The sequence below is a fragment of the Pseudomonas sp. PSPC2-3 genome (genome assembly GCF_049898265.1).
GTDB lineage: Bacteria > Pseudomonadota > Gammaproteobacteria > Pseudomonadales > Pseudomonadaceae > Aquipseudomonas > Aquipseudomonas veronii.
The window spans coordinates 1-56,489 of record NZ_JAFCXJ010000001.1 but is presented as its reverse complement, the minus strand read 5'-3'; the positions used below and the strand labels follow the sequence as shown (position 1 = coordinate 56,489).

Below are 56,489 nucleotides of genomic sequence, written 5' to 3'. Positions count from 1 at the left end.
ACTATCGTCTTTTCATCGCCAGCAGCAAGGCTAAACTCAAGCCTCTCCACGATCCGCAGAGGTTTGACCTGATGACACTGGCACCTTTTCACTTGGCCATTCCGGTATTCGACCTGGCCGCTGCCCGGCATTTCTACGCTGACGTGTTCGGCCTGCAAGAGGGGCGCTCCAGCGACCACTGGGTCGACTTCAACTTCTTCGGCCATCAACTGGTGATTCATGAACACCCCAAAACAGCCTCCCAGGCTGCGGCGCACACCAATGCTGTCGACGGCCACGACGTCCCCGTGCCGCATTTCGGCGTGGTATTGAGCTGGGACGACTGGCATGCCCTGGCGGCGCGCTTGCAGGCGCGGCAGACCGCGTTCGTGCTGGAACCGCACATTCGCTTCAAAGGCCAGGTGGGGGAGCAGGCGACACTGTTTTTGTTTGACCCCTGCGGTAACGCGTTGGAGTTCAAGGCGTTCCGGGATATCGGGCAGTTGTTTGCGACGTGAGCCTGAGGGCGAGGGCGCTGGCTAAAACGGCAGCGACAGACACACAAAAGCCGCGCAATGCGCGGCTTTGGAGTTGGTGGGCCCACACGGACTTGAACCGTGGACCAAAGGATTATGAGTCCTCTGCTCTGACCAACTGAGCTATAGGCCCTTAACAGGTCGCGGATTATAGCGATGGTTTCTCCGCTGTGCTATCCGAAAAATCCTGAACCCTCATACGAAGAAACGTCGCGGCAAAAAGCTCCGGGGGCAGGGGCAGGCTGACGATGTAGCCTTGCATCTGTTCGCAGCCCTCGGCGGCGAGGAAGGTTTGTTGTGCGGGGGTTTCTACGCCTTCGGCGATGATGGTGAATTGCATGCTGTGGCCCAGGGCAATGATGGCGCGCACGATCGCCACGTCGTGGGGGTCGTCGGGCAGGCCGCGGATGAAGGATTGGTCGATTTTCAGGAAGTCCAGGGGCAGGCGCTTGAGGTAGCTGAGGGATGAATAGCCGGTGCCGAAATCATCGATCGCCAGTTGTACGCCCAGGCGTTTGAGTTGGTGCAGCACGTCCAGCGCTTCTTCGGCCTGGCTCATGATGAAGTTTTCGGTGATCTCCAGTTGCAGGCAGCCGGGTTCGAGGCGGTAATCGCGCAGTAGCTGTTCGATGCGTGACAGCAGGTTGGGCTGGCGCAGTTGTGCGCCGGCGAGGTTGACTGACAGCGGGCCGAAGTGATCGAAGACGGTTTGCCAGGCGTGCATTTGTTGGCAGGCCTGCTCCAGGACCCAATCGCCGATCTGCAGGATCATGCCGTTCTCTTCGGCCAGGGCGATGAAGTGTTCGGGCGGTACGTCGCCGAAGGTCGGGTGGTGCCAGCGGATCAGCGCTTCGGCGCCGATCAGTTCCTGGGTCTCCAGGCTCCGTTTGGGTTGGTAATACAGGCTCAGCTCATCGCGTTCGATGGCCCGGCGCAGTTCATGTTCCAGCGCCACGCGTTCTTTGGCCTGGGCGGTCAGGTCGCGGGTGTAGCCTTCGACGCGGTTGCGGCCCTTGGCCTTGGAGCGGTACATCGCGGCGTCGGCGTTTTTGACCAGGGTGGCGACGTCCATGCCGTCCTGGGGGTACAGGCTGGTGCCGATGCTGGCGCTGATAAAAAACTCGTGCTCACCCGCCTGGAACGGCGGGGTGAAGCAGGCCAGCAGTTTATTGGCCAGGTGCTGGGCGTCGCTGGCTTGCTGCAGGCCGGGCAGGAGGATGATGAACTCGTCGCCGCCCAGGCGGGCGACGGTGTCGATGTCGCGCAGTTGCTCCTTGAGGCGCACGGCGATGTTCTGGAGCAGCAGGTCGCCGATCGGGTGGCCGAGGCTGTCGTTGATATGTTTGAAGCGATCCAGGTCGAGGAACAGCACGGCGCCCTGGTGGCCGCTCTCCTGTTGATTGTTGAGCGCGGCCTGTAGCCGGTTTTCAAACAGGGTGCGGTTGGGCAGGCCGGTCAGCGGGTCGTGATGGGCCTGGTAGTCGAGGCGGGCCTGGGCGTGTTTGAGGCTGGAGATGTCGGCAAACACCGCGACGAAGTGCGTGATCGCCTGGTCGCGGTTGCGCACGGCGCTGATGGTCAGCCAACTGGGGTAGACCTCGCCATTCTTGCGACGGTTGGAGATCTCGCCCTGCCAATGCCCGTGAGTGGTCAACTGGTGCCACATCGCGGCATAGAATGCGCTGTCATGCAGGCCGGAGGCGAGCAGGCGCGGGGTGTGGCCGAGGGCTTCGGCTTCGCTGTAGCCGGTGATCTCGCTGAAGGCGCGGTTCACGGCGCTGATGTTTTGCCGGGTGTCGGTGATCAACACGCCTTCGGCGGTGCTTTCGAAGACGGTAGCGGCCTGTTGCAGTTTTTCCTGCATCTGTTGGCGCTCGGTAATGTCCCGGGCGATGGTCAGCATGCAGTCGTCATCGCCGATGGGCAGCGGACGGCTGGACAACTCGCAGAGCCGGATCTGCCCGTCGCTGCGGCGGATATGGCAGATGAAATCGCGGACAAACCCGTCGCGTTGCAGCAGCTCCAGCATGTGTTTGCGTTCGTTGAGGTCGACCCAGATGCCCAGGTCCAGGGTCGACTGGTCGAGGGAACTCACGCTGGCGATGCCGGTAATGCGGCTGAACCCTTCGTTGACCTCGATCAGTTGGCCATCGCTCTGACGGCTCAAAAGCAAACCGTCGGGCGAGGCATGGAAGGCCTTGGCGAATTTCTCTTCGGAGGTTTGCAGCTGTTGCTGGGTTTCCTTGAGCTGGGTGATGTCTCGCACCACAACTACCAGGGCTTCGGTCGTGTCGAGTTGGAACGGTTCGGCGGAAATCAGCCCGGTAAAGGCTTGGCCGTTGCTGCGCAGAAAGCGCATTTCCAGGTTGCGGATGCTGGTGGTCTGCAGCCGTTGCAGCAGGTCCGGGCCGATGCCCGGGATACCCCAGATATTCAGCGACGTAGCGGTTTTACCGATCACGTCTTCGGCCTTCAGGCCCACCTGGTCCTCAAACGCTTTGTTGACCTCCAACAGGCAGCCGTCGGACATTCGTGCGATCACCAGAATGTCTGGGCACTGTTGGAACACCGAGGCAAATTTTTGCTCGGACAATTGCAGCGCCTCTTCCGTGCGCTTGGCGTCACTGATGTCGATCATCAAGCCACGGAGTACCGGTTCATGGCCGTGTTCGATCAGGCTGACAATGTCGCGTACCCACAGGCAACGGCCGTCGGCGGTGATCACCCGGTAATCGACGCTGTGATCACGGCTGGCGCGGGTTTCGCGGTAGCAATAGGCTTCGGTGCGCGTCAGGTCGGCGGGGTGAATGATGCTGCGCCAGAAGCCTGGAATCAGCCAATGGGCGCGGGGGTAACCGAGCAGTTCTTCGGCATGCGGAGACACGTAACTGTAGGTGAAATCACTAATGCTGGCTTCCCAGGCAATGGCGGACAAGCTCTCCACCAGGCCGCGATAGTGATATTCGCTGCTGCGCAGTTCCTGCTCGAGGGCGACGCGGCGGGAAATTTCCGAACTGAGCCGACGATTGATCCGAATCACGACGACCAATACGCTGCTCAGCAGCAGTATCGTGGGCAGGCCATACGTCAGCAGATCCGTCCAGAACGTGTGGTGATCGGTGAGGCTGCCGACCCAGTGTCGCTGGATCGCTTGCGTTTCGTCCGGGCTGAGGTCAGCGAGGACCTTGTCCAGAATCCCTACCAGCATTTTGTTTTCACGAGGCACGCCCATCGCCAGTTGGTAGCGGTAGGGCGTTTCACCGCTGACGTACAAGCCATCGAGCTTGAGTTGGCGCAGGCTCCATACGCTCGAAGCCAGGTCGCCGACTACTGCGTCCACTTCATCGGTGGCCAGCGCCTGCAGGGTCGAGCTGACATTCGGCAAGGCCACCAGGTTGAGGTCGGGGTGGTGGGTGCGCAGCAATTCATGGGGCGCGTAGTTCTCCACCACGGCAATCTTCAACCCATAGAGGTCCTTCAGGTTGTGCGGTTGCGCACCGCCTTCATGGGCGAGGATGACGATGGGGAAGTCCAGGTAAGGCCGCGTGAACGCCATGTAGGCCTGGCGCTCGGGGGTGGACATGATGCCCGGCAGCAGGTCGAGCTGGTTGTTGCGGGCCTGTTCGAGGACGGCGCTCCAGTTCACCGGCTCGATCAGCTTGATCCGGACGCCCAGGCGGTCTTGGATCAGGCGCACGTAATCCGCCGCCAAGCCTTGGTAGCGTCCGTTCTCGTCGCGGTATTCGAAGGGCGGCCAGGAGGCATCCACCCCCAGGCGCAGCTCCTGATGGTCCGCCAACCAGCCACGCTCATCCTCCGTGAGAGTCAAGGCGCCAGCCGTTGCGGTCCAGGTCAGCAGCGACAGCAAAAGCACGGTCGGCAATCTGGGCATAACGGTCTCGTTATGGCACGGGGAATGTTTCGAGTGTAGACGGGCATTGCGGGGGAGGGAGGGCGCGGCGGTGAATCTATAAAAAGTAATCGGTAGAAAGCAAAACCCCCGGCCTGGGCCGGGGGTTCTGGGATCACTCGTCGAGGAAGGAGCGCAGATGCTCGCTTCGCGTCGGGTGACGCAACTTGCGCAGCGCCTTGGCTTCGATCTGACGAATCCGCTCGCGGGTCACGTCAAACTGTTTACCGACTTCCTCAAGGGTGTGGTCGGTATTCATGTCGATGCCGAAACGCATGCGCAGTACCTTGGCTTCACGGGCAGTGAGGCCGGACAGTACGTCGCGGGTCGCTTCTTTAAGGCTCTCAACGGTGGCTACATCGATTGGCGACTGCATGGTCGAGTCTTCGATGAAGTCGCCCAGATGGGAGTCTTCGTCATCACCGATCGGGGTTTCCATGGAGATCGGCTCTTTAGCGATCTTCAATACCTTGCGGATTTTATCCTCAGGCATTTCCATGCGTTCGCCCAGCTCTTCCGGGGTCGGTTCGCGACCCATTTCCTGCAACATCTGCCGGGAAATACGGTTGAGCTTGTTGATCGTCTCGATCATGTGCACCGGAATACGGATGGTGCGGGCCTGGTCGGCGATCGAGCGAGTGATCGCCTGACGGATCCACCAGGTGGCATAAGTCGAGAACTTGTAGCCGCGACGGTATTCGAACTTGTCCACCGCCTTCATCAAGCCGATGTTGCCTTCCTGGATCAGATCGAGGAATTGCAGGCCACGGTTGGTGTACTTCTTGGCAATGGAGATCACCAGACGCAAGTTCGCTTCAACCATCTCTTTCTTCGCGCGGCGGGCCTTGGCCTCACCGATCGACATGCGACGGTTGATGTCCTTGATCTCGGCAATCGTCAGACCGGTTTCGGTCTGAAGTGCGGTCAGCTTCTGCTGGCAACGAATGATATCGGGCTGCAGGCGACCAATGGCTTCGGCGTATTTCGCCTTGCCCTTGGCCAGAGCGTCGGTCCAGCTTTCGTCAACTTCGTTGCCCGGGAACTGGCGCAGGAAGTCGGTACGCGGCATGCGCGCATCACGCACACAGAGCTGCATGATCGCCCGCTCTTGTGCGCGCAGACGCTCAAGGGCGCTACGAACACGCTCGACCAGGCCTTCGAATTGCTTCGGCACCAGCTTGATCGGCATGAACAGCTCAGCCAGCGCCACCAGCTCGGCAATTGCCAGCTTGTTGGAGCGACCGTGCTTTTTCAGGGCCTTGCGGGTGATTTCCATTTGATCGGAAACCGCACCGAAACGCTGGGCAGCGATGATCGGGTCTGGACCGCTTTCGACTTCATCTTCGTCGTCGGTGCTGGCTTCGGCATCGTCGTCTTCGGCATCGTCGTCCGCTTTCACGGCTTTCGGGTCGACAGGCGGCGGCACTTCGGCAGCAGGTGGCGCAATGCCGTCGTCCGGGTCGATATAACCGCTCAGGACGTCGGACAGGCGGCCACCTTCGGTGGTGACGCGAGTGTACTCGGAGAGAATGTGGTCAACCGTGCCAGGGAAGTGCGCAATTGCGCCCATCACTTCACGGATACCCTCTTCAATACGCTTGGCGATTTCGATTTCGCCTTCGCGTGTCAGCAACTCGACGGTACCCATTTCACGCATATACATGCGTACAGGGTCAGTCGTGCGACCGATGTCGGTCTCCACCGCGGCCAACGCGGCAGCGGCTTCTTCAGCGGCTGCCTCGTCGGTATCGGCGTCGGCCAACATAAGGGCGTCCGCATCCGGAGCACTCTCGTGTACGGGGATCCCCATGTCGTTGATCATGCGGATGATGTCTTCCACCTGCTCTGGATCTGAAATATCCTCAGGCAGGTGATCGTTGACCTCTGCGTAAGTCAGATACTTCTGCTCACGACCCAGGGTGATCAACTCTTTGATACGAGACTGCTGTTGCGCTTTTCCGGACATAACACCCTATCCACTGAAGGTCTTGGCGGGCAAAAAACAAGCCGAGGATTATACCCGAGCTATGACCTCACGCGCCAGCTGAGGTCGGGTTTGATGCGGAAACATTCTGTTTTAAGAGGTCACGCATCTGTTTTGCTATCTGAATTTGCTCTTCAGCCGATAATCCCGGCTGCCTCGCTCTCTTGATGAGTTCATCGAGGGTCTGCGTGTGCTGACCCGCGGATAACCTAGTAATGGTGTCTAAAAACTGTTGTTCAAGGTTATCGCCGTCAATTAGCCACTCCTTTTCTGCGAGTGCTTTCAACAACCGCCCTTGTTCGGTGCCATGCCAGCGAGCCATCAGCTGAATGGAGTTTAGCTTAGGATTTTTCTGCACCGCCTCGATCAGCGCGATCAGTACCTGGGCATAGGTATTGCTCTCGTTGGCAAAGTGCTCGGCACTCTCGACCTTGCCCGCCAATTGCGGATGGTGGATGAGCGTGCGCAGGGCAATCAGCGTCGGCGCCTCTACGGCCACCGGGGTGCGCGGGGCGTAGGCCTCGTCGCGGTCACCACGCTTGCCGTTTTTGTTCCAGGGCTTCTTGTCCCATTTCTTGCCGCCGGCGCCGGGCTTTTTCGGTGTCCACTCCTGCTGGGGCGTGTAGGCCTCCTGCGGTTGGTGGAAGTCGGAATAGTCCGGCATGGCGTCGTAATCCATGCCTGGGTCGTAGGCCGGCGGCGCATCTTGCGGTGCGCTGTGGACCAGCTGGCTGACCGCTTCGCCGCTCAGTCCGGTGATTTCCAGCAGGCGGTGACGCATCAGGGTGCGCAGGTTCGCGCCCGGCACTTTGTCGATCAGCGGCGCCGCGAGGGTGGCCATGTGCGCCTTGCCTTCGAGGGAGCGCGGGTCGGCTTCTTCGGTCAGTTGCTGGAAGAAATAGTCCGCCAGCGGCTGCGCATGCTGGTTGATGCGCGCGCGGAAGGCGTCGGTGCCTTCGGAGCGGACCAGGGTGTCCGGGTCTTCGCCTTCGGGCAGGAACAAGAAGCGTGCGCGGCGCCCGTCCTGCAGGCACGGCAGCGTGGCTTCGAGGGCGCGCCAGGCAGCGTTGCGGCCGGCCTGGTCGCCGTCGAAGCAGAACAGCACGCTGGGCACTACGCGGAACAGGCGCTTCAAGTGTTCTTCGCTGGTGGCGGTGCCCAGGGTCGCCACGGCATTGCGCAGGCCTTGCTGGGCGAGGGCGATCACGTCCATATAGCCTTCAACCACGATGATTTCGTCGAGGTTGCGGTTGTTCTTGCGCGCTTCGAACAGGCCATAGAGTTCCTGGCCCTTGTGAAACACTGCGGTTTCCGGCGAGTTGAGGTACTTGGGCTTGTCGTCCCCGAGCACCCGGCCGCCGAAGGCGATGATCCGGCCACGGCTGTCGCGGATCGGGAACATCACGCGGTCGCGGAAGCGGTCGTAGCGCTTGCCGGTCTCGGCGTTTTCCACCAGCAGGCCGGCGTCGATCATGGCTTTTTGCTGGAGGGTGTCGCTGCTCAGGTGTTTGTACAGGTTGTCCCAGCCCGGCGGGGCGAAGCCCAGGCCGAAGTCGCGGGCGATTTCGCCGGTGAGGCCGCGCCCCTTGAGGTAGTCGACGGCGGCCTTGCGCTGCGGATGGCTCTTGAGCGCCTGGCGATAAAAGTCGGCGGCGGCGGTCAGCAGCGGGTACAGCGGCGAATCGGTGGGTTGCCGCGGTTTGTGCGGGCGGCCGCTTTCTTCGCGGGGGATTTCCATGCCGGCGGCTTTGGCCAGTTCCTCGACGGCCTGGGGGAAGTCCAGGTTGTCGTGGTCCATGATAAAGCCGAGGGCGTTGCCGCCCGCGCCGCAGCCGAAGCAGTAGTAGAACTGCTTGTCGGGGCTGACGCTGAACGACGGGGTCTTTTCCTTGTGGAACGGGCAGCAGGCGGTGTAGTTCTTGCCCGCCTTCTTCATTTGCAGGCGCGAGCTGACCACATCGACGATGTCGGTGCGGTTCAGAAGGTCGTCAATAAAGCTCTGGGGAATCAGCCCGGCCATGGCGTTCTCGTCATCACTGCGTGGAAATGAGGGCCCGTGAAGTGCTCAAGCGCACGTATCGTATGGCTCGACCATCAATCGTCTGCTTGGGCTGTCAGGAAGTGTATCTGCCGAACATCCACTGACGTTAATTTCTACTCAGTCTGTTCGGCGAAGAAATGTTGCCCCGGCGTCCGGTCTTGGCCAATGGCGGGCCTCGGAAGCGCATCGATGGGCACAGCCGACACAGTCGATCGTCTGCTTGAAGAAATAAGTGTGCTCGTCAGTAGCCTTGTTAGACTCGTCAGAAGAGACGCGCACCGCTGGCAGAAGAGCCAGTCCTGACGTGTGAAGCAGTGTCTCGGTCGCGTGGGCGGCGTCGACGGTGAAGCATCAAGCGATATCCGCAAATGCCAACAGCCCGGCTTAGGGCCGGGCTTGGCAGAAGCTTGCTACGAACGTCTGTGTATTAGTACAGACGAACGGCGCGGCGCTGCTCGCGCTGAACTTTCTTGGCGTGACGCTTAACAGCGGCTGCTGCTTTACGCTTACGCTCAGAAGTTGGCTTCTCGTAAAATTCGCGGCTACGAACTTCAGCCAGAACACCGGCTTTTTCGCAGGAGCGCTTGAAACGACGCAGAGCTACGTCGAAGGGTTCGTTCTCTTTTACTTTGACGGCTGGCATCCAGAGCTACCTTCTTTCATTACCGGGAATCAACGTTCTCGTCGCAAAAAATTCGCGGCTGAGGTCGTCGGTTTTTAAGGGTTGCGGATGTTAACCCCTCATTGCCAGGAATGCAAAGCCTCTGATCGAAAACCGCTAGTCGGGAGGGGGAGTGGCGACTATTATGCGCGCCTTCGAATTCAGCCTCTACAAGGCGCAAACCCATGCTAGTACTGGGACTTGAAACCTCCTGCGACGAAACCGGTGTCGCACTTTACGACAGTGAACGCGGGCTTTTGGCCGATGCGCTGTTCAGTCAGATCGACTTGCATCGCGCCTATGGCGGCGTGGTGCCGGAGCTTGCCAGCCGTGATCACGTCAAACGCATGCTGCCGTTGATTCGGCGGGTGCTGGACGAGGCCGGCTGTGTGCCGACCGAGATCGATGCGATCGCCTACACCGCCGGCCCCGGATTGGTCGGAGCCCTGCTGGTTGGGGCTTCTTGCGCCCAAGCGCTGGCATTTGCCTGGGACATTCCGGCCCTCGGCGTACACCATATGGAAGGCCATTTACTGGCGCCGATGCTGGAAAAAACACCGCCGCAGTTCCCGTTCGTCGCTTTGTTGGTTTCGGGTGGCCATACGCAGCTGGTTCAGGTCGATGGGATCGGTCAATACACGCTATTGGGCGAGTCCCTGGACGATGCCGCCGGTGAGGCGTTCGACAAGACCGCGAAGATGATGGGCCTCAATTATCCCGGCGGTCCGGAAATCGCGCGCCTGGCCGAAAAAGGCGTCGCCGGTCGCTATACCTTCCCGCGTCCGATGTGTGATCGCCCGGGGCTGATGTTCAGCTTCAGCGGTTTGAAGACCTCTGCCCTGAATACCTGGCAGCACAGCGTCAGCGCCGGGGACGACAGTGAGCAAGCCCGTTGCGACATCGCGCTGGCGTTCCAGCAGGCGGTGGTGGAGACTTTGACCATCAAGTGCAAGCGCGCCCTGAAACAGGCGGGCATGCAGCGCCTGGTGATCGCAGGCGGCGTCAGCGCCAACAAGGCCTTGCGCGCATCCCTGGAAAAAATGCTCGGCGACATGAAGGGCGATGTGTTCTATGCGCGCCCTGAATTCTGCACCGACAACGGCGCGATGATCGCTTATGCCGGTTGCCAGCGCCTGCAGGCCGGGCAGCACGAAAGCCTGGCGATCAGCGTGCAGGCACGCTGGCCGATGGAGCAGTTGTCACCGTTGTAGGCGCTCAAGGTGAGCGGAATTCATCGGCCGGATTTAAAAATGCCGTTCGCGCCCGGCAAACAGGTCGCGTAAATTGCCGCGATGGCGCCAGACGATCAGCAGGGTCAGCACACTCATCGGCAACAGCGCCGCCGGTTCCTGCCAGGCCAGCAACGGCAGGGTGAGCGGCGTGGCGATCAGCGCGGCCAGCGAGCTGGTGCGGGTCAGGTAGAAGGTCAGCAGCCAAGCGAGCATGGCCAGCAGCGCCGCCGGAGGGTAGATCCCCAGCAGCATGCCGGCCGCCGTGGCGACACCCTTGCCGCCGCGAAAACGGAAGTACAACGGAAACAGATGGCCGAGGACGGCGCACACGCCAATCCAGGCTTGCTGTTGCAGAGTAAGGCCGGCAAGGCTGGCGATCAGTACGGGCAACAGGCCCTTGCACACGTCGCCCAGCAGCGTCAGCACGGCGAGCTTCTTGCCGGCCAGGCGCAGCATGTTGGTGGCGCCGGCATTGCCTGAGCCACCCATTCGCGGGTCGGGATTTCCCGTCAGGCGGCTGAGCAAAATGGCGAAGGACAGCGAGCCGAGCAGGTAGGCGAAAATCGCCAGTGACCAAAACATGCTAACTATTCCGGGCGAGGACGCCCTGATTCTAACGGGGCATCGCGCCCTTGTCGTGCTGCGGAGAAGAGCTTGGACAGAGTGTTTATCGAAGGCCTGGAAGTCGACACCGTGATCGGGGCCTACGACTGGGAGCGCGGCATCAAGCAATGCTTGCGCCTGGACCTGAGTTTCGCCTGGGACAACCGCCCGGCCGCTGCGGGTGACGACCTCACCCTGGCACTGGATTACGCCAGTGTGTCCGCGCGTATCCAGGCCTTTGCCGAGCAGTCGCAGTACCAGTTGGTGGAAACCTTTGCCGAGCGTCTGGCCGAAGTGCTGATGAGCGAGTTCCAGATTCCCTGGCTGCACCTCAAGTTGACCAAGCCGGGGGCCGTGCCGGCCGCCAAGGGCGTGGGCGTGGAGATCGAGCGCGGATGTCGCTAACTCAGGTTTACCTTGGTCTTGGCAGCAATATCGAGCGCGAGCCCCATCTGTGCGCGGGCCTGGATGCACTCGCGGGCTTCTTGATCGACATGCGCTGCTCGGCGGTGTTCGAGAGCCAGCCGGTGGGCATCAAGAGCGGGCTGTTCTTCAATCTGGTGGTGTCGGCCTATACCGACCTGTCGTTGATGGAGCTGGATCGCCGGCTGAAATCCATCGAGGCCGACAATGGCCGTTACGCGCCGGATCGCAAGGGCCTGCCGCTGGATATCGACGTGCTGCTGTATGGCGATCTGGTGGGCAACTTCGATGGCCTGATCCTGCCGCGTGCAGAAATCCTGAAAAACGCCTTCGTGCTGTGGCCGTTGTCGATGATGGCGCCGGATCGTGTGCACCCTGAAGTGGGCAAGACGCTGGCTGAGCTGTGGCGGGATGCACAGATCGATCAGGTGCTGGCGCCCGTCGGATTCGAATGGCGGGGCCAGCAACTGACGCCGAGCGCGCTGCTATAGGGCGTGCTGTTCCTTGTAGGCTTTCAAGGTCTTGAGCCGTTCGCGCTTCAGGGCCTCGCCCAGTTCGGGGCCCTTGAAACCCTTCTCCAGCAACGGCGCCACCGCGACCTCGCGCGCAGCCTTTGCGGCGCCGCGTAAATAATCCGCCTGTGGATAACTGCGTTGTTCCAAGCCCTTGCGGCCGCGGGCGTCCATTTCGCAGGCGACCACGAACTCTTCAAAGCGCTGCGGCCGCCGGTAAACGTCAAAACTCTGCAGCAATTCCAGTAATGTCGAGGCTTTAAGCTCCAGGGCACGATGGCCATGGGTGTGGTATTGGCCCACCAACAGCGCCAGTTCCTGGCAGTCCCTCGGCGCCTTGAAGCGTTCATTGACCGCCTTGATCAGCTTCAGGCCGCGCTGCTCATGGGCAATATGCTGTGGCAACTTATCCACAGGCGTCAGGCCTTTGCCGACGTCATGCAGCAGGCAGGCCCAGCGCACTGTCAGCGGCTGGTGATGCAAAGCGGCCTGTTCGAGCACGCTCAAGGTGTGAGCACCGCTGTCGATCTTGGGGTGATGGGCTGCGGGCTGCGGCACGCCGAACAGGGCATCGACTTCCGGCATCAAGGTGTTCAGTGCGGCGCAATCGCGCAGCACCTGGATGAATACCTGGGGCTGATCTTCCATCAGGGCACGGGAAATTTCCTTCCAGCTGCGCTCCGGCGTCAGGGCTTCGAGTTCACCGGATTCGCTGAGTTGACGCATCAGGTCCAGGGTTTGCGGCGCCACTGTAAAACCCAGGTGGGCGTAGCGCGCAGCAAAGCGCGCAACCCGCAATACGCGCAGGGGATCTTCGGCGAACGCCGGGGAAACGTGGCGTAAAATGCGGGCTTCAAGGTCGCGCTGGCCGTGATAGGGGTCGGTCAGCCTGCCGTCGTCGTCCTCTGCCATGGCGTTGATGGTCAGGTCGCGGCGGATCAGGTCTTCTTCCAGCGTGACGTCCGGGCTGGCGTGAAACACAAAGCCGCCATAGCCCCGGCCACTCTTGCGCTCGGTACGGGCGAGGGCGTATTCGTCGCCGTTTTTCGGGTCGAGGAATACCGGGAAGTCCGCGCCCACCGGTTTATAGCCCTTGGCGAGCATTTCCTCGGCCGTTGCGCCGACGACGACACGGTCGATATCGGTGACCTTGATGCCCAGAAGGCGGTCACGCACCGCGCCGCCGACTTTGTAGATTTTCATGAAAAAGCCTCCATTAGCCGCACAGGATAACGCCTGTGCCCGGCCAATGGAGGCTTTGCCGTTTCAGAGATGAACGACGGCCAGGTCCAGGCGGCCGTAGTCGTTATCGTTGTGATCGCTGCGTGGGGGGACGTGGTGGGTTTTCATCACCTGATCGCCCTGCAGGGTTTCCAGGTGGATGTCGAACCCCCACAGCCGATGCAGGTGCTTGAGTACTTCCTCGGTGGACTCGCCCAGGGGTTTGCGGTCGTGCTGCTGGTGACGCAGGGTCAGCGAGCGGTCGCCGCGCACGTCGATGCTGTAGATCTGCACGTTGGGCTCGCGGTTGCCCAGGTTGTACTGCGCCGCCAGGGTTTCGCGAATGGTGCGGTAGCCGGGCTCGTCGTGGATGGCCGGCACCACCAGGTCGTCCTTGAGGTCGTCATCGAGGATGCTGAACAGCTTGAGGTCGCGAATCACCTTGGGCGACAGGTACTGCAGGATGAAGCTCTCGTCCTTGAAGCTGCTCATGGCGAACTTGATGGTGGAAAGCCAGTCGGTGCCGGCGATTTCCGGGAACCAGTGGCGGTCTTCCTCAGTGGGGTTTTCGCACATGCGCCGGATGTCGCGATACATGGCAAAGCCCAGCGCATACGGGTTGATGCCGCTGTAGTACGGGCTGTCGAAGCCGGGTTGGAACACCACGCTGGTGTGGGAAGTGAGGAACTCCATCATGAAGCCGTCAGTGACCAAGCCTTCGTCGTACAGGTCGTTTATCAGGGTGTAGTGCCAGAACGTCGCCCAGCCTTCGTTCATCACCTGGGTCTGGCGCTGTGGGTAAAAGTACTGGGCGATCTTGCGCACGATACGCACGATTTCCCGTTGCCACGGCTCCAGCAGGGGCGCGTGCTTTTCCAGGAAATACAGGATGTTTTCCTGAGGTTCGGCGGGGAAGCGCGCATTGTCCTTGTCGCTGTTTTTATCGGCGCGTTTGGGAATGGTGCGCCACAGGTCGTTGATCTGCTTCTGCAGGTGTTCCTCGCGCTCCTTCTGGCGCAGGCGTTCTTCTTCGGCGGAAATCGGATACGGGCGTTTGTAGCGATCGACGCCGTAGTTCATCAGGGCATGGCAGGAGTCGAGCAAGTCTTCCACCGCATCGATGCCGTGGCGCTCCTCGCACTGCATGATGTACTGCTTGGCGAACACCAGATAATCGATGATCGAGCTGGCGTCGGTCCAGGTGCGAAACAGGTAGTTGCCCTTGAAGAAACTGTTATGCCCGTAGCAGGCATGAGCCACCACCAGCGCCTGCATGCAGATGGTGTTTTCTTCCATCAGGTAGGCGATGCAAGGGTCGGAGTTGATCACGATTTCGTAGGCCAGACCCATCTGGCCGCGGCTGTAGGACTTTTCGGTGCTGAGGAAGTGTTTGCCGTAGGACCAATGGTGGTAACCCAGGGGCATGCCTACCGAAGCGTAGGCATCCATCATCTGTTCGGCGGTGATCACTTCGATCTGGTTGGGATAGGTGTCCAGGGCATAACCGGCCGCGATGCGGCTGATTTCCCGGTCGTAGGCCTGGATCAGTTCAAAGGTCCACTCAGACCCCGTGGAAATGGGTTGGCGTTTATGCTCTTTGGCGGTCATGTCACTAACCTGCGCTGGAAGAGTTCACGGAAGACCGGATAGATATCGCCGGCCGAGACCAATTGCTGTTGGGCGAACGTGTCGGCGAAGGCTTCGCCGATGCGCTCGTATTCGAACCACAGCGCCTGGTGCTCACGGGGGGTGATCTCGACATAAGTGTAGTACTGCACGAATGGCATGATCTGGTTGATCAAGATGTCGCGGCAGATCGGCGAGTCGTCATTCCAGTTGTCGCCGTCGGAGGCCTGCGCCGCGTAGATGTTCCAGTCGTTGGCCGGGTAGCGCTCGGCCATGATTTCCTGCATCAGTTTCAACGCGCTGGAGACGATGGTGCCGCCGGTTTCCCGTGAATAGAAGAATTCCTCCTCATCGACTTCCCGGGCGCTGGTGTGGTGGCGGATGAATACCACATCGATCTTGTCGTAGTTGCGCTTGAGGAACAGGTACAGCAGGATGAAAAAGCGCTTGGCGATGTCTTTGGTGGCCTGGGTCATGGAGCCGGACACGTCCATCAGGCAGAACATCACCGCCTTGGAGCTTGGGTTGGGTTGTTTGACCAACAGGTTGTATTTCAAGTCGAAGGTGTCGAGGAACGGCACGCGGTGAATGCGCGCGCTGAGTTTCTCGATTTCTGTCTCGATTTCCTGGATATCGCCGAAGTTGTCCGGTTCTTCGCGTTTCAAACGCGCCAACTCTTCCTTGGCCTCCTTCAATTTGGCGCGGCTGCTGCCGGACAGGGCGATGCGCCGGGCGTGTGCCGAACGCAGGGTGCGGATGATGTTGATCCGGGAAGGGTTGCCTTCGTTGCTGATCCCGGCGCGCACGGTCTTGAACGTGTCGGTGCCGGTCAGGTTGCGCTTGACCAGGTTGGGCAGTTCGAGGTCTTCGAACATGAATTCGAGGAATTCTTCCTGGGTGATCTGGAACACGAACTCATCCATGCCTTCGCCGGAGTTACCCGCCTTGCCGGGGCCCTTGCCGCCGCCACCGCCTTGGGGGCGCTGGATGTGTTCGCCGGTGGTGAACTCCTTGTTGCCTGGATGCACGACAGTCTGCTTGCCCCCCCGGCCGTGGTGCAGCACCGGTTCGTCGATGTCCCGTCCGGGAATGCTGATCTGTTCGCCATGCTCCATGTCGGTGATGGAACGGCGGCTGACGGCCTCTTCAACGGCCTTTTTGATGTGGTCACGGTAACGCCGCAGGAAACGTTGACGGTTTACCGTGCTCTTGTTCTTGCCATTGAGGCGTCGGTCGATCACATAGCTCATGGGGAGCCCTCCGGGCAGCTTCACGTTACAAGCTTCAAGCCGCGAGCTGGAAGCTTAGAGACAAGCGGTCGACTGCCAGGCCATGGGCCCGGCAGTACACGCCCGTCGCTGCCTTACTGCGATTTGCGCACCCGCAGATACCACTCGGAGAGCAACCGTACCTGTTTGTCGGTGTAGCCACGCTCGACCATCCGTGTAACGAAGTCGTTGTGTTTTTGCTGATCCTCCTTGCTGGCCTTGGCGTTGAAGCTGATGACCGGCAGCAGATCCTCGGTGTTGGAGAACATTTTCTTCTCGATGACCACCCGCAGCTTCTCGTAGCTGAGCCAAGTGGGGTTCTTGCCGTTGTTGTTGGCGCGGGCGCGCAGCACGAAGTTGACGATTTCGTTGCGGAAATCCTTCGGATTGCTGATGCCGGCGGGTTTTTCGATCTTTTCCAGTTCCTCGTTGAGGGCTACGCGGTTGAGGATTTCGCCGGTTTCCGGATCGCGGTATTCCTGGTCCTGAATCCAGAAGTCGGCATACAGCACGTAGCGGTCGAAGATGTTCTGGCCGTATTCGCTGTAGGATTCCAGGTAGGCAGTCTGGATTTCCTTGCCGATAAACTCGATATAGCGCGGCGCCAGGTATTCCTTGAGGAAGCGCAGGTAGCGTTCGCGGGTTTCGGCCTGGAATTGTTCCTGTTCGATCTGCTGCTCCAGCACATAGAGCAAGTGGACCGGGTTGGCGGCGATCTCGTGAGGGTCGAAGTTAAACACCTTGGACAGGATCTTGAACGCGAAGCGCGTCGACAGGCCGTTCATGCCCTCATCCACGCCGGCGGTGTCGCGGTATTCCTGGATCGACTTGGCCTTCGGATCGGTGTCCTTGAGGTTTTCGCCGTCGTACACGCGCATCTTCGAATAGATATTCGAGTTCTCCGGCTCCTTGAGGCGCGATAGCACGGTGAATTGCGCGAGCATCTTCAAGGTGTCGGGCGCGCAATGGGCCTTGGCCAGGGAGCTGTTGAACAGCAGCTTGTCGTAGATCTTGATTTCATCGCTGACCCGCAGGCAGTACGGCACCTTGACGATGTAGATCCGGTCGATGAAGGCTTCGTTGTTCTTGTTGTTGCGGAAGGTGTGCCATTCCGATTCGTTGGAGTGGGCCAGCAGGATCCCGGTGAACGGAATCGCGCCGAGGCCTTCGGTACTGTTGTAGTTACCTTCCTGGGTGGCGGTGAGCAGTGGGTGCAGGACCTTGATCGGAGCCTTGAACATCTCCACGAATTCCATCAGGCCCTGGTTGGCCCGGCACAGTGCGCCCGAGTAGCTGTAGGCGTCGGCATCGTTTTGTGGGAATTCTTCCAGTTTGCGGATATCGACTTTGCCCACCAACGCCGAGATGTCCTGGTTGTTCTCATCGCCCGGCTCGGTCTTGGCCACGCCGATCTGGTTGAGGATCGACGGGTAGAGTTTCACCACGCGGAACTGGCTGATGTCACCGCCGAACTCGGCCAGGCGCTTGGTCGCCCAGGGCGACATGATGGTGTTGAGATAGCGCCGTGGTATGCCGAAGTCTTCTTCGAGGATCGCGCCATCTTCCGTGGCGTTGAACAGGCCCAGGGGCGACTCGAAGACCGGTGAACCCTTGATGGCGTAGAAGGGTACTTTCTCGATCAGTTGTTTGAGCTTTTCGGCCAGGGACGATTTACCGCCGCCAACCGGGCCGAGCAGGTAGAGGATTTGTTTCTTTTCTTCCAGGCCTTGGGCGGCGTGCCGGAAGTAGGAGACGATCTGGTCGATGCATTCTTCCATGCCGTGGAAGTCTTCAAAGGCCGGATAGCGGCGGATCACCTTGTTCGAGAAGATTCGCGACAGACGCGAATTGTTGGAGGTGTCCACCAACTGCGGCTCGCCAATCGCCAGTAACAAACGCTCGGCGGCAGACGCGTAGGTGCTGCGGTCACGCTTGCACAGGTCGAGATACTCTTGCAGTGTGAGTTCTTCCTGCTGCGTGGACTCGAAGCGTTGTTGGAAGTGGCTAAAAATACTCATGACGTCGTCACCTCGCTCGATACGTGGAGCCGACGCCGGATCAATCAGTCGATGCTGGCAGTCATTGACGAACGCCAATGGCCGTTTTCCCCCCAGAACACCCTGAAACGCTACCGATGACCCGCACGCCGGTGTACCGGCTCTCCCCTGATTCGGATGGCCTGCGCTTAAGGATAGTTCGGAATCCGCGAGGTAAAGGAGGGATACGCAATTAGTTTGGGTGCGCCGTTCGTCAGAAACGGCGCAAGCCCAAGCGTCACGCGGGGTGGCGGGGTGTGAAAAAAATTATTGCGAATCGCCGGAGGCAATTTCTGCAGGATAGGTCGTACGCCACAGCTCAAAGCCGCCGTCCAGACTGTAGACGTCGGAGAAGCCCTGGCTGATCAGATAGGCGGCCGCGCTCTGGCTGGAATTGCCGTGATAGCAGGCCACGATCACCGGCGCGTCGAGGTCGGCGGCGCGGATGAAATCGGCGATGTTGTGGTTATCCAGGTGCCGGGCGCCTTTGATGTGGTTCAGGGCGTAGGTCTGCGGATCACGAATATCCACCACCACCGCGCCTTGTTCGCGCAGGGCCTGGGCTTGTTCGGGTGGGATACGTTTGAATTCGCTCATGGCGGGCTCCTTGGGTTTGGCTGCAAGCGGCGTCTAGCGCTTCGCGGCAACCGACGGGGTCACGGGAAGAGGGGAAGGGCACTGGCAGCTCAGGCGCTCGCCGGTGTCGATGTTCATCAGGGTCATGGCGCCGCCCCACACGCAGCCGGTGTCGAGGGCGAACACGCCGGGTTCATCGCATTTGCCTTCGAGGGCCGCCCAGTGACCGAAGATGATCTTCGTGTCGCGGGTCTTGCGTTCCTTGTGGGCGAACCACGGTTTGTAGCCGGGCAGCGCGGTGTCGGCGCCTTCCTTGCTCTTGAGGTCCAGTTTGCCGTCGGCGGTGCAGAAGCGCATGCGTGTGAAATAGTTGGTGATCACGCGCAGGCGGGCGACGCCCGTCAGGTCGTTGTCCCATTTCACCGGTTCATTGCCGTACATGCCGTCGAGATAGGCGACGTACAGGTTGTCATCGGCCAGGGCGCTTTCGACTTCGGCGGCGCACTTGAGGGCTTTTTTCAGCGTCCACTGCGGTGGAATGCCGGCATGGACCAGCACCATGTCGCGCTGTTCGTCGTAGTGCATGATCTTTTGCCGGCGCAGCCAGTCCAGCAAGTCGGTGCGATCCGGGGCCTCGAGGATTTCCCGCAGGGTATCGGCCTTTTTCAGACGCTCGATGTTACTGCCGGCCGCGAGCAGGTGCAGGTCGTGGTTGCCCAGTACGCACACCAGGGAATCGCGCAGGCCATATAGATAGCGCAGGGTCTCCAGGGACTCGGGGCCACGATTGACCAGGTCGCCTACCAGCCACAGGCGATCGTTCGCTGGGTCGAAGGCCACGCGTTCGAGCAGGCACTTGAGGGGTTGCAGGCAGCCTTGCAGGTCGCCGACCGCATAGGTTGCCATCAGTGCAAGGCTCCGGGCACGGCCAGGCGAAATGGCTTGATGATCGCGTCGAACAGTTTGCCGTCAGTGGCCTTCATCTGATACGAGCCTTGCATGGTGCCGACCTTGGACGTCATCACCGTGCCGCTGCTGTAGGTATGGCTGGCGCCGATATCGATCAGCGGTTGCTGGCCGACCACGCCGGCACCCCGCACCTCCTCCACTTGACCGTCACCGTCGGTGATCACCCAGTGGCGTGACAGCAGCTTGGCCGGCACCAGCCCGTTGTTTTTCACCGTGATGGTGTAGGCAAAGGCGAAACGGTTGTGTTCAGGTTGCGATTGGTCCGCCAGGAAGCGGGTAACGACGCTGACGTCGATCTGGTAGCGAGGATCGGACATGCAAGAGGCCTTAAAAGCAAAAGCGGAGGACAGCAGATGCGGATCAGTCTAGGCCAAGAGGCGGGCACTAGGCCAGACATGCTGTCGGGCCTGGTGCAGGGCGGGCTTCAGTCCGCGACGGGCGGCGGCTGGATCGCAAGCTGGTCGGCCAGGCGCACGAATGCGGCCAGGTCCAGTTGTTCCGGGCGCAGGCTGCCGTCGACGCCAGCGGCTTCGATCTCGGCGTTGCTCAACAGCGCTTTGAGCGTATTGCGCAGGGTCTTGCGGCGCTGGTTGAAAGCTTCGCGCACGACGCGCTCCAACAGTTTGTGATCCTTGGCCGGGTGCGGCAGCACGGCGTGAGGCACCAGGCGCACGATGGCCGAATCGACCTTCGGCGGCGGGTTGAACGCGCCCGGGCCAACATTGAACAGGTGTTCGACGCGGCAGTGGTACTGAACCATGATCGACAGGCGGCCCCAATCGCCGCCGCCAGGGCCGGCGGCCAAGCGCTCAACCACTTCTTTCTGCAGCATGAAGTGCATGTCGCGGATGATCCCTGCGTTGTTCAGCAGGTGGAAGATCAGCGGCGTGGAGATGTTGTACGGCAGGTTGCCCACCACCCGCAGGCTGTTGGGCGCGGCATTGAGGCTGGTGAAGTCGAACTTCAGCGCATCGCCCTGGTGCAGGATGAAGTTGGACTTGCCGCCAAACTGCTGATTGAGGATCGGGATCAGGTCTTTATCGAGCTCAACCACATCCAGTTGCGCGCCGCTGGCCAGCAGGCCTTGGGTCAGTGCGCCCTGGCCCGGGCCGATTTCCAGCAGACGGTCTTCGGGCTTGGCATGGATGGAGCGCAGGATGCGGTCGATCACGCCAGCGTCGTGCAGGAAGTTTTGCCCGAAGCGCTTGCGCGCCCGGTGTTGGTAATGCTCGGTCATATACGGGTCTCGGCCATCTGATAGGCGGTTTCCAGGGCCACGCGCAGGCTGCCGGTATCGATCTTGCCGCTGCCCGCCAGGTCCAGGGCGGTGCCATGGTCGACGGAAGTGCGGATGATCGGCAGGCCCAGCGTCACGTTGACTGCGGCGCCGAAGCCTTTGTATTTCAGCACGGGCAGCCCCTGGTCATGGTACATCGCCAGCACTGCGTCGCAGTGCTCCAGATATTTGGGGGTAAACAGAGTGTCCGCGGGCAATGGGCCGCGCAGGTCCATGCCGTCTTGGCGCAGACGCTCCAGGGTGGGTTCGATGATGTCGATTTCTTCATGGCCCAGGTGGCCGCCCTCACCGGCGTGGGGGTTGAGCCCGCAGACCAGGATGCGCGGTTGGGCGATGCCGAATTTCTGTTGCAGGTCGGCATGCAGGATGCGCGTGACGCGCTCCAGGCGTTCGACGGTGATGGCATCGGCCACGTCGCGCAACGGCAAATGCGTGGTCACCAGGGCGACGCGCAGGCCATGTGTGGCCAGCATCATCACGACTTGGGGGGTGTGGGTCAGTTCGGCGAGGAATTCGGTATGGCCGGAAAAGGCGATGCCGGATTCGTTGATCACACCCTTGTGTACGGGGGCGGTGATCATGCCGGCGAAGTCGCCGTCGATACACCCTTGCCCGGCACGGGTCAGGGTTTGCAGCACAAAGCCCGCATTGGCCTTGTCCAGTTGCCCGGCGACCACCTTGGCCTGCAGCGGGGTATCCCATACATACAGGCTGCCCGCAGGAGCCGGCAGGTCGGGCCAGTTACCCGGCGCAACGTCCAGCAGCTTGACGGCCACGCCTAGTTGCGCGGCCCGCTCAAGGAGCAGGTCGCGGCTGGTAATGGCGATCAGGGGGTGTGGCTGGGGCTGCGAGGCGAGCAGCAGGCACAGGTCTGGACCAATGCCGGCCGGCTCGCCGGGTGTCACCGCGAAACGCTGGGGTTTCACTGGTTTGCCTGGTTGGTGCCTGTTTGCTCGGCGCCTGGCAGTTTGTTTTCTACGTAGGCTTCGTCACGGATCTGACGCAGCCAGGTTTGCAGCTCTTCATCGTACTTGCGGTTGCGCAGGACGGTCAGGGCTTGCTGTTCGCGGGCCTGGCTGGTGTTGTCGGTGGCGCGGCGGCCAAGGACTTCCAGTACATGCCAGCCATATTGCGTCTTGAACGGTTTGGACAGTACGCCTTGCGGGGTCTTGGCCATCACTTCCTGGAACTCTGGCACCAATGCTTTCGGGTCGATCCAGTTGAGGTCGCCACCGTTGAGGGCGGAACCCGGGTCTTCCGAGAAGCTTTTGGCCAGGGTGGCAAAGTCTTCGCCGCTTTCGATGCGGTCATAGATCTTCTGGGCCAGTTCCTTGGTTTGCGCTTCGGTGCGGATTTCGCTTGGTTTAACCAGGATGTGACGAACGTGGACTTCGTCTTTCAGCGAGGTCTCGCCGCCGCGACGTTCCAGCAACTTGAGGATGATGAAGCCGCCTGGGGTGCGGGCTGGCTGGGTAATGCCTCCCACTTCCATGGCACTCAGCTCACGGTCGAACGGCGGTGGCAATTGAGCGGCTTTACGCCAGCCCATATCGCCGCCTTCCAGTGCGTTGTCGCTGCCGGATTGGGCGATTGCCATCTGGGCGAAGTCGGCACCGGCCTTCAGGCGATCATAGATAGCCTGGGTTTTGGCGGCGGCTGCATTGAGCTGCTCAGAGTTGGCGCTGTCCGGGGTCGGGATCAGGATGTTGGCCAGGTGCAGTTCTTCGGAGAGCTGCATCTTGCCCAGGTCCGATGCGAGGAAGTTCTTCACTTCCTGCTCGGATACCTGAACCCGCTCGGCCACACGGCGCTGACGCACACGGCTGATGATCATTTCGCGGCGGATCTGGTCACGCGCGTCCTCATAGGACAGGCCGTCGTGGGCCAGGGCGGCGCGGAACTGATCGATGCTCATGTTGTTGCGTTGCGCGATCGTGCCAACAGCCTGGTTCAGTTCTTCGTCCGAAATACGGATGCCGGAACGATCGCCGATCTGCAATTGCAGGTTTTCGACGATCAGGCGCTCCAGCACCTGTTGGTCCAGGACGCTGGTAGGCGGCACACCACCGCCACGCTTGGCGATGGTTTGCTGAACTTCCTTGACCCGTTGGTCCAGTTGGCTCTGCATGATCACGTCGTTATCGACGATGGCCACGACCTTATCCAGCTGTTGAACCGCGGCATGCGCCGATGCGGTACCCAGGAACAGCGCGCCCAGCACGAGCGGGCGCAGACAATCAGAAAGCTTGATCTTCACGTTCACGATAACCTTGAATGCCTTTGTCGAGGAAGCTCTCTACCTTGGCGCCGGTCAGGCCGCCGAGTCCTTTGAGGACGATCTGGAAGAAGAGCCCGTGGTCACCCTTTTCGTTAAGCGGGGCGATCTGGCTGTATTCGTCGTTGGAAACCCAGTAACGGTTGATGACGCGCAGTTTCCAGCAGCAGTTGTCGTACTCGAAACCACCGAAGGCTTCCAGGGTACGGTTGCGGGCGTAGTCGTACTGCCAGCGGGTGATCATGTTCCACTGGGGAACAATCGGCCACATCATCGAGAAGTCGTGTTGTTGGATTTTGTAGTAATCCTTCACGAAGTTTGGTTGGCCTTCCGTGCCGTAGTCGCCACCAAACTGCCATTTGCCGGTCAACTGGTTGTAGACCACTTGGTCGTTGCGATAGCGATAACCGAGGTTGACGATCTTGTTCGGGTTGTCTTCCGGCTGGTAGTGGAACATCGCGCTGCCGGAACGTGGGGCGTGGCTTTCCGTGTCCCAGTTGTAATCGGCAGTGGCGCGCCAGTCGCGGTTGAAGCGGAACTCGTAGTCCAGCGCGATCGGCGAAACGTCGCTCTGGGCGTCGGCGCGGTCGGCTGCCAGGACGCCTGGTAGTTGAACTTCGCGGTCCTTGAAGTACAGGGCCTGGCCGACGCTGACGCGTTGGCGTTCGAAGCCGTTCTCTTCGATCCAGCGGCTGGTGAGGCCCAGGGACAGCTTGTTCTCATCGCCGATCCGGTCGGTGCCGCTGAAGCGGTTGTCACGGAACAGCGAGGCGTAGCTGAACGAGTATTCGCTGGTGTCGAAAACCGGGATGTCGCTCTGGTCTTTATTCGGAACATAAAGGTAGAACGCGCGCGGCTCGAGGGTTTGGCGATAGTCTTTGCCGAACCAGTTGGTGTTGCGGTCGAAGTACAGGCCGCTGTCGACGCTGGCGATTGGCACGGCGCGATCTTGCGAGCTCTTGAACGTCTGGCCGGCTGCAGCCATTTGCGTCTTGCCCGTACCGTCAAGGTCGAGATCGTACTTGGTATAGACGTACTTCAACTTCGGCGTAATAAAGCCGTAGGTCCAGTTCATCGGGTAGTCGACGGCGGGAGCCGCGTTCAAGCGCGTACCGTTTGCACGGGTCAGGCCTGTGACGTAGGTGTCCAGACGAGGCGATACAAGGCCATTCTCATCAGTAAACGTGCCGTTTTCCAGGCTACGCTCAAAACGAACAGCTTCAGTCTCGTATGTGAAGTTCAACCCACCCGGATGGTACGGCAGCGCACCATTGAAAGTGATCTGCGGCAAGCGATCATACGGCGTGATCTGAGAGATCGTTGCCAGCTGATAAGCCTGGACGTTCACGCGCGCTTGGTAAGAATCGCCTCGATAAGTCACAGACCCTTGCTGATTCAGGTAATCCCGACTCTGAACCCCCTCTTCATACGACTTCAAATCCTGGAAGTAGTAAGGATCACTGATCTTGGTGTAATCCACCTGAGTCGTCAGGCGCGAATCCAACCCACCCTTATGCTGCCAATTGAGCATATAACGGGTTTTTTCGTAATCGGTCTGCTTGCTGCGTTCGTTGCTGTCGTCGTTCAGGTACGCGCCGCCGAACTGGCCTTCGCTGGATTTGGTGAGGTAGCGGAATTCGCCTTCCATCAACAAGCCGCGCTTGGTCATGTATTGCGGGTACAACGTGGCGTCGTAGTTCGGTGCCAGGTTGAAGTAGTACGGCGTCACCAGCGTAAAGCCAGTCTCGCTGCCGGTGCTGAAGCTCGGCGGCAGGAAGCCGGATTGACGACGGTTGTCGATCGGGAAATAGATGTAAGGGGTATACAGGATCGGGATGTTCTTGATCCGCAACGTCGCGTTGGTGGCCGTACCGAAACCGGTGGCCGGGTTCAACGTGATGTTGTTGCCCTTGAGCTGCCAGGCGTTGCTGTCTGGCTCGCAGGTGGTGTACGTACCGTCCTTGAGACGGATGATCGCGTTTTCGGCGCGCTTGGCGTACAGCGCGTTACCGCGGATGCGTGACTTGTGCATCACGTATTCGGCGTTGTCGATCTGTGCCGCGCCGGTATCGAGCTGGACCTGGGCGTGGTCGCCGACGATCAGGGCGCCGTTGTCGCGCAGGCGGACGTTGCCGTTCAGCTCGCCACGGTTCTCGGCCTGGTACAGGCTGGCTTCTTCAGACTCCAGCTGCATGCTGCCCTGGCGCATGACGACGTCACCGGCCAGGGTCGCGACCTGCTGTTCCTGCTCGTAACGCGAGGCCTTGGCGCCGATGAAGGTCGGCGCATCGCTCTGGTTCGTCTTGTCGTTCATGCCAGGACGAATCGGCTCGATGTACGCGCCGGAGCAATAAGGACCGGTTTCCGCCAGTTGGGCGGCGGTCAGCTTCTCGCGAGGCACCCAGTCCAAGTGGCTGTAGTCGGCGCTGCGCGAACGCAGGCCACGGCCCTTGGATTCGGTGACCAGCATGGTCTTCGGCTCGGCCTCGGTGCCGCCTTCAGCGTTGGCTTGCGCCGTGCCGTTGGCCGAGCTGACGGCTGCACCGTCGTGCACCGGGCGCGGTGGCAATGGGGCGGCGGCGGTTTTCGGCGCGCAATCCCAGGCACCCGAAGCAGAGACTGAGCAGTCATACTGTTCCGCGGCGACCACGAATGAGGTGGCGAAAGGTTGCATGGCCAGCAGACTGCCGGTTACCAGCAACGGAAATTTTCTACGAAACGCGGGGGATTTCAATGCCATCTTATTAGTCCGGGCTTCCTGCGTGCCATCTGCCCGCGGTGTGGGCCGCACGCCTCTCGATGGTCTGAAAAAGATGCGTGATAATAAAGCATGACCCGCTTGACGGCTAGCGCCGTCGGAGACCCTTGTAATGCCCGAGCAAGATCTACGTTTACAACAGCTGAAAGTCTGGCTGGATGAGCAGTTGCCGATCCTCTTCAACGCTCAGGATTGGGGCGTCGTACCCCCGGCCACATTGACCGCGGCCAGTAGCGACGCGAGTTTCAGGCGCTACTTCCGCTGGGAAGGCGGGGCGCATACTTTCGTGGTGATGGACGCTCCCCCCCCCCAGGAAAACTGCAAACCTTTCGTCGATATCGCCGATTTACTGGCGAAATCGGCAATCAATGTGCCAAAAATTTATGCAGAAGATTTGCCGCGCGGCTTTCTTTTGCTCAACGACCTGGGCAGAAAAACCTACCTGGACGTGATTGACGAGCAAAATGCCGATCAATTGTTCGCCGATGCCATCGACGCCTTGCTGGCTTTCCAGCAGTTGCCGATGGACGCGCCGCTGCCCAGCTATGACGTCGCTTTACTGCGCCGCGAGCTGGAGCTCTTCCCTGAATGGTACGTGCGCCGCCACCTGGGGATCGAATTCGACGCGCACCAGCAGGCGCTCTGGCAGCGTGTCAGCGAGCGCCTGATCGACAGCGCCCTGGCCCAGCCGAAAGTGCTGGTACACCGCGACTACATGCCGCGCAACCTGATGATCAGCGCACCGAACCCCGGCGTGCTGGATTTCCAGGACGCGGTCTACGGCCCGGTGACCTACGACATCACCTGCCTGTTCAAGGACGCGTTCCTCAGTTGGCCCCAGGCCCGCGTGCGCGAATGGCAGCGTGGTTATTGGCAGCGCGCCGCAGCTCTGGGCATCCCGGTGCAGGCGGATTTCGATGACTTCCTGCGCGCCAGCGACCTGATGGGCGTGCAGCGTCACCTCAAGGTGATCGGTATTTTCGCGCGTATCTGCCACCGCGACGGCAAGCCACGCTACCTGGCCGACGTGCCGCGCTTCTTTGCCTATATAGACGCGGTACTGGCGGACCGTCCGGAGTTGGGCGAACTGGCTGAGCTGCTGGCCAGCCTGCGCCAACCCGCCGAGGCGAGCGTATGAAGGCGATGATCCTGGCGGCCGGCAAAGGCGAGCGGATGCGCCCGCTCACCTTGCACACGCCCAAGCCGCTGGTGCAGGCGGGCGGCAAGCGCCTGATCGAGTATCACCTGGAGGCGCTGGCCAGGGCCGGGTTCACCGATGTCGTGATCAACCACGCCTGGCTCGGCCAGCAGATTGAAAACTACCTGGGCGACGGTGCGCAGTTTGGCCTGCGCATCCGCTACTCCCCCGAGGGCGAACCGTTGGAAACCGGCGGCGGGATTTTCCAGGCGCTGCCGTTGCTGGGGGATGAGCCCTTTCTGGTGGTCAATGGCGATATCTGGACCGATTACGACTTCGCCCAACTCCAGCGCCCGCTCCAGGGCCTGGCCCACTTGGTGATGGTCGATAACCCGGCGCATCACCCCTCGGGTGGGGATTTCCACCTGGATCATGGTGTGCTTCATGATGCGGCGCCCGGTGCCGATAACCTGACCTTCAGTGGCATATCAGTGCTCGACCCCAAGTTGTTCGCGGGTTGCAGCACCGGTGCCTTCAAGCTGGCGCCGCTGTTGCGCGCGGCCATGGCGCAAGGTCAAGTAACGGGAGAACACATGACGGGACGCTGGATCGATGTCGGCACGCTGGAGCGCCTGGCGCAAGTCGAAACCCTGCTGACAGCGGGGCGCTAAGATGTTGTGGCCTGGGACGCTGATCGGCGCCGGGGCTGGCTTTGCCATTGCCAGTATTCCGGGGGCCTTGTTGGGAGCCTTGCTCGGGCAGGCGCTGGATCGCCGCTTGCAACTGCACAGCTGGGCACAGTTGCGTGAGCACCTGGGCGGGCGCCCGGCGTTGCGCAATGACGAACTGTTGTTTGTGCTGCTGGGCCGCCTGGCCAAAAGCAATGGCCGCGTGGCGGACGGGCATATCCAGCAGGCACGCCAGGAAATGCGCGCGCTGGACATGACCGAACCGGCCCAGCGTCGGGCGATTGCGGCGTTCAACCGCGGTAAATCCGGCTCTGACCGGGTGCGCGCCTACCTGCGCGTCCTCAAGTCCCAGCCCCATGCGTCAGAAGGCGTGTTGCGCGCCTGTTGGCGCATGGCCTGGGCGGATGGCCGCGCGGATGATGCCGAGCGTGACCTGATCAACTTGTGGGGCAAGTGGTTGGGCTGGACGCCGCAACAGCTTCAGGCGCTGGCCGCCGATTACGCGCCGGAGCGCAAGCCGGTGGCCAGCCGTAGCGCCGCGTATCAGGAGGCGTTGCGGATTCTGGGGGTGACCAGCACCACCGAGCCCTCGGCGATCAAGCGCGCCTACCGCCGCCTGCTCAGCCGCCACCATCCAGACAAGATCGCCGGTAGCGGCGCCAGCCCCGCGCAAGTGCGTGAGGCCACCGAGCGAACCCGCGAACTGCATAACGCCTATACGTTGATTCGCGAGCGGCGGGATTTCCGCTAGTCGTCCCATTTGGGCGCGGGCGCTCAGCTGTCTTTTGGCTCGGGGCTCAACCACCCGCGCACCCGCCGATACAACTGCTCCTGCTCGGCCGAACTGTTGCCGGGCACGGCCTTGAGCGACACTTGCTTGTAGCCGCCATTCTTCAAGCGTTTGGCGGCTTGGGCACGTTCCCGTGCGGTGTTCCGGTCCTGGGCGACGTCCTGGTAGAAGACATCCGCCGTGGGTACTTTCAAGCCCGGGGCGAGTTGTTGCAGGTCCGGTTGGCGACCCACGGGGGCCTTGCCCGCCACCATCACCAGCTTCTGCACCTGGCTCGGTTGTTTCTCGCTCAAGTACCGCGCGGCCCACCAGGCGCCGCTGCCATGGCCAAGCAGCACCACGCTGCGGGCGCCTTGGGTCTGGGCGAAAGCGACGGCGGCATCGATGCGCTCGAAGATACGCTTGGCATCGGTCTTGTCCTGTTCGTCCGCGCCCGGCACCACGGCCGGGTCGGTGCCTTCGGCTTCCGCGCTGGCGGCTTGCTCGATCGGTTTGGCGGCGGTGCTGCCGTCTTTGCTGCTGGTGTCGACGGCCGCGTTGGGCGCTTCGATCACCCGTGGTGGCAAGGTGTCCAGGTTCACGTCCGGCAGTGACAGACTGAGGGTGCCCCAGCCGGCATCCGGCAATTTACGCCGCAATGGTGCAATTGCTTGCGGCCAGTCAGCATTTTCACCCGCGCCAGGTACGATAATCACCACGCCTTCGGCTTCGGCGCTGTTGGCCGGTTTCCACAGGGCCAGGAATGAATCGCTGCCGGCCTGCAGCTGTTGCTGTTCTTCGCGTGGGATCTGGCGTTCGAGGGCGCTGGCTTCTTCCCGGCTCCGCTCCGGCAGGGGCTGGCGTTCGAGCGGTTTTTCCGCAACCGGCGCAGGCGCGTCGGCGGCCTGGGCAGAAAAGACGGCGGTAAAGAGGAGTGACAGGCACAATGCTGGCAGTGCCGAACGGTTTCGATAGGGCATCGTTAATTCCCGGCCAGAAGTGATTCCAGCAGCCTAATGGGTTGGTCAGTATTTGTCAGTGATGTGAGACGTGGATCATGGGTTTTCGCTGTCTGCTGGTTATCGGCTGTATGTGCTTTGCCTTGATGGCGGGGGCTGCGCCCGTGCCTGTCGCTGCGCAAGCGCAGCTCTCTGTGCCGCAACGCGAATGGCTGGCGCAGCACCCGGAGTTGCGGGTGGGACTGGTCTTGCAGGCGCCGTATGCGCAATACGACCGGCGCCTGCAGCGTTTGTCGGGGGCCAATGTCGAGTTGATGCAATGGCTGGCCAAGGCCCTGAACATCGAGCTGACGTGGCGCAATTTCCCCACTCAGGAGCAACTGGAAGCCGCCCTGCGCGACGGCGAGGTGGACATCGCCCCCGGCCTGCAGCAAACCCCGGCCGGTTTGCGCCTGTGGTTGTTCACCGACCCGTACATGCGCGTGCCCCAGCGTATCGTCGGTGTGCGTGAGGGCGGCGGTGCGGTGGAATTGGAAAAACTCGACGAACATTCCCGCGTCGCCGTGCGTATGCCCAGCGCCGTGGCCGATTACCTGCGCAGCACCTATCCCGGTCTCAACCTGCAAGGCGTGCCCATGGAGCGCCAGGCCTTGCAGTTGCTGGTCAGTCAGCAGGCGCGTTACGCCGTGGTGGATGAGGCGCAACTGAGCCGCTTGTCGGGCGAGCCTGAGTTCTCCGGGCTGGCGGTGGTCGGCGATATCGGCCTGCCGCAATTGCTGCGTGTGGCGACCCGCCGCGACTGGCCGGAACTGTCCGGCATCATGGAAAGCGCGTTGCGCGCCATCCCCGCCCGCGATCTGGACCAATTGCACAACCGCTGGCTGCAACCCAAATACCCGCGTCTGTCCGAGTCTCCCGGCCTGTGGCAAAACCTCAGCCTGCTGCTGGGGTTGCTGCTGCTCGCCAGCCTGGCGGTGGTGTTCTGGCAGCGTCGCCAGCAACGAGTGCTGGAACACAACCTGCTCGCCGCTCGCGAAGAAAGCGCCGCGCGCGCCGCCGGTGCCGAAGCGCTGCGCCTGACGCAGTTTTCCATCGATCAAAGTACCGTCGGCATCCTCTGGGTCAATTGGGACAGCCATGTGCGCTACGCCAACCTGGCGGCGGAAACCATGCTCGGTTATGGCCCCGGCGCGCTGATCGAGCGTCCGCTGGCCGATTTCGACCCGAGCCTGAGCATGGACCGTTGGCTGAACCTGTGGAAACGCGCGCGTGCCAGCGAAGAGGGCCCACAGCATTTCGCCGCCGACTGCCTGCGCGCAGACGGCAGCATCCTGCCGGCCGAGGTGTCGTTGAGCTTTCTGCGGTTTGCCGACGGCGAATACCTGGTGGTCTACCTCAATGACGTCACCGAACGTCGCCGTTATGTGGCTGCGTTGCTGCAAAGCGAAGCGCAGTTGCGCGAACTGTCGGCGCACCTGGAAACCGTGCGTGAAGAAGAAAAGGCGCGCATCGCCCGCGAAGTACACGACGAACTCGGGCAAATGCTCACCGTACTCAAGCTGGAAACCTCCATGTGCGAGCTGGCCTATGCGCAACTGGACCCTGGCCTGAACGAGCGCTTGAACAGCATGAAACGCCTGATCGCCCAACTGTTTCAATTGGTGCGCGACGTGGCCACGGCGTTGCGCCCGCCGATTCTCGACGCCGGGATCGCCTCGGCCATCGAGTGGCAGGCGCGGCGCTTCGAAGCGCGCACGCAGATTCCCTGCCTGGTGCAAGTCCCGGATAACCTGCCGGCCTTGAGCGATGCCAAGGCCATTGGCCTGTTCCGTATCCTGCAGGAGGCGCTGACCAATGTGATGCGCCATGCCCAGGCGCATACTGTCGAGCTGACCCTGGCGGTGGAGGGCAAGCAACTGCGGCTGACCATCAGCGACGACGGCGTCGGTTTCATCGAGGCCAAGGGGCGCCCGGTGTCGTTCGGCCTGGTCGGCATGCGTGAGCGCGTGCTGATCATGGGCGGGCAGTTGAACCTGGACAGCCAGCCGGGGGAGGGCACCACCCTGAGTGTGACGGTGCCATTGGATGCATAACAATAAGAGGAAACCCCTGTGATCCGTGTACTGGTAGCCGAAGACCACACCATCGTGCGTGAAGGCATCAAGCAATTGATCGGCCTGGCCAAAGACTTGCTGGTGGTGGGCGAGGCGGGCAATGGCGAGCAGTTGCTGGAGACCTTGCGCCATGTGCCTTGCGAGGTGGTGTTGCTGGATATCTCGATGCCTGGCGTCAACGGCCTGGAAGCCATCGCGCGGATTCGTGCGCTGAGCAATCCGCCGGCGATCCTGGTGCTGTCGATGCACGATGAAGCGCAGATGGCCGCGCGGGCCTTGAAGGTAGGCGCGGCCGGTTATGCCACCAAGGACAGCGACCCGGCCCTGCTCTTGATGGCGATTCGCAAGGTCGCGGCTGGCGGGCGCTATATCGACCCGGACCTGGCCGATCGCATGGTCTTCGAGGTCGGCCTGACCGATTCGCGACCTTTGCATTCGCTGCTGTCGGAACGCGAGTTCTCGGTGTTCGAACGCCTGGCCCAGGGCGCCAACGTCAACGACATCGCCCAGCAACTGGCGTTGAGCAGCAAGACCATCAGCACCCATAAGGCACGCCTGATGCAAAAGCTCAATATCACCTCCCTGGCCGAACTGGTGAAGTACGCCATGGAGCACAAGCTGCTCTGACGACATGCCTGTTTGCGACCTCCTTCAGGGCGCCATTTGCCCGTTCTCGGCGCTTGCAGCCTGGCGCTCATAGCGGCGCTGTTCTATCCCCGCCATCGCTGTAGGGCGTTCCCTACCCCCAACCTTCCATCCGGCTGATGTGATTCTCTCCTGGCCCCCGATTTCCGGGGCCCCGCCCCTGGACTACGCTTGTGCCACAGCAGTCCAAAATACAAAGGTGCGGGTATGAGCGAGGCGGATTCAAATGATGTGCTGGTCAGCTTTCGTGGCGTGCAGAAGAGCTACGACGGCGAGAACCTGATCGTCAAGGACCTCAACCTGGAGATTCGCAAGGGCGAGTTCCTCACCCTGCTAGGGCCATCGGGTTCGGGTAAGACCACCAGCCTGATGATGCTTGCCGGCTTCGAGACGCCGACCGCTGGCGAAATCCAGCTGGCCGGGCGTGCCATCAACCACGTGCCGCCGCACAAGCGCGATATCGGCATGGTGTTCCAGAACTACGCGTTGTTCCCGCACATGACCGTGGCCGAGAACCTGGCGTTTCCCCTGTCGGTGCGAGGGTTGAGCAAGACCGATATCAGCGAGCGGGTCAAGCGCGTGCTGAGCATGGTCCAGCTCGACGCCTTCGCCCAACGCTACCCGGCGCAACTCTCCGGCGGCCAGCAACAGCGTGTGGCGTTGGCCCGGGCGCTGGTGTTCGAACCGCAGCTGGTGCTGATGGACGAACCCCTCGGCGCCCTCGACAAGCAATTGCGCGAACACATGCAGATGGAGATCAAGCACCTGCACCAACGCCTCGGCGTGACCGTGGTGTATGTGACCCACGACCAGGGCGAAGCCTTGACCATGTCCGACCGGGTGGCCGTGTTCCATCAGGGCGAGATCCAGCAGATCGCGGCGCCGCGTACCCTGTACGAAGAGCCGAAAAATACCTTCGTCGCCAACTTCATCGGCGAAAACAACCGCCTCAACGGTCGCCTGCACAGCCACACCGGCGACCGCTGCGTGGTGGAACTGGCGCGCGGCGAGAAAGTCGAGGCACTGGCGGTGAACGTCGGCCAGGTTGGCGGCCCGGTGACCTTGTCGGTGCGGCCTGAGCGCGTCAGCCTCAATGGCTCCAGCGAACGTTGCGTGAACCGCTTCTCTGGGCGAGTAGCGGAATTTGTCTACCTGGGCGACCACGTGCGCGTGCGCCTGGAAGTCTGCGGCATGACCGATTTTTTTGTGAAACAACCGATCGCCGAGCTGGACCCGGCACTGGCGGTCGGCGACGTGGTACCGATTGGCTGGCAAGTCGAGCACGTTCGCGCACTCGACCCACTTCTAGAGGCGAAATAATCGCCCCCATGGCTTCACCAACCCTGCACGTGGAGAGAACAACAATGTTGAGATCCCTTAAGTATTCCGCACTGGCGATCGGCTTGATCGGCGCGACCCAGGCCATGGCCGGCCCGGATCTGACGGTCGTGTCCTTTGGTGGCGCGAACAAGGCCGCACAGGTCAAGGCTTTCTATGCACCGTGGGAAAGTGCGGGCAACGGCAAAATCGTCGCCGGCGAGTACAACGGTGAGATGGCCAAGATCAAAGCCATGGTCGACACCAAGAGCGTGTCCTGGGACCTGGTGGAAGTGGAGTCGCCGGAACTGTCCCGTGGTTGCGACGAAGACATGTTCGAGCCGCTGGACCCGAAACTGTTCGGCAACAGCGCTGACTACGTCAAAGGCGCGATCCAGCCATGCGGCGTGGGCTTCTTCGTGTGGTCGACCGTACTCGCCTACAACGCTGACAAGCTGAGCAGCGCGCCGACCAGTTGGGCGGACTTCTGGGACACCAAGAAATTCCCTGGCAAGCGCGGCCTGCGCAAGGGTGCCAAATACACCCTCGAATTCGCGTTGATGGCTGACGGCGTGGCGCCGAAGGATGTGTACAAAGTGCTGGCCGGCAAAGACGGCCAGGACCGTGCGTTCAAAAAGCTCGACGAACTCAAGCCGTCGATCCAGTGGTGGGAAGCCGGCGCGCAACCGCCGCAGTACCTCGCCTCGGGTGACGTAGTGATGAGCTCGGCCTACAACGGTCGCATCGCTGCCGTACAGAAAGAGAGCAACCTGAAAGTGGTCTGGAACGGTGGCATCTACGACTTCGACGCGTGGGCTATTCCAAAAGGCCTGGCCAAGGATCGCGCAGAAGCGGCGAAGAAGTTCATCGCCTTCTCGGTGCAGCCGCAGCAGCAGAAGATCTACTCGGAAAACATCGCTTACGGCCCGGCCAACACCCAAGCCGTACCGTTGCTGGCCAAGGACGTGCTCAAAGACATGCCGACCACGCCTGAGAACATCGCCAACCAGGTGCAGATCGATGTGAGCTTCTGGGCGGATAACGGCGAGCAACTTGAGCAGCGCTTCAATTCCTGGGCTGCCAAGTAACTCCATGTGGGAGGGGGCTTGCCCCCTCTCACAGGGGATCTGCTGCGTTTGGCAGAGTGCATTCATTTTCAAGTTTCGGAGTTAGCCATGGCCATCGCCGTTCCCTCGACCGAGGTCAACAGCCCCACCCTCAAGCAGCGCCTGGCGCGTGCCGAGCGGCTTAATCGCTGGAAGGCGCAGGCCTTGATTGCGCCGCTGGTGCTGTTTTTGCTGCTGGTGTTCCTGGTGCCGATCGTTGCGCTGTTGTACAAAAGTGTCGGCAACCCGGAAGTCGTGGGCGGCCTGCCGCGCACGGTGGTGGCGGTGAAGACCTGGGACGGTCGCGGCTTGCCTGGCGAGCCGGTGTACCAGGCGCTCAGCGAAGACCTTGGCGAAGCGCGCAAGAACCAGACCCTCGGCGATCTGTCGAAACGCTTGAACATGGAACTGGCCGGCTATCGCAGCCTGCTGACCAAAACCGCGCGGGCGCTGCCGTTTACCGAAGCGCCGGCCTCTTATAAAGAAGCGTTGGAAACCCTCGACGAACGCTGGGGCGACCCGGCGTACTGGCAGGCGATCCGGCGCAATACCAGCAGCCTGACGCCGTACTATCTGCTGGCGGCCGTCGATCACCGTATCGACGACCTCGGCGAAGTGGCCCCGGCCACGCCGGACCAGGCGATCTACCTGGACATCTTCGCCCGCACCTTCTGGATGGGTCTGGTGATCACTTTTGTCTGCCTGCTGTTGGCCTATCCGCTGGCCTACCTGCTGGCGAACCTGCCGGCACGGCAAAGCAACCTGCTGATGATTCTGGTGCTGCTGCCGTTCTGGACCTCGATCCTGGTGCGCGTGGCGGCGTGGATCGTGCTGCTGCAGTCCGGTGGCCTGATCAACAGCGCGCTGATGGGCATGGGCCTGATCGATAAGCCGCTGGAGCTGGTGTTCAACCGCACCGGGGTCTACATCTCCATGGTGCATATCCTGCTGCCGTTCATGATTCTGCCGATCTACAGCGTGATGAAAGGCATCTCGCCGACCTACATGCGCGCCGCGATTTCCCTGGGCTGTCACCCATTCGCCAGCTTCTGGCGCGTGTACTTCCCGCAAACCTACGCCGGTGTGGGCGCAGGCTGCCTGCTGGTGTTCATCCTGGCGATTGGTTACTACATCACCCCGGCCTTGCTGGGCAGCCCGAACGACCAGATGGTCAGCTACTTCGTGGCCTTCTACACCAACACCAGCATCAACTGGGGCATGGCGACCGCGTTGGGCGGCTTGCTGCTGCTGGCCACCGTGCTGCTGTACCTGATCTACAACCGGCTGGTGGGCGCCAGCCGCCTGCGCCTGAGCTAAGGAGACCTTGCGATGCTGAGCCCTTATATGTCGCCCGTGGAGCGGGTGTGGTTCTACAGCTTGCGGATCCTCTGCGGCTTGATCCTGCTGTTCCTGATTCTGCCTGTGCTGGTGATCATCCCGCTGTCGTTCAACAGCGGCAGCTTCCTGGTGTACCCGCTGCAAGGCTTCTCGCTGCACTGGTACCAGGACTTCTTCGCCTCGGCCGAATGGATGCGGGCGCTGAAGAACAGCGTCATCGTCGCCCCGGCGGCCACCGTGCTGGCCATGGTGTTCGGCACATTGGCGGCGATCGGCCTGACCCGTGGGCATTTTCCCGGCAAGGCGCTGGTGATGGCCCTGGTGATTTCGCCGATGGTGGTGCCGGTGGTGATCATCGGCGTGGCCAGTTACCTGTTCTTCGCGCCGCTGGGGCTGGGTAACAGTTTCTTCTCGCTGATCGTGGTCCACGCCGTGTTGGGCGTGCCGTTTGTGATCATCACGGTGTCCGCGACCTTGCAGGGTTTCAACCATAACCTGGTGCGGGCAGCGGCCAGCCTGGGGGCATCGCCGTTGACCGCGTTTCGCCGGGTGACCTTGCCGCTGATCGCGCCGGGGGTGATTTCCGGGGCGCTGTTCGCGTTTGCCACCTCGTTCGACGAAGTGGTGGTGACGCTGTTCCTCGCCGGCCCCGAGCAAGCGACCCTGCCGCGCCAGATGTTCAGCGGTATCCGCGAAAACCTCAGCCCGACGATTGCCGCCGCGGCGACCTTGCTGATTGCTTTCTCGGTGTTGCTGCTGCTGACCCTGGAATGGCTGCGCGGCCGTAGCGAGAAGTTGCGCACCGCCCAGGTCTAAATGTGGGAGGGGGCAAGCCCCCTCCCACAATCGGTTCTGTGACCATTCAGCTGTTGAATGGAAGACAACCGATCTCCGTCAGCTACTCTTGTGCCAGCCCACAATCGACAAGAGGCCGCGCACATGAGTACTTCCTCATTCAAGATCGCCCACAAACTGTTGACTGGCGCCGGCGCCATCGAGCAATTGGCCGCAGAGTTGACGCGGCTGGATGTCGACAACCCGCTGATCGTCACCGATGCCACGCTGGTCAAGTCCGGCACCGTGGCGCTGGCGCTGGCGCATTTGGGCGAGCGCTCCTACGAGATCTTCGACCGGGTGCTGCCCGACCCGGAAATCGCCATTGTCGAAGACTGCATGCGCGCCTACCGCGAAGGCGGGCATGACGGCCTGATCGGCCTGGGCGGCGGCAGTGCGATCGATATCGCCAAGAGCGTGGCGGCCTATGCCGGATACCACGGCGCGCTGGCGGACCTGTTCGGTGTCGATCAGGTGCCGCGCAAGGGCCCGCCGCTGATCGCCATTCCCACGACGGCCGGCACCGGCTCGGAAGTGACCAACGTCGCGATCCTCTCCGACAAGGCCGCGCAACTGAAAAAGGGCATCGTCAGTGACTTCCTGCTGCCGGACGTCGCGCTCATCAGCCCGCAGATGACCCTGACCTGCCCGCGCAGCGTCACCGCCGCCAGTGGCGTGGATGCGCTGGTGCATGCCATTGAGTCCTACCTGTCGCTGAACGCCTCGCCGATCACCGATGCCTTGGCCATCGGCGCGATCAAGCTGATTGCCAAGGCGTTGCCCAAGGCTTACGCCAACCCGGCCAACCTGCAGGCCCGCGACGACATGGCCACCGCCAGCCTGATGGCCGGGATGGCGTTCGGTAACGCCGGGGTCGGCGCGGTGCATGCGTTGGCGTATCCGCTGGGCGGGCGCTTCAATATCGCCCATGGCGTGAGCAATGCGCTGTTGCTGCCGTATGTCATGCACTGGAACAAGCTGGCGTGTGTCGAACGCATGCAGGACATTGCCCAGGCCATGGGCGTGAATGTCACCGGCCTGAGCGTCAATGAAGCCGCCGACCAGGCGGTCGAGGCGATGACGCGACTGTGCGCCGCGGTGGAGATCCCATCGGGCCTGCGCAGCTTCGGTATCCCCGAAGACGCCCTCGCGGCCATGGCCGTGGAAGCGGCGGGCATCGAGCGCCTGATGTGCAACAATCCGCGCCAACTCAGCGCCGCCGATATCGAGAAAATCTATCGGGCGGCGTACTAGCCGTTGAGTTAGGTCACGGTGCGCTGGGCAAAGCATGAGGTATACAATGCGCGCCATTGTGATTTAGCTCAAAAAAGGTGCGTCATGCAGCCCTTCGTTATCGCTCCATCGATTCTCTCCGCCGACTTCGCCCGTCTGGGTGAGGAAGTGGACAACGTGTTGGCCGCCGGTGCCGACTTCGTCCACTTCGATGTCATGGACAACCACTACGTCCCCAACCTGACCATCGGCCCGATGGTTTGCGCGGCGTTGCGCAAGTACGGTGTCACCGCGCCGATCGACGCGCACCTGATGGTCAGCCCGGTAGACCGCATCGTCGGGGACTTCATTGAAGCGGGCGCGACTTACATCACCTTCCACCCGGAAGCCTCGCTGCACGTCGACCGCACCCTGCAACTGATCCGCGAAGGCGGCTGCAAGGCGGGCCTGGTGTTCAACCCGGCCACCCCGCTAGACGTGCTCAAGTACGTGATGGACAAAGTCGACATGGTGCTGCTGATGAGCGTCAACCCAGGTTTCGGCGGGCAGAAGTTCATCCCCGGCACCCTCGACAAGCTGCGCGAAGCCCGTGCGCTGATCGATGCCTCGGGGCGTGAGATCCGCCTGGAAATCGACGGCGGGGTCAACGTCAACAATATCCGCGAAATCGCTGCCGCCGGCGCCGACACCTTTGTCGCCGGCTCGGCGATCTTCAATGCGCCGAACTACCAGGACGTCATCGCCAAGATGCGTGCGGAACTGGCGCTGGCGCGTCCATGAGCGGCTTCGAGCGGCTGTTCCCCGGCAAACTGCCACGGCTGGTGATGTTCGATCTGGACGGTACGTTGATCGACTCGGTGCCGGACCTGGCGGCGGCGGTGGACGAGATGCTGCTCAAGCTGGGGCGCAAGCCGGTCGGCATCGAGTCGGTGCGCAAATGGGTCGGCAACGGCGCGCAAGTACTGGTACGCCGGGCGCTGGCCAACCACATCGAGGCCGAGGGGGTCGATGATGTCGAGGCCGAACACGCCCTGGAATTGTTCAACCTCGCCTATGAAGACCACCACGAACTGACCGTGGTGTACCCCGGCGTGCGCGACACCCTCAAATGGCTGAGCAAGCAGGGCGTGGAAATGGCCCTGATCACCAACAAGCCGGAGCGCTTCGTCGCGCCGTTGCTGGACCAGATGAAAATCGGTCGTTATTTCCGCTGGATCATCGGTGGCGATACCTTGCCGCAGAAGAAACCCGACCCGGCGGCGCTGTTTTTCGTGATGAAAATGGCCAATATCCCGGCGTCCCAGTCGTTGTTTGTCGGCGATTCGCGCAGCGATGTGCTGGCGGCCAAGGCGGCGGGCGTGCAGTGCGTGGCCTTGAGTTACGGCTATAACCACGGTCGGCCGATCGCCGAAGAGTCGCCCGCGCTGGTAATTGATGACCTGCGCCGACTAATCCCCGGTTGCTTGGGAGCGGGCGCTGAGATAACGTTGGCCGACACCGATCCATCCCCTTCTGGAAATACCATCGTGGTAGTCACTCGCAAACTCTGGATGAAAGTTATCAAGGCCCTGGCCCGCTGGCGTTGGCGCGCCTGACTGAATCCTGGCCGCGCTGCGGCACGTTTGCACACCTGACCGTTAGACCCTCATGCCACGAGGCACCTCATGATCCGCGAAGAATTCCTGCGCTTGGCCGCTGCCGGCTACAACCGTATCCCTCTGGCCTGCGAAACCCTGGCCGACTTCGACACGCCGCTGTCGATCTACCTGAAGCTGGCCGACGCGCCAAACTCCTACCTGCTTGAATCGGTACAGGGCGGCGAGAAGTGGGGCCGTTACTCGATCATCGGCCTGCCGTGCCGCACCGTCATGCGCGTGTACGACCATCACGTCAGCATCACCCATGACGGCGTCGAGATCGAAAGCCATGACGTCGAAGACCCACTGGCCTTCGTCGAAACCTTCAAGGCGCGCTACAACGTGCCGACCATCCCTGGGCTGCCGCGTTTCAACGGCGGCCTGGTCGGGTATTTCGGCTACGACTGCGTGCGTTATGTGGAAAAACGCCTGGGTAAATGCCCGAACCCCGATCCATTGGGCGTTCCGGACATTCTGCTGATGGTCTCCGACGCCGTGGTGGTGTTCGACAACCTCGCCGGCAAGATGCATGCAATCGTGCTGGCCGACCCCTCCCAGAGCGATGCGTTCGAGCAAGGCCTGGCCAGCCTCGAAGCCCTGCTGGAAAAACTGCGCCAGCCGATCACCCCGCGTCGCGGCCTGGATTTGCGCCGTCCGCCGGCGGCCGACCCGGTGTTCCGCTCCAGCTTTACCCAGGATGACTACGAGCGGGCGGTCGATACCATCAAGGAATACATCCTCGCCGGCGACTGCATGCAGGTGGTGCCGTCGCAACGCATGTCCATCGACTTCAAGGCCGCGCCGATCGACCTGTACCGCGCGCTGCGTTGCTTCAACCCGACGCCGTACATGTACTTCTTCAACTTCGGCGACTTCCACGTCGTCGGCAGTTCGCCGGAAGTGCTGGTGCGCGTCGAAGACAACCTGATCACCGTGCGCCCGATCGCCGGTACCCGCCCGCGTGGCGCGACCGAGGAAGCGGACCTGGCGCTCGAAGAAGAGCTGCTCAGCGACGACAAGGAAATCGCCGAGCACCTCATGCTGATCGACCTGGGCCGCAATGACACCGGGCGCGTCTCGGAAATCGGTTCGGTGAAGTTGACGGAGAAGATGGTCATCGAGCGCTACTCCAACGTGATGCACATCGTCTCCAACGTCACCGGCGAATTGAAGGCCGGCCTGACCGCGATGGACGCGCTGCGGGCGATTCTGCCGGCGGGCACCTTGTCGGGCGCGCCGAAGATTCGCGCGATGGAGATCATCGACGAGCTCGAGCCGGTCAAGCGCGGTGTCTACGGCGGCGCCGTGGGGTATTTCGCCTGGAACGGCAACATGGACACCGCCATTGCGATTCGCACGGCGGTGATCAAGGACGGGGAACTGCATGTGCAGGCCGGTGGCGGGATCGTCGCCGACTCGGTGCCGGCCCTCGAATGGGAAGAAACCCTGAACAAGCGCCGCGCCATGTTCCGTGCAGTGGCGTTGGCTGAACAGACCCCCCAGGGCTAAGAATTCTTGAGGTTTCCCCCATGTTGCTGATGATTGATAACTACGACTCCTTTACCTACAACGTTGTGCAGTACCTGGGCGAACTCGGTGCCGAGGTCAAGGTGGTGCGCAACGACGAACTGACCGTCGCCGAAATCGCCGCCCTGAACCCGGAGCGCATTGTGGTTTCGCCGGGGCCCTGCACGCCGACCGAGGCGGGCATCTCCCTGGAGGCGATCAAATACTTCGCCGGCAAGCTGCCGATCCTCGGCGTGTGCCTGGGCCACCAGTCCATCGGCCAGGCGTTTGGCGGTGAGGTGGTGCGGGCGCGCCAAGTGATGCACGGCAAGACCAGCCCGGTGTTCCATAACAACCTTGGTGTGTTCGAAGGCCTCAACCTGCCGGTCACCGTGACGCGCTACCATTCGCTGGTGGTCAAGCGCGAAACCCTGCCCGACTGCCTGGAATTGACCGCCTGGACCCAGCTGGAAGACGGCTCGGTCGACGAGATCATGGGCTTGCGCCACAAGACACTGAACATCGAAGGGGTGCAGTTTCACCCCGAGTCGATCCTGACCGAGCAGGGCTACGAGCTGTTCGCCAACTTTCTCAAGCAGAGCGGCGGCACGCGCTAAGGACTTTTCATGGATATCAAGACTGCCCTGAGCCGTATCGTCGGCCATCTGGACCTGAGCACCGCGGAAATGAGCGATGTGATGCGTGAGATCATGACCGGTCAATGCACCGACGCGCAGATCGGCGCGTTCATGATGGCGATGCGTATGAAGAGCGAGAGCATCGACGAAATCGTCGGCGCCGTGTCGGTGATGCGCGAGCTGGCAGACAAGGTCGAGCTCAAGACCCTCGACGGCGTGGTCGACGTGGTCGGCACCGGCGGCGACGGTGCGAATATTTTCAACGTGTCCACGGCGGCCTCCTTCGTGGTCGCGGCAGCGGGTTGCACCGTGGCCAAACACGGCAACCGAGCGGTGTCCGGCAAAAGCGGCAGCGCGGATCTGCTCGAAGCGGCCGGGATCTACCTGAACCTGACCCCCGTACAAGTGGCGCGCTGCATCGACAACGTGGGCATCGGCTTCATGTTTGCGCAGTCCCACCACGGCGCGATGAAACACGCCGCCGGCCCGCGCAAGGATCTCGGCCTGCGCACCCTGTTCAACATGCTCGGCCCGCTTACGAATCCGGCCGGTGTGAAGCATCAGGTGGTCGGCGTGTTCAGCCAGGCGTTGTGCCGGCCGTTGGCCGAAGTGTTGCAGCGCCTGGGCAGCAAGCATGTGCTGGTGGTGCATTCCAAAGATGGCCTGGACGAATTCAGCCTGGCGGCGCCGACCTTTGTGGCGGAGCTGAAGAATGATCAGATCACCGAATATTGGGTCGAGCCTGAAGATCTCGGCATGAAGAGCCAGAGCCTGCACGGCCTGGCAGTGGAAAGCCCGGCGGACTCCCTGGCGCTGATTCAGGACGCCTTGGGGCGTCGCAAGACCGAAAACGGCCAGAAAGCCGCCGAAATGATTGTGCTCAATGCCGGTGCCGCGCTTTATGCCGCCGATCACGCCTATAGTCTTAACGAAGGCGTGGCCCTCGCGCATGATGCATTGCACACCGGCCTTGCCCGCGAGAAGCTCGAAGAACTGGGGGCCTTTACTGCGGTGTTCAAGATGGAGAATGAAGGATGAGTGTGCCGACCGTTCTGGAAAAGATCCTGGCCCGCAAAGCCGAAGAAGTCGCGGAACGCCGTGCCCGCGTGAGCCTGGCCGAGCTGGAAAGCCAGGCGAAAATCGCCGATGCGCCGCGTGGCTTCGCCAAGGCCTTGATCGCCCAGGCCAAGCTCAAGCAGCCGGCTGTCATCGCTGAAATCAAGAAGGCCTCGCCAAGCAAAGGCGTGATCCGCGAAAACTTCGTACCGGCCGACATCGCCGTCAGCTATGAGAGAGGCGGGGCGACTTGCCTCTCCGTGCTGACTGATGTCGATTTCTTCCAGGGTTCCGACCTGTTCCTGCAACAGGCCCGCGCCGCGTGCAAGTTGCCGGTGATCCGCAAGGACTTCATGATCGATCCATACCAGATCGTTGAAGCCCGTGCCCTGGGCGCCGACTGTGTGCTGCTGATCGTCTCCGCGCTGGATGACGTGAAGATGGCCGAGCTGGCGGCCGTGGCCAAAAGCGTCGGCCTCGACGTGCTGGTGGAAGTCCACGACGGCGATGAGCTGGAACGTGCGCTGAAAACCCTCGACACACCGCTGGTGGGGGTCAACAACCGCAACCTGCACACCTTCGAAGTCAGCCTGGAAAACACCCTCGACCTGCTGCCGCTTATCCCGCGCGACCGCCTGGTGATTACCGAAAGCGGCATCGTTAACCGCGCCGACGTGGAGCTGATGGAAATCAGCGACGTGTATTCGTTTCTGGTGGGCGAGACCTTCATGCGCGCCGAGAACCCGGGCGCCGAACTGCAACGCCTGTTCTTCCCGGAGCGTGGTGTGGCAGTCAGCGGTTCGACCCTGGATTGATCAAACCGCGGTCAGTATTTGAAGTGCGGTCAACATGTGGGAGGGGCGGTGCGACGGTTCGACTTGCCCCCGATGGCGGTGTATCAGTTGATAGATGTACTGACTGACACTCCGCCATCGGGGGCAAGCCCCCTCCCACATTCACATTGGGTTTTGTGTTTATTCAGCGAGGTAGGTGTTCGATGATCCAGCCAGTGTCGATGAGCGTCGAAGCCGGGCTTGCTGCCGAGCAAAACCTGCTGGCGGCTGTTTGTGCAGGGGAGCAGGCGTTTGGCCTGCTGTTCTGGCAGCCCAGTGATCAGGCATTGGTGATGCCGCGGCGCTTGAGCCGACTGCCGGGGTTTGACGTGGCCAGCCAAGTGTCAGCCGCGGCGGGCTGGCCGGTGCTGTTACGCGAAACCGGCGGCGAGCCGGTGCCGCAATCAAACGCCACGGTCAATATCGCCCTGGTCTACGCACCGCCGCGCAGCGAAGGCGACCAGGGGCGCATCGAAACCGGCTACCTGCGTTTGTGCCAGCCGATCTGTGACTTGCTGATCGAACTGGGCGGCGATGCTTCCGTCGGCGAAATCGACGGCGCGTTCTGCGACGGCCGCTACAACGTCAACCTCAATGGCCGCAAAATGGTCGGCACCGCCCAGCGCTGGCGCCAAAGTGGTGGCCGTCCGGTGGGGCTGGTACACGGAGCCTTGTTGCTGGACAACGATCGCGAAGAACTGATCGCGGCGGTCAATCGCTTCAATCAAGCCTGCGGCCTGGAACAGCGCGTTCGCGCCGACAGCCATATCGCCCTGCACGAAGCTTTCCCCGCACCGGACGCGCTCAGTCGGCTGGATGCGTTGTACCGGCAGATGCTGGCCAGCTTCCTGCCGGTTTAACGGGTGCCGAACACCACCATCGTCTTGCCTTTGACGTCTACCAGGTTGCGTTCTTCCAGATCCTTGAGCACGCGACCGACCATCTCCCGTGAACAACCGACAATGCGCCCGATCTCCTGACGCGTGACTTTGATCTGCATGCCATCGGGGTGAGTCATCGCGTCGGGCTGCTTGCACAGCTCCAACAGGCAGCGGGCCACACGGCCGGTGACATCAAAGAATGCCAGGTCGCCGACTTTGCGCGTGGTGTCCCGCAGGCGCTGGGCAATCTGGCCGCTCAGTGCATAGAGGATGTCGGGATCGTGCTGGGTCAGTTCACGAAACTTCGTGTAACTGATCTCGGCCACTTCGCTCTCGATTTTGGTCCGCACCCAGGCACTGCGCTCCTGTTCTTTGCCGGCTTGTTCAAATAACCCCAGTTCGCCGAAGAAATCGCCGGTATTGAGGTAGGCAATGATCATCTCGCGGCCGTCTTCATCCTCGATCAGGATGGTGACCGAGCCCTTGATAATGAAGAACAGTGTTTCGGAGCGTTCGCCTGCGCAGATGATGTTGTGCTTGGCCGGGTAACGACGACTCTGGCAATGCGTCAGCAGTCTGTCGAGATTCTTGATCTTGGGTATGGGAGTAAAAGCAACCATGGTTGTATCCCGAAAAAGACTGCACAGGGTGGTTGGAATTGTTTTTATCCAGCTGTATCTGCATTGATACACGTTGTACAAAGGATGGCAATGCGCCATTCATTTGGCGCCAGCTTACCAGACACATTGTGACTCGATTAGCCAATTTACCGGGTAACTGTGGCGATTGATGGCTTTACGCGCAAAAGCTGCCGGCCGCGGGTCGTGTGCTAAGCTGGCGACCCTTTTTTAGCAGTGGAGTCTGGGCGATGAAGGCACGCATCCAATGGGCGGGCGAAGCCATGTTCCTCGGTGAGTCGGGCAGTGGCCATGTCGTGGTCATGGACGGTCCGCCGGAAGCCGGTGGCCGCAACCTGGGCGTACGCCCGATGGAAATGCTCCTGCTTGGTGTAGGCGGTTGCAGCAATTTCGACGTGGTCAGCATTCTGAAAAAGTCCCGCCAGGCCGTGGAAAGCTGCGAAGCCTTCCTCGAAGCCGAGCGTGCGACTGAAGATCCCAAAGTGTTCACCAAGATCCATATGCATTTCGTGGTCAAGGGCCGGGCGCTGAAAGAAGCCCAGGTCAAACGTGCCATCGAGCTGTCGGCCGAGAAGTATTGCTCGGCATCGATCATGCTGGGCGCGGCCGGTGTCGCCATTACCCATGATTACGAAATCATTGAGTTGGGCTGATCCAGGGATTCGTCGGCAATAAAGACAGGGCGCTTTGATAGCGCCCTTTTTTGCAGGTTAGATGCGGTAGGTGCTTTTGGTCATGACCTTGGCCATCAGGCTCATGCCAAACCTCACCGGCGCCGGGAAGCGGAAACCACCGGCGTCCAGTGCGCTTTCTGCGTGGTGTTCTTCGTCGATACGCATCTGTTCAAGAATCGCCCGGGACTTTTCGTCTTCGGTCGGTAACTGTTCCAGGTGCTCATCCAGGTGCTTGCATACTTGCTGTTCCGTGGCTGCGACAAACCCCAGGCTGACTTTGTCGCTGATCAAGCCGGCTGCGGCGCCAATCCCAAACGACAGGCCGTAGAACAGCGGGTTCAGCACGCTGGGATGGCTGCCCAATTGGCGAATGCGTTGCTCGCACCAGGCCAGGTGGTCGATTTCTTCCTCGGCGGCATGCTCCATGGCTGCGCGCACTTGCGGCAGCTTGGCGGTCAGCGCCTGGCCCTGGTACAGCGCCTGGGCACAGACTTCGCCGGTATGGTTGATACGCATCAGGCCGGCGACGTGGCGGGTGTCGGTCTCGTTCATCTGTGCATCGGGCTGCACGATGGCGGGCGACGGGCGATACGGCTGGCCGCTGAATGGCAGCAGCGTGCGTATGGCCGTGTCGGCTTGCAACAACAGACGGTCAATCGGCGAGTAGTGACGTTGGGTAGTCATGCTGACCTCCGGGAAGAATCTCGGCGGCCAGTTTACCGCAAGAGAGGGCGAAGCGTTTGCGTTGAGTCAAGGGCATGGGGTCGCATGCGGGAGGCCGGCGACCCGTGTGTCAGGCGTATCAGCCCGGCGGCCAGTTCATCTGGCGCTGACCCAGCACATGCATGTGGATATGGTAAACGGTCTGTCCACCGTCTTCATTGCAGTTCATCACCACACGAAAGCCCTTCTCGCAGCCCTGTTCCAGGGCCAGGCGCTGAGCGGTGAACAGGATGTGCCCAGCCAGGGTTTTGTCGCTTTCGGTCAGATCGTTCAGGGTGCGGATCGGTTTTTTCGGGATAACCAGAAAATGTACCGGCGCTTGTGGGGCGATATCGTGGAAGGCGAGGACCTGATCATCTTCATAGATGATCTTCGCGGGTATTTCTCTGTTGATGATCTTGGTGAACAGAGTATCCAAAGCTGTTTCTCCATGGTGAATGTGCAGGGTGAGTGTACTCAGGCCTTCAGCGCGGGCAATAGGCCTTGTTGATCGCGCCGGCGAGCTTGCGGGTCAGCCAGCGTGGGCTCAAGCGCGGACTGAAGGTGAGCCAGCGATTGCGGCGGCCGGGGATGATGATGGCTTGGTTTTTTTCCAGGGCGCGCACGGTGTAGAGCGCCACTTCTTCCGGGCTCATCAAGTGCGCGCTGCGCTCGAGCTTGGCGGTGTCCATTTGCGCCGTGCCAAAGAAGGCCGTGCGCGTCGGGCCGGGGCACAGCACCGAGACCTTGATGCCGCAGGTTTTCAATTCTTCGCGCAGACCTTCGGAGAAGTGCAATACATAGGCTTTGCTGGCGTAGTAACTGCTCATCCACGGGCCGGGCTGGAATGCGGCGATCGAGGCGACGTTGAGGATCTGCCCGCCGCCATGCAGGGCCATGGCATTGCCGAGGGCGTGACACATACGGGTCAGGGCGAGGATGTTGACTTCGATCAGGTCCTGCTCGGTCATCCAGTCCTGGGCCAGGAACGGCCCGCTGGTGCCCATGCCAGCGCAGTTGACCAGCAAGTCGATCTGCCGCTCGCCTTCCTCAAGCTCCAACAGGAACCCGGACAAACGCAGCGGCTCACCCAGGTCGCAGGCGCGGAACAGCACCTCGACGCCGAAGCGTTGCGTCAATTCGATTGCAATGCTTTCCAACTGATCACGCTGGCGGGCCACCAGAATCAAGCTGCGGCCGCGCCGGGCCAGTGCTTCGGCCAAGGCCAGGCCGATGCCGCTGGAGGCACCGGTGATCAGAGCGTAACGGGTCATGCCTTTCTCCATCGCAACGCCGCCGGACCTGTGACAGAGGCATCACAGGCGGCGGGCGTTTTTTCACTGTTCTGGAGAGTCTACAGGTTCGGCCGCGTCGTCAGCACTTTGCACGTCTTCTTCATTGACGATCACGCTTTGATCGGCGTCTTCATCGGAGGTGATGGAGCTGCTTTCGTAGCTGCTGTCCACGTTGCTTTCGAGTTGGTCCAGGTAGCCGTTCATCCCCAAGGCCATCAAGATGATGAGCATCAACGGAATAAATGCCAGCCACAGGGAGGCCAGGACTTTCACTGCCGTGGAGTTGCGCGGTGGCGGCGCACCGTACTGGTTGGCGCCGGTGTTACCTGGCAACACCAGCAGCAGCAGCGGGAAAATGCTGTTCACCAGCGGCACCAGGTTCAGCAGGTACAGCCAGCCGGACCAGCCCAGGTCGTGCAGACGCTGCACGCCGATTTGCACGCTGACCCAGACAATCGCCACGAACAGCGCGAAACCCAGCAGCGAGCCCAGGATGATGCCCGCCGTCGGCGAAGCGGTCGCCACGGCGAAGCCGGCAGTGGCGAGGATGCCCGAGGCGACGAGCATCGCGACGGTGAGTACCAGCGTCCAGGCCAGGTAGCGCAGGCGACCGATGCGGCCATGGATCGTGAAGATCTTGAGCTCGGCGTACTCCGGCAAATCGTCACCCACTGCGGCACGCGGTGGTGCATACGGGGAGGCGGCAGGGCGGGCAGAGGGCTCGGTCTCGTGGGTTTCGTCAAGGCTGAAGGCCACGGGCTGTTCGGCTTCGATACGCGCGTCGATCCCGGCGTTCTTCAGCGCGGTGAGGTAGGTTTCGGCATCGGGGCGCGCGAGGTCGCGCTTGAGGGCGACGGGGCGACCGGTAAAGAGCTTCTCGATGGCCTCAACGTTGCTTTTGAACAATTCGGCGAGATTCAGTTTAGCGGTGGTGCTTTCGACACCCGGGAGCAGGGCTCCATCAAACACAATCTTGAAACGGTTGTCGCTCATGCGGGCATCCTTGTCATGTTACAGGGGAGGGGGGCAGGCCCGCTTCAATGAGCGGGTCCGGCAAGTGTATCAGCGCGGCCAGCGCAACTGTGCCGCCTTCTCGCGGGCTTCGCGGTATTCGGCATCCAGGCGCGCAACGAGTTCATCGACGCCGGGCAAATCATCGATCTCACCGACGCCCTGACCGGCAGACCATACGGTCTTCCAGGCCTTGGCCTCGTCGTTCAACGGCTTGAGCTTGGCGCCGAAATTGACTTCGCCTTTGCCTTGCAGGGCGGCCAGGTCGAAACCGGCGTTTGCCAGGCTCTGGCGCATGAAGCTCGCGGGCACGCCGGAGACTGCGGCAGTGTGCACGATGTCGACGGCGCCTGATGTGAGCAGCATCTCTTTATACGCATCCGGCGCGTGGCTTTCGGCGGTGGCGATAAACCGCGTGCCCAGATACGCCAGGTCCGCGCCCAGCAACTGGGCGGCCAGGATCTCGTGCCCGTGGTTGAGGCAGCCGGCCAGCAGCAGGGTTTTGTCGAAGAACTGGCGAATCTCGGCGATCAACGCGAACGGGCTCCAGGTGCCGGCATGGCCACCGGCGCCGGCGGCCACGGCGATCAGGCCGTCCACCCCGGCTTCGGCGGCTTTCTCGGCGTGACGTCGAGTGGTGACGTCATGGAAGACCAGGCCGCCGTAGCTGTGTACCGCATCGACCAACGCCTTCACCGCGCCGAGGCTGGTGATGACGATCGGCACCTTGTGCTCGACGCAGATCGCCAGGTCTGCCTCCAACCGTGGGTTGCTGTGGTGGACGATGAGGTTGACGGCGTAGGGCGCAGGGTTGCTCAACTGCGCCAGGCCCGCTTCGATTTCCTCCAGCCAGGCCTTGAAGCCACTGCTTTCGCGCTGGTTCAGTGCCGGGAAACTTCCGACCACGCCATTGCGGCAGCACGCCAGAACCAGTTGCGGATTGGAAATCAGGAACATCGGCGCGGCCACGACGGGCAGGCGCAGACGTTGTTCAAGCAAAGCGGGCAGCGACATTGGAGGTACCCCGAGGCATTGACGTTAGAACGGTTTGACCACGACCAGAATTACGATAGCCAGCAATATCAGAACCGGGAATTCATTGAACCAGCGATAAAAGACATGGCTGCGGGTGTTTTCGCCACGGGCGAAGCGTTTTACCTGTGCGCCGCACATGTGGTGGTAACCGATCAGCAGAACGACCAGGGTCAGCTTGACGTGGAGCCAGGCGCCCATATGGAAGAGGCCGGGGTTGAGGGCGATCATCCAGATGCCGAAGACCAGCGTGGCAAGCATCGACGGGCCCATGATGCCGCGATACAGCTTGCGCTCCATGACGCTGAAGCGTTCCTTGCTGACGGTGTCTTCGCTTTGGGCGTGGTAGACGAACAGGCGCGGCAGGTAGAACAGCCCGGCAAACCAGCACACGATGCTGACGATATGGAAGGCTTTGACCCATAGATAAAGCATTTTTAGTTATTCCCAGGTTCACGGTAACTGAAGATAGTAGTGGCTCATGCGTCCTTACGTCACCTTGGCGGTTGTCGCAGGACAATGCGGCCCCTATTATCGACGGCTTTCCAGTGGGTTCTTTGAGGGCAGGTTTATGGTCAAGGTCGGTATCGTCGGCGGCACGGGTTACACCGGTGTCGAATTGCTGCGTCTGTTGGCTCAGCATCCGCAAGCTGAGGTGGTGGTCATCACTTCCCGATCCGAGGCCGGCCTGGCTGTGGCCGATATGTACCCGAACCTGCGAGGCCATTACGACGGCCTGGCGTTCAGCGTGCCGGACATCAAGACCCTCGGTGCCTGTGACGTGGTGTTCTTTGCCACCCCCCACGGCGTGGCCCATGCGCTGGCCGGCGAGTTGCTGGCCGCGGGCACCAAGGTCATCGATCTGTCGGCGGACTTCCGCCTGCAGGATGCCGACGAGTGGGCCAAATGGTACGGCCAGCCACACGGCGCGCCGCAGCTGTTGGAAGAGGCGGTGTACGGCCTGCCGGAAGTCAATCGTGAGCAGATCAAGCAAGCGCGCCTGATCGCCGTGCCGGGTTGCTATCCGACCGCGACGCAGTTGGGCTTCCTGCCATTGCTCGAAGCCGGGCTGGCCGACGTTTCGCGCTTGATTGCCGACTGCAAGTCGGGCGTCAGCGGCGCCGGGCGTGGGGCGGCGGTGGGGTCGCTGTACTCCGAGACGTCGGAAAGCATGAAGGCCTACGCGGTAAAAGGGCATCGTCATCTGCCGGAAATCCGCCAGGGGCTGCGTCGCGCCGCCGGTAAGGATGTGGGGCTGACCTTCGTGCCGCACCTGACTCCGATGATCCGTGGCATTCACTCGACACTGTATGCAACGGTGGTGGATCGCTCGGTGGATTTGCAGGCGCTGTTTGAAAAGCGTTACGCCAACGAGCCGTTCGTCGATGTGATGCCGGCCGGCAGCCATCCGGAAACCCGCAGTGTGCGCGGCGCCAACGTGTGCCGGATTGCCGTGCATCGGCCGCAGGACGGTGATCTGGTGGTGGTGCTGTCGGTGATCGACAATCTGGTCAAGGGCGCTTCGGGCCAGGCGGTGCAGAACATGAACATCCTGTTCGGCCTGGATGAGAAGCTGGGCTTGTCCCACGCAGGCATGCTGCCGTAAGGCTGTCATGTCGCCAAGCAGAAGGCCCGTCGATCGGGCCTTTTGTGTTTTTAATGGCGGCTGCGCAGATTGATATACCGTAACAATAGTTGACCGCTTTTCTAGGAGAAGCGGATAATACCGACCATTACGCATATGGCGGCGGTACGCCGGGAGATTATCAGCATGAGCGTTGAGTCCTTCACCCCCACGGCTTTGCAATTCACCCACGGTGCTGCGCACAAGGTGAAGAGCCTGGTCGATGAAGAGGGTAATGATCGCTTGAAGCTGCGCGTATTTGTTACGGGCGGCGGTTGTTCAGGGTTTCAGTACGGTTTTACCTTCGATGAAGAAGTGGCCGATGACGACACCATCGTCGAGCGCGAGGGCGTGAGCCTGGTTGTGGACCCCATGAGTTTCCAATACCTGGCAGGCGCCGAGGTGGATTACCAGGAAGGTCTGGAGGGTTCGCGTTTCGTGATCAAGAACCCTAATGCCACGACTACGTGTGGTTGCGGGTCTTCGTTCTCGATCTGATCGGTAACGGATACAAAAACGCCGCTTGGCTTTGATCGGCCAAGCGGCGTTTTGCTGTCTGCGGGTTCTGGCGGGCAGTCAGGCGGGGTAGATCGCGCCCAGCACCCGTAGCCCGCGTGCGCCAGTGACGCTGGGGCGGTTGGCGGCGATGCCTTCGAGGCAGCAATGGGCCAGCCAGGCGAAGGCCATGGCTTCGACCCAATCGGGGTCTACGCCGCAGGTAGCGGTGCTGCTGACCTGGGTCGATGGCAATAGCGTGGCCAGGCGCTTCATCAGCGTGCGGTTATGCGCGCCGCCGCCGCAGACAAGCAGGGTGTTTGTCTGGGGTTGGGCGGTTTGCAGGGCCTCGACGATGGTCAGGGCCGTCAGTTCCAGCAGCGTGGCCTGGATGTCCTGGGGGGCGAAGGCGGGTAGGCGCGCCAGGTGTTGTTGCAGCCATCCCAGGTTGAACACTTCGCGCCCGGTGCTTTTCGGGCCTTTGGTCAAGAAAAAAGGGTCACTGAGCAGCGCGTTGAGCAACTGAGGTTCGACTTTGCCGCTGGCGGCCCATTGACCCTCGCGATCAAAGTGTTCGCCGCGCTGTTGATGAATCCAGGCATCCAGCAAGACATTGCCCGGGCCGCAGTCGAAGCCGGCTACGGGTTTTCCGGTCTCGATCAAGCTGAGGTTGCTGAAACCTCCGACGTTCAAAACCGCACGATTCCCGCTGCGTTCGTCAAACAGTGCTTCATGAAAGGCCGGTACCAATGGCGCACCCTGACCACCTGCAGCAACGTCGCGGCTGCGGAAGTCGCTGACCACGGTGATGCCGGTCAATTCGGTGAGCAAGGCAGGGTTGCCGATCTGTACGGTGAAGCCGCGTGCCGGTTCATGGCGGATAGTCTGCCCATGGCTGCCGATCGCGCGAATGTCCTGGGGCTTGAGGTTGTGCTGGTCGAGCAGGGCATGGATGCCCTGGGCGGCGAGTGTCACCCAGTGCTGCTGGGCCATTGCCGAGCGGGCGATCTCATCCGGGCCGCTGGCGCACAGGCCAAGCAGCTCCGCGCGCAAGCTGTCTGGCATGGGGATGTAGTGAGTGGCGATCAGCTTGATCGCCGCCTCTTGTTCGATCAGGGCGATATCCAGGCCATCGAGGCTGGTCCCTGACATCACGCCTATATAGAGCGGCATACCTTAGCGCTTCGCCGAAGCCAGCAGGGTGGAGCGCTCCTGATCCATGCGTGCCATCAGCGGTTGGCTTTGTTGCATGAAACGCGCGCGTTCGGCCTTGGCGATCGGGTCGGCCATCGGCAGTTTCTGGCCCAGCGGGTCGACGTGTACGCCATTGACCTGAAATTCATAGTGCAAGTGTGGGCCGGTGGACAAGCCGGTCGTGCCGATATAGCCGATCACCTGGCCCTGCTTCACGTTGCCGCCGGTCTGTACGCCCTTGGCGAAGCCTTGCATGTGGCCATACAGCGTGCGGTAGGTGTTGCCGTGCTGGATGATCACGGTGTTGCCGTAACCGCCGCGACGTCCGGCCAACAGTACCTTGCCGTCACCTGCGGCCTTGATGGGCGTGCCGCGCGGCGCTGCATAGTCGACGCCTTTGTGGGCGCGGATTTTGTTCAGGATGGGGTGCTTGCGTCCCATGGAGAAGCGCGAGCTGATGCGGGCGAAATCCACAGGTGTGCGGATAAAGGCCTTGCGCATGCTGTTGCCATCAGCGGTGTAGTAACTGCTGTTGCCTTGTTTGTTGGTGTAGCGCACGGCGGTGTAGGTCTTGCCGCGGTTGGTAAAGCGCGCGGAGAGGATATTGCCGGTGCCGACCACTTTGCCGTTGGCGACCTTCTGCTCGTAGATCACGTCGAATTCGTCACCCTGGCGGATGTCCTGGGCGAAGTCGATGTCGTAGCCAAACACGCTGGCCATGTCCATGGTCATGCTGTGGGACAAGCCGGCACGAGCGGCCGATTGCGACAGCGAGCTGTTGATGACGCCATGTACGTAGGCGGAGCGCATCACTGGCTTGGTGGTGATGCGATTGAACGCGAAACCCTTGGCACCCTTGGTCAGGGTGATGCTTTCCAGGTCGCTGAGGTTGCTGTGCAGGTTGTTCAGCTGGCCATCTGGGGTCAGTTCGAATTCGAGTTTTTGACCGCGTTTGAGCTGGGTGAATTGCTTGGCTTGTTTATCGCTGGCCAAGACCTCATTAACCGTAGTGGCAGGTAGGCCGACCTTCTCGAACAGGGTGGAAAGCGTGTCGCCCTTGCCGACGAGCACCTCGCGATGCTGAGGGCTCTTGGCCTGCGCTACGGCAGGTGCAGCCTGCTGCTGGGCGGTTTTGTCGGTTTCGTCCGGGGCGCTTTCGATCTGGGCAAACGGCGAATCGACGGGTGCATTTGTGGCTTGTTGCGCGTCGGAAGCGTCTTGATCTTGTGTCAGTTGTTCTGTGGGACTTTCCAGGTCAAGGCTCAGGGATGTTCGTTTGGCTTCTACGTCACTGGAAGGGAATACCAGGAGTGCCAGGCTCAGAAGGGCGGCGATACCACTTGCAGCGAGCAGGTGGGTCTTTGGGTAAAGCGGCGGCGCTTTAGACGGTTCTGTGGTCATAGGTAATTTTGACTTTGAAGATGAAATGGAAAAGATGACTGACATGATGAAGATGAAATAACTGTATAAAATATAACCAAATCATCTGTGACGCAAGCTCGCGAACGCCGGGCTTGTCGAACGGTGTCCGTGCGCAGGGCAAAACTTGTAATTAGTCCCTGATCTTGTATGGTTGGTTCCCTTTTGAATCTGAGCCTTGCGGGTCTGTTATGAAGTCGGTTGAAGAGCAGCTAGCGCTGATAAAACGTGGTGCGGAAGAACTGTTGGTCGAGGCGGAGCTGATCGAAAAGCTCAAGCGTGGCCAGCCCCTGCGTATCAAGGCCGGCTTTGATCCGACTGCGCCGGATCTGCACCTGGGCCATACCGTGCTTATCAATAAGCTGCGCCAGTTCCAGGACCTGGGGCATCAGGTGATCTTCCTTATAGGGGATTTCACCGGAATGATCGGTGATCCAAGCGGCAAGAGCGCCACGCGTCCGCCGCTGACCCGTGAGCAGGTTCTCGAGAATGCCGAGACCTACAAGACCCAGGTGTTCAAGATTCTCGATCCGGCCAAGACCGAGGTGGCGTTCAACTCCACCTGGATGGACAAGATGGGGCCGGCGGACTTCATTCGTCTGACATCCCAGTACACCGTGGCGCGCATGCTTGAGCGCGATGACTTCGACAAGCGCTATTCGACCAACCAGCCGATCGCGATTCATGAGTTCCTGTACCCGCTGGTCCAGGGCTATGACTCGGTGGCGTTGCGCGCTGACGTTGAGTTGGGTGGCACCGATCAGAAGTTCAACCTTCTGATGGGGCGTGAGCTGCAGCGTGCGTATGGGCAAGAGGCTCAGTGCATTCTGACCATGCCGTTGCTGGAGGGGTTGGACGGCGTCAAGAAGATGTCCAAGTCCCTGGGCAACTATGTCGGTATCCAGGAAGCGCCGGGCGTGATGTACGGCAAGCTGGTTTCGATTCCGGATGCGCTGATGTGGCGTTACTTCGAGCTGTTGAGCTTCCGCTCGATGGATGAGATCAATGCGCTGCGTGCGGATGTCGAGGCGGGTGCCAATCCTCGCGACGTGAAGATCAAGCTGGCTGAAGAGATTGTTGCGCGTTTCCATGGCGAGGAGGCTGCGGCCAGTGCTCACCGTGCGGCGGGCAACCGGATGAAGGATGGTGAGCTGCCGGATGATCTGCCGGAGATCGAGCTGACTGCTGCCGAGGCAATGCCGATCGCGGCCGTCCTTAATAAGGCAGGCCTGGTGAAGAACTCGGCGGTCGCGCGTGACCTCTTGGGTTCCGGTGGTGTGCGTATCGATGGTGAAGTGGTTGATCGCACCTTTATATACGCGCTGGGTGCGACCCATGTTTGCCAGGCTGGGAAGAAGGCATTTGCGCGTATTACGCTCAAATCCGAATAAGTCTGAAATTAACTGTTGACGGCGATTTATATCTGTCTATAATTCGCCCCACTTCCGGCGCAGTTGAAGCGGAAAACTCCTTGGTAAACAAAGAGTTACGCAAGATTCGACAGCGACCTGCTTCAGTTCATCGAAGCCTGGAAGGAGTTGGTAGAGCAGTGTTGTTTGGCTCTATTAACGTTTCGATCTTCTCGGTCGAAAGCGGAGAAAAAGAGGTGTTGACAGCAGCGTGTAACGCTGTAGAATTCGCCTCCCGCTAACGAGAGATCGGAAGCGCAAGTGGTTGAAGTTACAGAGGAAACTTTGAAAACTTCTTAAAATAATCACTTGACAGCAAATGAGGCTGCTGTAGAATGCGCGCCTCGGTTGAGACGAAAGATCTTAACCAACCGCTCTTTAACAACTGAATCAAGC

51 protein-coding genes and 1 tRNA gene are annotated in these 56,489 nt (G+C 61.2%); 25 read left to right on the top strand and 27 right to left on the bottom strand.

The window, feature by feature from the left end:
- Positions 1–71: 71 nt before the first annotated feature.
- Positions 72–497: a VOC family protein gene (locus ACP7E3_RS00260; protein WP_017847825.1), complete on the top strand. Its 426-nt coding sequence runs from the start codon at positions 72–74 to the stop codon at positions 495–497.
- A gap of 74 nt (positions 498–571) precedes the next feature.
- Here ACP7E3_RS00260 and ACP7E3_RS00255 read toward each other — a convergent pair.
- The 5 genes from ACP7E3_RS00255 to rpsU all read right to left on the bottom strand — a co-directional run bounded on the left by ACP7E3_RS00255 (position 572) and on the right by rpsU (position 9,093).
- Positions 572–648 (bottom strand) — tRNA-Ile (locus ACP7E3_RS00255).
- A 15-nt stretch (positions 649–663) separates the two neighbouring features.
- A complete protein-coding gene (locus ACP7E3_RS00250; RefSeq protein ID WP_169863690.1) occupies positions 664–4,407 on the bottom strand; it encodes an EAL domain-containing protein in 3,744 nt (1,247 codons plus the stop codon).
- 133 nt (positions 4,408–4,540) lie between these two features.
- On the bottom strand, positions 4,541–6,391 hold the full coding sequence (gene rpoD, locus ACP7E3_RS00245) for an RNA polymerase sigma factor RpoD (protein ID WP_017847823.1): 1,851 nt from the start codon (positions 6,389–6,391) through the stop codon (positions 4,541–4,543).
- A 67-nt stretch (positions 6,392–6,458) separates the two neighbouring features.
- Positions 6,459–8,429, bottom strand: coding sequence for a DNA primase (gene dnaG, locus ACP7E3_RS00240; RefSeq protein ID WP_057005397.1), 1,971 nt, complete (start codon positions 8,427–8,429; stop codon positions 6,459–6,461).
- 448 nt (positions 8,430–8,877) lie between these two features.
- Positions 8,878–9,093 (bottom strand): 30S ribosomal protein S21, encoded by a 216-nt coding sequence (rpsU, locus tag ACP7E3_RS00235; protein ID WP_002551877.1) that lies wholly within the window; start codon positions 9,091–9,093, stop codon positions 8,878–8,880.
- A 203-nt stretch (positions 9,094–9,296) separates the two neighbouring features.
- On the opposite strand from rpsU, the gene tsaD reads away from it, so the two are divergent.
- Positions 9,297–10,322: a tRNA (adenosine(37)-N6)-threonylcarbamoyltransferase complex transferase subunit TsaD gene (gene tsaD, locus ACP7E3_RS00230; RefSeq protein ID WP_426122094.1), complete on the top strand. Its 1,026-nt coding sequence runs from the start codon at positions 9,297–9,299 to the stop codon at positions 10,320–10,322.
- Between the two features lie 33 nt (positions 10,323–10,355).
- On the opposite strand, the gene plsY is transcribed toward tsaD, so the two are convergent.
- On the bottom strand, positions 10,356–10,925 hold the full coding sequence (plsY, locus tag ACP7E3_RS00225; protein WP_046489144.1) for a glycerol-3-phosphate 1-O-acyltransferase PlsY: 570 nt from the start codon (positions 10,923–10,925) through the stop codon (positions 10,356–10,358).
- A 72-nt stretch (positions 10,926–10,997) separates the two neighbouring features.
- Between plsY and folB the strand changes: the two genes are divergently transcribed.
- Both folB and folK read left to right on the top strand, forming a co-directional pair.
- Complete coding sequence (gene folB, locus ACP7E3_RS00220) at positions 10,998–11,351, top strand: dihydroneopterin aldolase (protein WP_026140135.1); 354 nt, start codon at positions 10,998–11,000, stop codon at positions 11,349–11,351.
- On the top strand, positions 11,342–11,860 hold the full coding sequence (folK, locus tag ACP7E3_RS00215) for a 2-amino-4-hydroxy-6-hydroxymethyldihydropteridine diphosphokinase (protein WP_046381854.1): 519 nt from the start codon (positions 11,342–11,344) through the stop codon (positions 11,858–11,860). The genes folB and folK overlap by 10 nt, the downstream gene beginning before the upstream one ends.
- On the opposite strand, the gene ACP7E3_RS00210 is transcribed toward folK, so the two are convergent.
- From ACP7E3_RS00210 to ACP7E3_RS00160, 11 genes are all read right to left on the bottom strand, one after another.
- Positions 11,855–13,084, bottom strand: coding sequence for a multifunctional CCA addition/repair protein (locus tag ACP7E3_RS00210; RefSeq protein WP_426122093.1), 1,230 nt, complete (start codon positions 13,082–13,084; stop codon positions 11,855–11,857). The two genes, folK and ACP7E3_RS00210, sit on opposite strands and share 6 nt — an antisense overlap.
- 63 nt (positions 13,085–13,147) lie before the next feature.
- Complete coding sequence (locus tag ACP7E3_RS00205; protein ID WP_108524962.1) at positions 13,148–14,710, bottom strand: SpoVR family protein; 1,563 nt, start codon at positions 14,708–14,710, stop codon at positions 13,148–13,150.
- Positions 14,707–15,978 carry a YeaH/YhbH family protein gene (locus ACP7E3_RS00200; RefSeq protein ID WP_017847815.1) on the bottom strand — a complete coding sequence of 424 codons (1,272 nt, stop codon included), beginning with the start codon at positions 15,976–15,978 and terminating at the stop codon, positions 14,707–14,709. The genes ACP7E3_RS00205 and ACP7E3_RS00200 overlap by 4 nt, the downstream gene beginning before the upstream one ends.
- A 113-nt stretch (positions 15,979–16,091) precedes the next feature.
- The gene (locus ACP7E3_RS00195) at positions 16,092–18,014 is read right to left on the bottom strand and encodes a PrkA family serine protein kinase (protein WP_017847814.1); all 1,923 of its coding nucleotides are present in this window, start codon (positions 18,012–18,014) and stop codon (positions 16,092–16,094) included.
- 285 nt (positions 18,015–18,299) lie between these two features.
- Positions 18,300–18,629 carry a thiosulfate sulfurtransferase GlpE gene (gene glpE, locus ACP7E3_RS00190; protein WP_046381857.1) on the bottom strand — a complete coding sequence of 110 codons (330 nt, stop codon included), beginning with the start codon at positions 18,627–18,629 and terminating at the stop codon, positions 18,300–18,302.
- A gap of 33 nt (positions 18,630–18,662) precedes the next feature.
- The gene (locus ACP7E3_RS00185) at positions 18,663–19,514 is read right to left on the bottom strand and encodes a symmetrical bis(5'-nucleosyl)-tetraphosphatase (RefSeq protein WP_079444819.1); all 852 of its coding nucleotides are present in this window, start codon (positions 19,512–19,514) and stop codon (positions 18,663–18,665) included.
- On the bottom strand, positions 19,514–19,894 hold the full coding sequence (gene apaG / locus ACP7E3_RS00180; RefSeq protein ID WP_017847811.1) for a Co2+/Mg2+ efflux protein ApaG: 381 nt from the start codon (positions 19,892–19,894) through the stop codon (positions 19,514–19,516). Before apaG ends, ACP7E3_RS00185 begins: the two co-directional genes overlap by 1 nt.
- Before the next feature lie 107 nt (positions 19,895–20,001).
- On the bottom strand, positions 20,002–20,814 hold the full coding sequence (gene rsmA / locus ACP7E3_RS00175) for a 16S rRNA (adenine(1518)-N(6)/adenine(1519)-N(6))-dimethyltransferase RsmA (protein ID WP_017847810.1): 813 nt from the start codon (positions 20,812–20,814) through the stop codon (positions 20,002–20,004).
- Entirely contained in the window at positions 20,811–21,800 is a 990-nt protein-coding gene (pdxA, locus tag ACP7E3_RS00170) for a 4-hydroxythreonine-4-phosphate dehydrogenase PdxA (protein WP_128192551.1), read from the bottom strand. The genes rsmA and pdxA overlap by 4 nt, the downstream gene beginning before the upstream one ends.
- Complete coding sequence (locus ACP7E3_RS00165; RefSeq protein ID WP_026140134.1) at positions 21,797–23,137, bottom strand: peptidylprolyl isomerase; 1,341 nt, start codon at positions 23,135–23,137, stop codon at positions 21,797–21,799. Before ACP7E3_RS00165 ends, pdxA begins: the two co-directional genes overlap by 4 nt.
- On the bottom strand, positions 23,112–25,889 hold the full coding sequence (locus tag ACP7E3_RS00160; RefSeq protein ID WP_169881909.1) for an LPS-assembly protein LptD: 2,778 nt from the start codon (positions 25,887–25,889) through the stop codon (positions 23,112–23,114). Before ACP7E3_RS00160 ends, ACP7E3_RS00165 begins: the two co-directional genes overlap by 26 nt.
- A gap of 130 nt (positions 25,890–26,019) precedes the next feature.
- Between ACP7E3_RS00160 and ACP7E3_RS00155 the strand changes: the two genes are divergently transcribed.
- From ACP7E3_RS00155 to ACP7E3_RS00145, 3 genes are read left to right on the top strand one after another with little or no spacing between them, the layout of a single operon-like run.
- Complete coding sequence (locus tag ACP7E3_RS00155) at positions 26,020–27,045, top strand: aminoglycoside phosphotransferase family protein (protein WP_126585105.1); 1,026 nt, start codon at positions 26,020–26,022, stop codon at positions 27,043–27,045.
- Positions 27,042–27,716 (top strand): N-acetylmuramate alpha-1-phosphate uridylyltransferase MurU, encoded by a 675-nt coding sequence (murU, locus tag ACP7E3_RS00150; protein WP_046381861.1) that lies wholly within the window; start codon positions 27,042–27,044, stop codon positions 27,714–27,716. The genes ACP7E3_RS00155 and murU overlap by 4 nt, the downstream gene beginning before the upstream one ends.
- Position 27,717: 1 nt before the next feature.
- Positions 27,718–28,485: a TerB family tellurite resistance protein gene (locus ACP7E3_RS00145; RefSeq protein ID WP_426122092.1), complete on the top strand. Its 768-nt coding sequence runs from the start codon at positions 27,718–27,720 to the stop codon at positions 28,483–28,485.
- 23 nt (positions 28,486–28,508) lie between these two features.
- Here ACP7E3_RS00145 and ACP7E3_RS00140 read toward each other — a convergent pair whose 3' ends face one another.
- Positions 28,509–29,483, bottom strand: coding sequence for an alpha/beta hydrolase family protein (locus ACP7E3_RS00140; RefSeq protein ID WP_169881908.1), 975 nt, complete (start codon positions 29,481–29,483; stop codon positions 28,509–28,511).
- 77 nt (positions 29,484–29,560) lie between these two features.
- Here ACP7E3_RS00140 and ACP7E3_RS00135 point away from each other — a divergent pair, with 77 nt between their 5' ends.
- From ACP7E3_RS00135 to ACP7E3_RS00070, 14 genes are all read left to right on the top strand, one after another.
- The gene (locus ACP7E3_RS00135; protein ID WP_126585102.1) at positions 29,561–31,555 is read left to right on the top strand and encodes a sensor histidine kinase; all 1,995 of its coding nucleotides are present in this window, start codon (positions 29,561–29,563) and stop codon (positions 31,553–31,555) included.
- Between the two features lie 18 nt (positions 31,556–31,573).
- Positions 31,574–32,203, top strand: coding sequence for a response regulator (locus ACP7E3_RS00130; RefSeq protein WP_017847801.1), 630 nt, complete (start codon positions 31,574–31,576; stop codon positions 32,201–32,203).
- A gap of 225 nt (positions 32,204–32,428) precedes the next feature.
- A complete protein-coding gene (locus ACP7E3_RS00125; protein WP_046381864.1) occupies positions 32,429–33,541 on the top strand; it encodes an ABC transporter ATP-binding protein in 1,113 nt (370 codons plus the stop codon).
- Between the two features lie 44 nt (positions 33,542–33,585).
- Entirely contained in the window at positions 33,586–34,626 is a 1,041-nt protein-coding gene (locus ACP7E3_RS00120) for an ABC transporter substrate-binding protein (protein WP_057005388.1), read from the top strand.
- An 87-nt stretch (positions 34,627–34,713) separates the two neighbouring features.
- The gene (locus tag ACP7E3_RS00115) at positions 34,714–35,961 is read left to right on the top strand and encodes an ABC transporter permease (protein WP_046381866.1); all 1,248 of its coding nucleotides are present in this window, start codon (positions 34,714–34,716) and stop codon (positions 35,959–35,961) included.
- A 12-nt stretch (positions 35,962–35,973) separates the two neighbouring features.
- On the top strand, positions 35,974–36,798 hold the full coding sequence (locus ACP7E3_RS00110) for an ABC transporter permease (protein ID WP_017847797.1): 825 nt from the start codon (positions 35,974–35,976) through the stop codon (positions 36,796–36,798).
- 123 nt (positions 36,799–36,921) lie between these two features.
- On the top strand, positions 36,922–38,070 hold the full coding sequence (locus ACP7E3_RS00105) for an iron-containing alcohol dehydrogenase (RefSeq protein WP_426122091.1): 1,149 nt from the start codon (positions 36,922–36,924) through the stop codon (positions 38,068–38,070).
- 84 nt (positions 38,071–38,154) lie between these two features.
- Positions 38,155–38,829, top strand: coding sequence for a ribulose-phosphate 3-epimerase (gene rpe / locus ACP7E3_RS00100; protein ID WP_046381868.1), 675 nt, complete (start codon positions 38,155–38,157; stop codon positions 38,827–38,829).
- Positions 38,826–39,644, top strand: a complete 819-nt coding sequence (locus ACP7E3_RS00095; RefSeq protein WP_046381869.1) for a phosphoglycolate phosphatase — start codon at positions 38,826–38,828, stop codon at positions 39,642–39,644. The genes rpe and ACP7E3_RS00095 overlap by 4 nt, the downstream gene beginning before the upstream one ends.
- A 69-nt stretch (positions 39,645–39,713) precedes the next feature.
- Positions 39,714–41,195: an anthranilate synthase component I gene (gene trpE, locus ACP7E3_RS00090; protein WP_017847793.1), complete on the top strand. Its 1,482-nt coding sequence runs from the start codon at positions 39,714–39,716 to the stop codon at positions 41,193–41,195.
- A gap of 20 nt (positions 41,196–41,215) precedes the next feature.
- On the top strand, positions 41,216–41,809 hold the full coding sequence (locus ACP7E3_RS00085; RefSeq protein WP_017847792.1) for an aminodeoxychorismate/anthranilate synthase component II: 594 nt from the start codon (positions 41,216–41,218) through the stop codon (positions 41,807–41,809).
- A 9-nt stretch (positions 41,810–41,818) separates the two neighbouring features.
- On the top strand, positions 41,819–42,868 hold the full coding sequence (gene trpD / locus ACP7E3_RS00080; protein ID WP_017847791.1) for an anthranilate phosphoribosyltransferase: 1,050 nt from the start codon (positions 41,819–41,821) through the stop codon (positions 42,866–42,868).
- Entirely contained in the window at positions 42,865–43,701 is an 837-nt protein-coding gene (gene trpC / locus ACP7E3_RS00075; RefSeq protein ID WP_426122090.1) for an indole-3-glycerol phosphate synthase TrpC, read from the top strand. Before trpD ends, trpC begins: the two co-directional genes overlap by 4 nt.
- A gap of 182 nt (positions 43,702–43,883) precedes the next feature.
- A complete protein-coding gene (locus ACP7E3_RS00070) occupies positions 43,884–44,579 on the top strand; it encodes a lipoate--protein ligase family protein (protein ID WP_128192554.1) in 696 nt (231 codons plus the stop codon).
- On the opposite strand, the gene crp is transcribed toward ACP7E3_RS00070, so the two are convergent.
- Positions 44,576–45,220: a cAMP-activated global transcriptional regulator CRP gene (crp, locus tag ACP7E3_RS00065; protein ID WP_017847788.1), complete on the bottom strand. Its 645-nt coding sequence runs from the start codon at positions 45,218–45,220 to the stop codon at positions 44,576–44,578. The two genes, ACP7E3_RS00070 and crp, sit on opposite strands and share 4 nt — an antisense overlap.
- A 248-nt stretch (positions 45,221–45,468) precedes the next feature.
- Between crp and ACP7E3_RS00060 the strand changes: the two genes are divergently transcribed.
- Positions 45,469–45,891, top strand: a complete 423-nt coding sequence (locus tag ACP7E3_RS00060; protein WP_005792019.1) for an OsmC family protein — start codon at positions 45,469–45,471, stop codon at positions 45,889–45,891.
- Between the two features lie 57 nt (positions 45,892–45,948).
- Here the strand turns inward: ACP7E3_RS00060 and coq7 are convergent, their stop codons facing one another.
- The 6 genes from coq7 to hemJ form a co-directional block, all read right to left on the bottom strand.
- Positions 45,949–46,596: a 2-polyprenyl-3-methyl-6-methoxy-1,4-benzoquinone monooxygenase gene (gene coq7 / locus ACP7E3_RS00055; protein WP_017847787.1), complete on the bottom strand. Its 648-nt coding sequence runs from the start codon at positions 46,594–46,596 to the stop codon at positions 45,949–45,951.
- A gap of 118 nt (positions 46,597–46,714) precedes the next feature.
- Positions 46,715–47,053 carry a histidine triad nucleotide-binding protein gene (locus ACP7E3_RS00050; protein WP_017847786.1) on the bottom strand — a complete coding sequence of 113 codons (339 nt, stop codon included), beginning with the start codon at positions 47,051–47,053 and terminating at the stop codon, positions 46,715–46,717.
- A gap of 46 nt (positions 47,054–47,099) precedes the next feature.
- Positions 47,100–47,888, bottom strand: a complete 789-nt coding sequence (locus ACP7E3_RS00045) for an SDR family NAD(P)-dependent oxidoreductase (protein ID WP_426122089.1) — start codon at positions 47,886–47,888, stop codon at positions 47,100–47,102.
- A 63-nt stretch (positions 47,889–47,951) separates the two neighbouring features.
- On the bottom strand, positions 47,952–48,902 hold the full coding sequence (locus ACP7E3_RS00040) for a DUF805 domain-containing protein (protein WP_017847784.1): 951 nt from the start codon (positions 48,900–48,902) through the stop codon (positions 47,952–47,954).
- Between the two features lie 69 nt (positions 48,903–48,971).
- Entirely contained in the window at positions 48,972–49,934 is a 963-nt protein-coding gene (locus ACP7E3_RS00035) for an NAD(P)H-dependent flavin oxidoreductase (RefSeq protein WP_017847783.1), read from the bottom strand.
- Positions 49,935–49,958: 24 nt separating this feature from the next.
- The gene (gene hemJ / locus ACP7E3_RS00030) at positions 49,959–50,387 is read right to left on the bottom strand and encodes a protoporphyrinogen oxidase HemJ (RefSeq protein ID WP_017847782.1); all 429 of its coding nucleotides are present in this window, start codon (positions 50,385–50,387) and stop codon (positions 49,959–49,961) included.
- A gap of 136 nt (positions 50,388–50,523) precedes the next feature.
- Here hemJ and argC point away from each other — a divergent pair, with 136 nt between their 5' ends.
- Positions 50,524–51,558 carry an N-acetyl-gamma-glutamyl-phosphate reductase gene (gene argC, locus ACP7E3_RS00025; RefSeq protein WP_017847781.1) on the top strand — a complete coding sequence of 345 codons (1,035 nt, stop codon included), beginning with the start codon at positions 50,524–50,526 and terminating at the stop codon, positions 51,556–51,558.
- A gap of 165 nt (positions 51,559–51,723) precedes the next feature.
- Positions 51,724–52,074, top strand: coding sequence for an iron-sulfur cluster insertion protein ErpA (erpA, locus tag ACP7E3_RS00020; RefSeq protein ID WP_007906865.1), 351 nt, complete (start codon positions 51,724–51,726; stop codon positions 52,072–52,074).
- A 78-nt stretch (positions 52,075–52,152) separates the two neighbouring features.
- On the opposite strand, the gene ACP7E3_RS00015 is transcribed toward erpA, so the two are convergent.
- Entirely contained in the window at positions 52,153–53,244 is a 1,092-nt protein-coding gene (locus tag ACP7E3_RS00015; protein ID WP_026140132.1) for an anhydro-N-acetylmuramic acid kinase, read from the bottom strand.
- Positions 53,245–53,247: 3 nt separating this feature from the next.
- Positions 53,248–54,666, bottom strand: a complete 1,419-nt coding sequence (locus tag ACP7E3_RS00010) for a peptidoglycan DD-metalloendopeptidase family protein (protein ID WP_108524974.1) — start codon at positions 54,664–54,666, stop codon at positions 53,248–53,250.
- A gap of 209 nt (positions 54,667–54,875) precedes the next feature.
- Here ACP7E3_RS00010 and tyrS point away from each other — a divergent pair, with 209 nt between their 5' ends.
- Positions 54,876–56,075 carry a tyrosine--tRNA ligase gene (gene tyrS, locus ACP7E3_RS00005; protein WP_017847777.1) on the top strand — a complete coding sequence of 400 codons (1,200 nt, stop codon included), beginning with the start codon at positions 54,876–54,878 and terminating at the stop codon, positions 56,073–56,075.
- Positions 56,076–56,489: the final 414 nt, after the last annotated feature.

Bases quoted from the DNA above. Each gene is read 5' to 3' on its own strand.
- ACP7E3_RS00060 (WP_005792019.1), top strand. From the start codon at position 45,469: ATGAAGGCACGCATCCAATGGGCGGGCGAAGCCATGTTCCTCGGTGAG.
- rsmA (WP_017847810.1), bottom strand. From the start codon at position 20,814: ATGACCGAGCATTACCAACACCGGGCGCGCAAGCGCTTCGGGCAAAAC.
- murU (WP_046381861.1), top strand. From the start codon at position 27,042: ATGAAGGCGATGATCCTGGCGGCCGGCAAAGGCGAGCGGATGCGCCCG.
- crp (WP_017847788.1), bottom strand. From the start codon at position 45,220: ATGGTTGCTTTTACTCCCATACCCAAGATCAAGAATCTCGACAGACTG.
- ACP7E3_RS00140 (WP_169881908.1), bottom strand. From the start codon at position 29,483: ATGCCCTATCGAAACCGTTCGGCACTGCCAGCATTGTGCCTGTCACTC.
- rpoD (WP_017847823.1), bottom strand. From the start codon at position 6,391: ATGTCCGGAAAAGCGCAACAGCAGTCTCGTATCAAAGAGTTGATCACC.
- erpA (WP_007906865.1), top strand. From the start codon at position 51,724: ATGAGCGTTGAGTCCTTCACCCCCACGGCTTTGCAATTCACCCACGGT.
- dnaG (WP_057005397.1), bottom strand. From the start codon at position 8,429: ATGGCCGGGCTGATTCCCCAGAGCTTTATTGACGACCTTCTGAACCGC.
- rpsU (WP_002551877.1), bottom strand. From the start codon at position 9,093: ATGCCAGCCGTCAAAGTAAAAGAGAACGAACCCTTCGACGTAGCTCTG.
- ACP7E3_RS00110 (WP_017847797.1), top strand. From the start codon at position 35,974: ATGCTGAGCCCTTATATGTCGCCCGTGGAGCGGGTGTGGTTCTACAGC.
- ACP7E3_RS00160 (WP_169881909.1), bottom strand. From the start codon at position 25,889: ATGGCATTGAAATCCCCCGCGTTTCGTAGAAAATTTCCGTTGCTGGTA.
- ACP7E3_RS00115 (WP_046381866.1), top strand. From the start codon at position 34,714: ATGGCCATCGCCGTTCCCTCGACCGAGGTCAACAGCCCCACCCTCAAG.
- ACP7E3_RS00125 (WP_046381864.1), top strand. From the start codon at position 32,429: ATGAGCGAGGCGGATTCAAATGATGTGCTGGTCAGCTTTCGTGGCGTG.
- ACP7E3_RS00185 (WP_079444819.1), bottom strand. From the start codon at position 19,514: ATGGCAACCTATGCGGTCGGCGACCTGCAAGGCTGCCTGCAACCCCTC.
- ACP7E3_RS00105 (WP_426122091.1), top strand. From the start codon at position 36,922: ATGAGTACTTCCTCATTCAAGATCGCCCACAAACTGTTGACTGGCGCC.
- ACP7E3_RS00200 (WP_017847815.1), bottom strand. From the start codon at position 15,978: ATGAGCTATGTGATCGACCGACGCCTCAATGGCAAGAACAAGAGCACG.
- ACP7E3_RS00195 (WP_017847814.1), bottom strand. From the start codon at position 18,014: ATGAGTATTTTTAGCCACTTCCAACAACGCTTCGAGTCCACGCAGCAG.
- ACP7E3_RS00250 (WP_169863690.1), bottom strand. From the start codon at position 4,407: ATGCCCAGATTGCCGACCGTGCTTTTGCTGTCGCTGCTGACCTGGACC.
- glpE (WP_046381857.1), bottom strand. From the start codon at position 18,629: ATGAGCGAATTCAAACGTATCCCACCCGAACAAGCCCAGGCCCTGCGC.
- trpE (WP_017847793.1), top strand. From the start codon at position 39,714: ATGATCCGCGAAGAATTCCTGCGCTTGGCCGCTGCCGGCTACAACCGT.
- ACP7E3_RS00120 (WP_057005388.1), top strand. From the start codon at position 33,586: ATGTTGAGATCCCTTAAGTATTCCGCACTGGCGATCGGCTTGATCGGC.
- ACP7E3_RS00085 (WP_017847792.1), top strand. From the start codon at position 41,216: ATGTTGCTGATGATTGATAACTACGACTCCTTTACCTACAACGTTGTG.
- tyrS (WP_017847777.1), top strand. From the start codon at position 54,876: ATGAAGTCGGTTGAAGAGCAGCTAGCGCTGATAAAACGTGGTGCGGAA.
- trpD (WP_017847791.1), top strand. From the start codon at position 41,819: ATGGATATCAAGACTGCCCTGAGCCGTATCGTCGGCCATCTGGACCTG.
- trpC (WP_426122090.1), top strand. From the start codon at position 42,865: ATGAGTGTGCCGACCGTTCTGGAAAAGATCCTGGCCCGCAAAGCCGAA.
- apaG (WP_017847811.1), bottom strand. From the start codon at position 19,894: ATGTCCGATCCTCGCTACCAGATCGACGTCAGCGTCGTTACCCGCTTC.
- tsaD (WP_426122094.1), top strand. From the start codon at position 9,297: ATGCTAGTACTGGGACTTGAAACCTCCTGCGACGAAACCGGTGTCGCA.
- ACP7E3_RS00015 (WP_026140132.1), bottom strand. From the start codon at position 53,244: ATGCCGCTCTATATAGGCGTGATGTCAGGGACCAGCCTCGATGGCCTG.
- ACP7E3_RS00070 (WP_128192554.1), top strand. From the start codon at position 43,884: ATGATCCAGCCAGTGTCGATGAGCGTCGAAGCCGGGCTTGCTGCCGAG.
- argC (WP_017847781.1), top strand. From the start codon at position 50,524: ATGGTCAAGGTCGGTATCGTCGGCGGCACGGGTTACACCGGTGTCGAA.
- ACP7E3_RS00260 (WP_017847825.1), top strand. From the start codon at position 72: ATGACACTGGCACCTTTTCACTTGGCCATTCCGGTATTCGACCTGGCC.
- ACP7E3_RS00210 (WP_426122093.1), bottom strand. From the start codon at position 13,084: ATGAAAATCTACAAAGTCGGCGGCGCGGTGCGTGACCGCCTTCTGGGC.
- rpe (WP_046381868.1), top strand. From the start codon at position 38,155: ATGCAGCCCTTCGTTATCGCTCCATCGATTCTCTCCGCCGACTTCGCC.
- ACP7E3_RS00205 (WP_108524962.1), bottom strand. From the start codon at position 14,710: ATGACCGCCAAAGAGCATAAACGCCAACCCATTTCCACGGGGTCTGAG.
- ACP7E3_RS00035 (WP_017847783.1), bottom strand. From the start codon at position 49,934: ATGTCGCTGCCCGCTTTGCTTGAACAACGTCTGCGCCTGCCCGTCGTG.
- ACP7E3_RS00145 (WP_426122092.1), top strand. From the start codon at position 27,718: ATGTTGTGGCCTGGGACGCTGATCGGCGCCGGGGCTGGCTTTGCCATT.
- ACP7E3_RS00045 (WP_426122089.1), bottom strand. From the start codon at position 47,888: ATGACCCGTTACGCTCTGATCACCGGTGCCTCCAGCGGCATCGGCCTG.
- folK (WP_046381854.1), top strand. From the start codon at position 11,342: ATGTCGCTAACTCAGGTTTACCTTGGTCTTGGCAGCAATATCGAGCGC.
- coq7 (WP_017847787.1), bottom strand. From the start codon at position 46,596: ATGACTACCCAACGTCACTACTCGCCGATTGACCGTCTGTTGTTGCAA.
- ACP7E3_RS00095 (WP_046381869.1), top strand. From the start codon at position 38,826: ATGAGCGGCTTCGAGCGGCTGTTCCCCGGCAAACTGCCACGGCTGGTG.
- ACP7E3_RS00155 (WP_126585105.1), top strand. From the start codon at position 26,020: ATGCCCGAGCAAGATCTACGTTTACAACAGCTGAAAGTCTGGCTGGAT.
- ACP7E3_RS00040 (WP_017847784.1), bottom strand. From the start codon at position 48,902: ATGAGCGACAACCGTTTCAAGATTGTGTTTGATGGAGCCCTGCTCCCG.
- plsY (WP_046489144.1), bottom strand. From the start codon at position 10,925: ATGTTTTGGTCACTGGCGATTTTCGCCTACCTGCTCGGCTCGCTGTCC.
- ACP7E3_RS00135 (WP_126585102.1), top strand. From the start codon at position 29,561: ATGGGTTTTCGCTGTCTGCTGGTTATCGGCTGTATGTGCTTTGCCTTG.
- hemJ (WP_017847782.1), bottom strand. From the start codon at position 50,387: ATGCTTTATCTATGGGTCAAAGCCTTCCATATCGTCAGCATCGTGTGC.
- ACP7E3_RS00010 (WP_108524974.1), bottom strand. From the start codon at position 54,666: ATGACCACAGAACCGTCTAAAGCGCCGCCGCTTTACCCAAAGACCCAC.